General features: G+C 64.5%; 48 protein-coding genes (2 of these 48 only partly in view). 18 read left to right on the top strand and 30 right to left on the bottom strand.

Annotation, left to right across the window (positions count from 1 at the left end):
- Positions 1-308 carry the 3' end of a GMC family oxidoreductase gene (locus XH88_RS21765; RefSeq protein ID WP_271670286.1) on the top strand. It extends 1,312 nt beyond the left edge of the window, so only the last 308 of its 1,620 coding nucleotides appear in the window; the start codon falls outside the window, past its left edge; the stop codon is at positions 306-308.
- A gap of 16 nt (positions 309-324) precedes the next feature.
- Here XH88_RS21765 and XH88_RS21760 read toward each other — a convergent pair whose 3' ends face one another.
- The 4 genes from XH88_RS21760 to XH88_RS21745 all read right to left on the bottom strand — a co-directional run bounded on the left by XH88_RS21760 (position 325) and on the right by XH88_RS21745 (position 4,322).
- On the bottom strand, positions 325-1,557 hold the full coding sequence (locus tag XH88_RS21760; RefSeq protein WP_271670285.1) for an ABC transporter permease: 1,233 nt from the start codon (positions 1,555-1,557) through the stop codon (positions 325-327).
- Positions 1,558-1,582: 25 nt separating this feature from the next.
- Entirely contained in the window at positions 1,583-2,281 is a 699-nt protein-coding gene (locus XH88_RS21755) for an ABC transporter ATP-binding protein (RefSeq protein WP_271670284.1), read from the bottom strand.
- Between the two features lie 26 nt (positions 2,282-2,307).
- The gene (locus XH88_RS21750) at positions 2,308-3,522 is read right to left on the bottom strand and encodes an efflux RND transporter periplasmic adaptor subunit (protein ID WP_271670283.1); all 1,215 of its coding nucleotides are present in this window, start codon (positions 3,520-3,522) and stop codon (positions 2,308-2,310) included.
- A 662-nt stretch (positions 3,523-4,184) separates the two neighbouring features.
- Entirely contained in the window at positions 4,185-4,322 is a 138-nt protein-coding gene (locus tag XH88_RS21745) for a hypothetical protein (protein ID WP_271670282.1), read from the bottom strand.
- Positions 4,323-4,421: 99 nt separating this feature from the next.
- Between XH88_RS21745 and XH88_RS21740 the strand changes: the two genes are divergently transcribed.
- From XH88_RS21740 to XH88_RS21725, 4 genes are all read left to right on the top strand, one after another.
- On the top strand, positions 4,422-5,366 hold the full coding sequence (locus XH88_RS21740; protein ID WP_271670281.1) for a metallophosphoesterase family protein: 945 nt from the start codon (positions 4,422-4,424) through the stop codon (positions 5,364-5,366).
- 24 nt (positions 5,367-5,390) lie between these two features.
- On the top strand, positions 5,391-5,720 hold the full coding sequence (locus tag XH88_RS21735) for a cupredoxin domain-containing protein (RefSeq protein ID WP_271670280.1): 330 nt from the start codon (positions 5,391-5,393) through the stop codon (positions 5,718-5,720).
- Between the two features lie 127 nt (positions 5,721-5,847).
- Positions 5,848-6,396, top strand: coding sequence for a sigma-70 family RNA polymerase sigma factor (locus XH88_RS21730; protein ID WP_271670279.1), 549 nt, complete (start codon positions 5,848-5,850; stop codon positions 6,394-6,396).
- Positions 6,393-7,157: an anti-sigma factor family protein gene (locus XH88_RS21725; protein ID WP_271670278.1), complete on the top strand. Its 765-nt coding sequence runs from the start codon at positions 6,393-6,395 to the stop codon at positions 7,155-7,157. Before XH88_RS21730 ends, XH88_RS21725 begins: the two co-directional genes overlap by 4 nt.
- Before the next feature lie 119 nt (positions 7,158-7,276).
- Here the strand turns inward: XH88_RS21725 and hpnO are convergent, their stop codons facing one another.
- Positions 7,277-8,668, bottom strand: coding sequence for an aminobacteriohopanetriol synthase HpnO (gene hpnO / locus XH88_RS21720; protein ID WP_271670277.1), 1,392 nt, complete (start codon positions 8,666-8,668; stop codon positions 7,277-7,279).
- Positions 8,669-8,810: 142 nt separating this feature from the next.
- On the opposite strand from hpnO, the gene XH88_RS21715 reads away from it, so the two are divergent.
- On the top strand, positions 8,811-9,428 hold the full coding sequence (locus XH88_RS21715; protein ID WP_271670276.1) for a DUF2147 domain-containing protein: 618 nt from the start codon (positions 8,811-8,813) through the stop codon (positions 9,426-9,428).
- On the opposite strand, the gene XH88_RS21710 is transcribed toward XH88_RS21715, so the two are convergent.
- Positions 9,396-11,984, bottom strand: a complete 2,589-nt coding sequence (locus XH88_RS21710; protein WP_271670275.1) for an MMPL family transporter — start codon at positions 11,982-11,984, stop codon at positions 9,396-9,398. The two genes, XH88_RS21715 and XH88_RS21710, sit on opposite strands and share 33 nt — an antisense overlap.
- Before the next feature lie 464 nt (positions 11,985-12,448).
- Between XH88_RS21710 and ispH the strand changes: the two genes are divergently transcribed.
- Both ispH and hpnH read left to right on the top strand, forming a co-directional pair.
- Complete coding sequence (gene ispH, locus XH88_RS21705; protein WP_271670274.1) at positions 12,449-13,375, top strand: 4-hydroxy-3-methylbut-2-enyl diphosphate reductase; 927 nt, start codon at positions 12,449-12,451, stop codon at positions 13,373-13,375.
- 34 nt (positions 13,376-13,409) lie between these two features.
- On the top strand, positions 13,410-14,570 hold the full coding sequence (gene hpnH / locus XH88_RS21700) for an adenosyl-hopene transferase HpnH (protein WP_271670273.1): 1,161 nt from the start codon (positions 13,410-13,412) through the stop codon (positions 14,568-14,570).
- A 1,077-nt stretch (positions 14,571-15,647) separates the two neighbouring features.
- On the opposite strand, the gene XH88_RS21695 is transcribed toward hpnH, so the two are convergent.
- From XH88_RS21695 to XH88_RS21670, 6 genes are all read right to left on the bottom strand, one after another.
- On the bottom strand, positions 15,648-16,397 hold the full coding sequence (locus XH88_RS21695) for a phosphorylase (protein WP_271670272.1): 750 nt from the start codon (positions 16,395-16,397) through the stop codon (positions 15,648-15,650).
- On the bottom strand, positions 16,394-18,346 hold the full coding sequence (shc, locus tag XH88_RS21690; protein WP_271670271.1) for a squalene--hopene cyclase: 1,953 nt from the start codon (positions 18,344-18,346) through the stop codon (positions 16,394-16,396). The genes XH88_RS21695 and shc overlap by 4 nt, the downstream gene beginning before the upstream one ends.
- 49 nt (positions 18,347-18,395) lie before the next feature.
- Positions 18,396-19,664 (bottom strand): hydroxysqualene dehydroxylase HpnE, encoded by a 1,269-nt coding sequence (hpnE, locus tag XH88_RS21685; protein ID WP_271670270.1) that lies wholly within the window; start codon positions 19,662-19,664, stop codon positions 18,396-18,398.
- Positions 19,664-20,503: a presqualene diphosphate synthase HpnD gene (hpnD, locus tag XH88_RS21680; protein ID WP_271670269.1), complete on the bottom strand. Its 840-nt coding sequence runs from the start codon at positions 20,501-20,503 to the stop codon at positions 19,664-19,666. The genes hpnE and hpnD overlap by 1 nt, the downstream gene beginning before the upstream one ends.
- Entirely contained in the window at positions 20,493-21,377 is an 885-nt protein-coding gene (hpnC, locus tag XH88_RS21675) for a squalene synthase HpnC (RefSeq protein ID WP_271670268.1), read from the bottom strand. Before hpnC ends, hpnD begins: the two co-directional genes overlap by 11 nt.
- 192 nt (positions 21,378-21,569) lie before the next feature.
- Positions 21,570-21,803: a hypothetical protein gene (locus XH88_RS21670; RefSeq protein WP_271670267.1), complete on the bottom strand. Its 234-nt coding sequence runs from the start codon at positions 21,801-21,803 to the stop codon at positions 21,570-21,572.
- A 468-nt stretch (positions 21,804-22,271) separates the two neighbouring features.
- On the opposite strand from XH88_RS21670, the gene XH88_RS21665 reads away from it, so the two are divergent.
- The gene (locus tag XH88_RS21665) at positions 22,272-22,769 is read left to right on the top strand and encodes a hypothetical protein (protein WP_271670410.1); all 498 of its coding nucleotides are present in this window, start codon (positions 22,272-22,274) and stop codon (positions 22,767-22,769) included.
- An 81-nt stretch (positions 22,770-22,850) separates the two neighbouring features.
- Here the strand turns inward: XH88_RS21665 and XH88_RS21660 are convergent, their stop codons facing one another.
- From XH88_RS21660 to XH88_RS21645, 4 genes are all read right to left on the bottom strand, one after another.
- Positions 22,851-25,217 (bottom strand): efflux RND transporter permease subunit, encoded by a 2,367-nt coding sequence (locus tag XH88_RS21660; protein ID WP_271670266.1) that lies wholly within the window; start codon positions 25,215-25,217, stop codon positions 22,851-22,853.
- A gap of 205 nt (positions 25,218-25,422) precedes the next feature.
- Positions 25,423-26,208 carry an ethanolamine ammonia-lyase subunit EutC gene (gene eutC / locus XH88_RS21655; RefSeq protein ID WP_271670265.1) on the bottom strand — a complete coding sequence of 262 codons (786 nt, stop codon included), beginning with the start codon at positions 26,206-26,208 and terminating at the stop codon, positions 25,423-25,425.
- Positions 26,205-27,791, bottom strand: coding sequence for a B12-binding domain-containing radical SAM protein (locus XH88_RS21650; RefSeq protein WP_271670264.1), 1,587 nt, complete (start codon positions 27,789-27,791; stop codon positions 26,205-26,207). Before XH88_RS21650 ends, eutC begins: the two co-directional genes overlap by 4 nt.
- Positions 27,792-27,941: 150 nt before the next feature.
- On the bottom strand, positions 27,942-29,324 hold the full coding sequence (locus XH88_RS21645; protein WP_271670263.1) for an ethanolamine ammonia-lyase subunit EutB: 1,383 nt from the start codon (positions 29,322-29,324) through the stop codon (positions 27,942-27,944).
- Between the two features lie 219 nt (positions 29,325-29,543).
- Here XH88_RS21645 and XH88_RS21640 point away from each other — a divergent pair, with 219 nt between their 5' ends.
- The 3 genes from XH88_RS21640 to XH88_RS21630 all read left to right on the top strand — a co-directional run bounded on the left by XH88_RS21640 (position 29,544) and on the right by XH88_RS21630 (position 33,096).
- Entirely contained in the window at positions 29,544-31,274 is a 1,731-nt protein-coding gene (locus XH88_RS21640; protein ID WP_271670262.1) for a methyl-accepting chemotaxis protein, read from the top strand.
- A 185-nt stretch (positions 31,275-31,459) separates the two neighbouring features.
- A complete protein-coding gene (locus tag XH88_RS21635) occupies positions 31,460-31,591 on the top strand; it encodes a hypothetical protein (RefSeq protein ID WP_271670261.1) in 132 nt (43 codons plus the stop codon).
- A 470-nt stretch (positions 31,592-32,061) separates the two neighbouring features.
- The gene (locus tag XH88_RS21630) at positions 32,062-33,096 is read left to right on the top strand and encodes a phosphatase PAP2 family protein (protein ID WP_271670260.1); all 1,035 of its coding nucleotides are present in this window, start codon (positions 32,062-32,064) and stop codon (positions 33,094-33,096) included.
- A gap of 19 nt (positions 33,097-33,115) precedes the next feature.
- Here the strand turns inward: XH88_RS21630 and XH88_RS21625 are convergent, their stop codons facing one another.
- The 13 genes from XH88_RS21625 to hpaR form a co-directional block, all read right to left on the bottom strand.
- On the bottom strand, positions 33,116-33,691 hold the full coding sequence (locus tag XH88_RS21625; protein WP_271670259.1) for an HdeD family acid-resistance protein: 576 nt from the start codon (positions 33,689-33,691) through the stop codon (positions 33,116-33,118).
- A 103-nt stretch (positions 33,692-33,794) separates the two neighbouring features.
- Entirely contained in the window at positions 33,795-35,318 is a 1,524-nt protein-coding gene (locus tag XH88_RS21620; RefSeq protein ID WP_271670258.1) for an FAD-dependent oxidoreductase, read from the bottom strand.
- Between the two features lie 31 nt (positions 35,319-35,349).
- A complete protein-coding gene (gene folE / locus XH88_RS21615) occupies positions 35,350-35,976 on the bottom strand; it encodes a GTP cyclohydrolase I FolE (RefSeq protein WP_271670257.1) in 627 nt (208 codons plus the stop codon).
- A gap of 112 nt (positions 35,977-36,088) precedes the next feature.
- Complete coding sequence (locus XH88_RS21610) at positions 36,089-36,994, bottom strand: alpha/beta fold hydrolase (RefSeq protein WP_271670256.1); 906 nt, start codon at positions 36,992-36,994, stop codon at positions 36,089-36,091.
- Positions 36,995-37,113: 119 nt separating this feature from the next.
- A complete protein-coding gene (locus XH88_RS21605) occupies positions 37,114-37,941 on the bottom strand; it encodes an HD domain-containing protein (RefSeq protein WP_271670255.1) in 828 nt (275 codons plus the stop codon).
- Positions 37,942-38,357: 416 nt separating this feature from the next.
- The gene (locus XH88_RS21600; protein ID WP_271670254.1) at positions 38,358-39,233 is read right to left on the bottom strand and encodes a transglutaminase family protein; all 876 of its coding nucleotides are present in this window, start codon (positions 39,231-39,233) and stop codon (positions 38,358-38,360) included.
- Positions 39,230-41,755 (bottom strand): circularly permuted type 2 ATP-grasp protein, encoded by a 2,526-nt coding sequence (locus XH88_RS21595; RefSeq protein WP_271670253.1) that lies wholly within the window; start codon positions 41,753-41,755, stop codon positions 39,230-39,232. The genes XH88_RS21600 and XH88_RS21595 overlap by 4 nt, the downstream gene beginning before the upstream one ends.
- Before the next feature lie 27 nt (positions 41,756-41,782).
- Complete coding sequence (locus tag XH88_RS21590; RefSeq protein ID WP_271670252.1) at positions 41,783-45,052, bottom strand: transglutaminase family protein; 3,270 nt, start codon at positions 45,050-45,052, stop codon at positions 41,783-41,785.
- A 261-nt stretch (positions 45,053-45,313) separates the two neighbouring features.
- Positions 45,314-46,618 (bottom strand): methyl-accepting chemotaxis protein, encoded by a 1,305-nt coding sequence (locus XH88_RS21585; RefSeq protein ID WP_271670251.1) that lies wholly within the window; start codon positions 46,616-46,618, stop codon positions 45,314-45,316.
- Complete coding sequence (locus tag XH88_RS21580; RefSeq protein WP_271670250.1) at positions 46,596-47,114, bottom strand: PAS domain-containing protein; 519 nt, start codon at positions 47,112-47,114, stop codon at positions 46,596-46,598. Before XH88_RS21580 ends, XH88_RS21585 begins: the two co-directional genes overlap by 23 nt.
- A 241-nt stretch (positions 47,115-47,355) precedes the next feature.
- Positions 47,356-48,879: a UxaA family hydrolase gene (locus tag XH88_RS21575; protein WP_271670249.1), complete on the bottom strand. Its 1,524-nt coding sequence runs from the start codon at positions 48,877-48,879 to the stop codon at positions 47,356-47,358.
- A 159-nt stretch (positions 48,880-49,038) separates the two neighbouring features.
- Positions 49,039-49,815, bottom strand: a complete 777-nt coding sequence (locus tag XH88_RS21570) for an HpcH/HpaI aldolase family protein (protein WP_027558665.1) — start codon at positions 49,813-49,815, stop codon at positions 49,039-49,041.
- 313 nt (positions 49,816-50,128) lie between these two features.
- Entirely contained in the window at positions 50,129-50,647 is a 519-nt protein-coding gene (gene hpaR, locus XH88_RS21565; protein ID WP_271670248.1) for a homoprotocatechuate degradation operon regulator HpaR, read from the bottom strand.
- 122 nt (positions 50,648-50,769) lie between these two features.
- Here hpaR and hpaH point away from each other — a divergent pair, with 122 nt between their 5' ends.
- The 6 genes from hpaH to XH88_RS21535 are packed head-to-tail and all read left to right on the top strand — an operon-like array spanning position 50,770 to position 57,066.
- Entirely contained in the window at positions 50,770-51,576 is an 807-nt protein-coding gene (gene hpaH / locus XH88_RS21560) for a 2-oxo-hept-4-ene-1,7-dioate hydratase (RefSeq protein WP_271670247.1), read from the top strand.
- Positions 51,577-51,607: 31 nt separating this feature from the next.
- On the top strand, positions 51,608-52,006 hold the full coding sequence (locus XH88_RS21555; protein WP_271670246.1) for a 5-carboxymethyl-2-hydroxymuconate Delta-isomerase: 399 nt from the start codon (positions 51,608-51,610) through the stop codon (positions 52,004-52,006).
- Positions 51,999-53,537 (top strand): 5-carboxymethyl-2-hydroxymuconate semialdehyde dehydrogenase, encoded by a 1,539-nt coding sequence (gene hpaE / locus XH88_RS21550; protein ID WP_271670245.1) that lies wholly within the window; start codon positions 51,999-52,001, stop codon positions 53,535-53,537. Before XH88_RS21555 ends, hpaE begins: the two co-directional genes overlap by 8 nt.
- A gap of 27 nt (positions 53,538-53,564) precedes the next feature.
- Positions 53,565-54,548, top strand: coding sequence for a 3,4-dihydroxyphenylacetate 2,3-dioxygenase (gene hpaD / locus XH88_RS21545; RefSeq protein ID WP_271670244.1), 984 nt, complete (start codon positions 53,565-53,567; stop codon positions 54,546-54,548).
- Between the two features lie 3 nt (positions 54,549-54,551).
- Positions 54,552-55,421, top strand: a complete 870-nt coding sequence (locus XH88_RS21540; RefSeq protein WP_271670243.1) for a fumarylacetoacetate hydrolase family protein — start codon at positions 54,552-54,554, stop codon at positions 55,419-55,421.
- Between the two features lie 19 nt (positions 55,422-55,440).
- Positions 55,441-57,066: a thiamine pyrophosphate-dependent enzyme gene (locus XH88_RS21535; RefSeq protein WP_271670242.1), complete on the top strand. Its 1,626-nt coding sequence runs from the start codon at positions 55,441-55,443 to the stop codon at positions 57,064-57,066.
- Positions 57,067-57,068: 2 nt separating this feature from the next.
- Here the strand turns inward: XH88_RS21535 and alkB are convergent, their stop codons facing one another.
- Positions 57,069-57,671 carry the 3' portion of a DNA oxidative demethylase AlkB gene (gene alkB / locus XH88_RS21530; protein WP_271670241.1) on the bottom strand. The gene runs 51 nt beyond the window's last position, so only the last 603 of its 654 coding nucleotides appear in the window; its start codon lies off the right edge, out of view; the stop codon is at positions 57,069-57,071.

Here is a 57,671-nt window from a genome sequence, read left to right as displayed (position 1 = left end):
AGGCGCTGGCAAAGTATCGCCCGACCGAATATCTGCCCGGCCCCTCCGTCGGCGATGACGACGCCTCGCTTGCAAAAGCCGCTGGCGACATCGGCACCACCATCTTCCATCCTGTCGGCACCGCGAAGATGGGAACGGCGAACGATCCGATGGCGGTGGTCGACGAGCGGCTGCGCTTCTACGGCCTCGGCGGCTTGCGCATCGTCGATGCCTCGATCATGCCGACCATCACCTCGGGCAATACCAACACGCCGACGGCGATGATCGCAGAGAAAGGGGCAACGATGATCTTGGAGGATGCGCGATAAAGACCACGCGGGGCGACTACGCAGATCTTAGTACGACGGCCGGGTCCAAACGCGCGGCCCGCTCCGCGGGCAGCAGACCGAAAACGGTCCCGGCAAGACCGGAGCAGGCGATCGCGATCAACGCCATCGCCCCGTTGAACTCGATGGGCCACCCCAGCACCGAAGGGACCACACGCGCACACACATAGCCAACGATCAGTCCTAACAGACCGCCGATCGTGCAGAGGAGCACCGCTTCCAGCAGGAACTGTCGACGGATGTCCTGCGGTCGGGCACCGAATGCCAGTCGAATGCCAATTTCACCGATCCGTTCGGTCACCGACACGAGCATGATGTTCATCACCCCGATGCCGCCGACCAGCAGCGAGATTCCTGCCAGCGTGGACACCAGTAACGTGAACTGGCGATAAGCCCGGTCACGGGTCTGGGCGACCTGAACAAGGTTCTGGATCCGGAAATCGTCGACCTTGCGCCCGACGATCTTGTGACGTTGTCTCAGGACGCGCGCAATCGCGGTTTCTGCGGCGGGCATCGACAGGGCGGATTCGGTTTTCACCAATATCGAATGCACAGCGTCGGGATTGGCCTGACTGCGTCCAACGGTGAAGATTCTCGCCGACGACAGCGGAATGAACATGACGTCATCCTGGTCTCGGCCGGTGAAATCCTGCCCCTTCTCGGCAAGCGTTCCGATCACGAGATAGGACGAATGTTCGATACGAATGAAACCACCAATTGGGTCTCTGCCTCGGAACAGCTCACGCGCGACCGTGCCGCCAATGACGGCTACTTTTGCGGCCGACGCGAGCTGGTCGTCGTTGAACAGCTGACCTTCTGCCAGCCTCCACCCCCGTGCTTCAAAAAAAGCCGGCGTGACGCCGGCAACAAGCGTCGACCAGTTCAGATCTCCGGATATCGTCGTCTTCTGCTCGCCGACGAATGGTGCAGCGATAACAACATCGGGGACCTCGCGGGCGACGGCGATTGCATCGCCCGTCGTGAGCGAAAGGATGGTACCCGCTTGCTGCCGGACCCCCTCCGCGAGCTGTGCGCCGGGCTGCACGAGCAGCAGATTTGATCCAAGCGAGCTGATCTGCCGCGAAATCTCAGCCCGGGCGCCCTCCGCCACCGCGACCACGATCAGGACGGCAGCGATACCAATGACGATGCCGGTCACCGCGAGAATGGAGCGCAATAGGTGCACACGCACCGACCGAGACGCCAGATAGATGTAACTGAACGTTCGCATTGGAGCCTCACGCCAGTCAAAGCTCTCAAGGTGCAATCACGTCTTGTTCCTGATTGCCGAGAATCACACCGTCCCGCAGCCTGATCGTGCGCCGTGCACACGCCGCGACCTCGGAATCGTGGGTCACGAGCACAATCGTGAGACCTGCGCGCTGCAGTTCACCGAGAAGCGCGAGAATGGCATCGCGCGTGATCGTATCCAGCGCCCCGGTCGGCTCGTCGGCCAGGAGAAGGTCCGGACCGTTGACGATCGCCCGCGCGACGGCAACGCGCTGCTGCTCGCCCCCCGAAAGCTGGGCCGGCACATGGTGCATTCGGTCACCCAGCCCCACCTGCTCGAGCGCAGCGCGTGCCCGTGCAGTCGGATTCCGCAGCGGCTCGCGCCGGTAGAACAACGGCAAGCCGACGTTCTCGAGCGCGCTCAGCCGCGGCAGCAAGTTGAAGCTTTGAAAGATGAACCCGATGCGCCGGTTTCGCAGCTCGCTCAAGCGCCCCTTCGACTGCACGAAGACATCTTCGTCATCGAGAAGATAGCGCCCGCGCGATGGATGATCGAGGCAACCGAGGATCGAAAGCAACGTCGATTTTCCCGATCCTGATGGGCCCATGATCGCGACGAACTCTCCACGATTGATCTTCAGGCTTACATCAAGCAATGCGTGAACGATTCGATCACCGAGCCGGTGTTGCTTGTGGATATGATCGAGGATGACGAGCGATCGCATGCGCTGACCGGCCGACCGGCTCCAATCTAGGGTTTGCTCCGATAACCGATGGCGACCTGTTCGCCTATTTTGACGTCTGGCGACCGGATCTCCGTAAGCGAATCTCCGCTTGCCCCCAGCGACACCGTAGCTGGAGCCAACTGCCCCGATTTCGAGCGGACCCAGATCACCCCCTGACCGGCGACCGCGTTGCTTCCCCCGTCCCGGGTCGGACGAAAACTCAGTGCGGCGTTGGGAACCACCATCGCGTCCTGATGCTCCTGAACCAGAATGCGGACATCGGCAGTCATTCCGGGAAGCAGCAAGTCGTCCGGATTGGGCGCCGAAATCATCACGGTATAGGTCACCACGTTTTGCACCATCCGTGCGGCCTTCCGAATCTCGAGCACGCGCCCCTCGAATGCGCGACCTGGATAGGAATCGACGCCGAACAAAACACGTTGCCCGGTTCGCACTCCGCCGATATCGGCTTCGCTGACGAACGCATTGACACGCATGTCCGACAGATCACGCGCGATGGTAAAGAGCGTCGGCGCCTGTAGACTCGCAGCCACCGTCTGGCCAAGCTCGACGCTGCGCCGAATGACGACCCCGTCGATTGGTGACTTGATGATGCTTCGTTCGAGGTCAAGTCGAGCACGTTCGAGGGAAGCGCGCGCAACCATGACTCCGGCCGCGCGTATCTGCTCGCGTGCCTTCGCCGCCGTTAGTTCGGCGGCGAGCGACCGGGCCGCCATCTGCGCTCGTTCCGCGTCGCGTTGGGAAACACTGCCATTCTTGCTGAGCGCGGTCTTGATCTGAAGGTCTCGCGAGGCGTCATCGTAGTGTGCCTGCGCACCCTCAACGGTTGCCTTGGCTTCCTCATGCTGTGCTTGGGCAACCGCGAGCGCGGCTTCGGCTTCCCTGAGCGCAACGTCGAAGGTCGCGCTATCAAGCGCAGCGAGCGGTTCGCCCGCCCGAACGAGAGAGTTGTGGTCGGCCATCAGCTTGGCGACCTGGCCCGACAACTGCGAGCTGACCTCGACGGTGTCAACAGCTTCGAGCGTGCCGGCGGCCGTGACGTTCTGAACGACGTTGTCGCGTGTGATGCTGACGTAGCGCAGATTATCGAGATCCTCCCCGACCGCAGAAAGCGGGCTGTCCGGTCCCCACAGCGGATATGCAACGACAATCACCGCGCCTCCAAGTGCTGCGCGCAGCAGAAGGCCTCGGAGCAGGCTTGGCTGGTGGTCCCTGCGCATGATGCTCTCGCCGCGCAATTCATGCGGCGCTCCATGCTGAGGCACACGCTATCATTCCTATGGCATTACCGCAGGCGGCGTGATCAGACCCTGAGCCTAAGATCTGACCACCACCGCCTCTCGTAACCCTGCATGGAGCATCACGTAAGCCCTCTCGCCTGACGCGACGCTCCAGAGAGCGCAACCGAGCCCGCGCATCCTACGGCAAGCAAGCGACGTCGTATTGGGAAACGGCGGCCGTGGAATTTGCGTTCGCCGCCGATGCCGTGCCCGGATTTCCCGCGTAGACATTGCCCGCCTGCCCTATCGGGTTGAACGGCGACCCTGCCGCTGTATTAGCGTTGCCCGGAGTGTTAATGCCGGCACCACTCGTGGTACAGCTGAATCCGTGATTGGAACCGTGCTGCCCGGTCGTGGGATTTTGGGCAGGTTTGGTGGGCGCGCCGGCGCCCAACGCAATGCCGGCTGACGGAAGCAGCAGGCAGGCACCGATTGCGAGAGTAGCTAACGCGTGTTTCATGTCTGCACTCCCTTTCAAGACCATGCGCATTGAAGACAGTTGCTTGGAGACATCGCGCACAGCGTATTGGCCAACGATGCCTGAATGCCGCTGATCGTCCGCGGTTCCAAAGTCTCGCCGAATAGAGCTCAAACTCTTCGAGTTAAGTTCTGACATAGACGTCAGAATCGTCGATCGCCGGCATCCAGATGCCGATCGCAATGATCGCAGCAAATGCGCGGCGATGGTCTTGGACGCGCGCTAACCCTTGGGCAACGACCTTGCGTGGTGTCCGGGACACCAGATTCTCCTCACGAAAACGTCATCGCTCCCAGGAATAAACCGGCCCCTCCCCCGATCACCTCCCCAAAGCCCAATTCCGGGCCAAAGGAGACGTGCGATGAGCGGACACGATCACGGGGAAGACGGCGTCAGCCGCCGCAAGGTGTTGGAATGCATGACCTGGGCCGGCACCGGGGTGCTCTGGACCATCACGGGCGGCGTGCCGCGCTCGCTCGGCATCATCGATTCGGCTGAGGCCGCAACCGCCACTGCCCCCGGCATGACCTTCCTCCAGATCAGTGACAGCCATGTCGGCTTCGACAAGCCGGCCAACCCCAATGCGCTGGGGACGCTGGAGGAAGCCGTGGGCAAGATCAATGCGATGCCGATCAGGCCGTCGTTCATGATCCACACTGGCGACATCAGCCATCTGTCCAAGGCCTCCGAATTCGACAATGCCGACCGCATCATCTCGCAGTCCAAGCTGGACGTGCACTACGTGCCCGGCGAGCATGACTTCCTCGACGAGGAAGTGAAGTTTTATCGCGAGCGCTACGGCCGCGGCACCAAGGGTGCGGGCTGGTACTCCTTCGACGCCGGCGGCGTGCATTTCGTCGGTCTCGTCAATGTCGTCGACCTCAAGGCTGGCGGTCTCGGCAACCTCGGCGCGGAGCAGCTCGCCTGGCTCGAGGACGATCTCCGCGGCAAGTCGAAATCCACGCCTATCGTCTTGTTCGCACACATTCCGCTCTGGACCGTCTATCCGGAATGGGGCTGGGGCACCGAGGATGGCGGCCGCGCGCTCGAATACGTCAAGGGCTTCGGCTCGGTCACCGTGCTCAACGGCCACATCCACCAAGTGATGCAGAAGGTCGAGGGCAACGTCACCTTCCACACCGCGCGTTCGACCGCCTTCCCACAACCGGCGCCGGGCACCGCCCCCTCGCCGGGACCGATGAAGGTCGAGGACGCCAAGCTCCGCTCGATGCTCGGGGTCGCCAGCGTCAACTTCAAGCAGAACGAGCAGCGGCTCGCGATCATCGACACGCCGCTCCAAGGTTGATCAACCGCTGAAGAGAAGCTGACCATGAAGACACTCAACCGCCGCGACTTCGCTGTCGCCGTGGCCGCGGCCATCCTGCTGCCGGCCACAACCGCCCGTGCCGACGACTCCAACATGGAGGTGCATATCGACAATTTCGTCTTCCAGCCCCCGGAGCTCAAGATCAAGGTCGGCACGACCGTGACCTGGACCAACCGGGACGACATCCCCCACACCGTGGTGTCGGCCGGCAAGTTCAGGTCCAAGACCCTGGACACCGACGACAAATTCTCCTTCACCTTCACCGATGCGGGCGACTACAAGTATTTTTGTTCGTTGCACCCGCACATGACCGGGATGATCAAGGTTGAGTAACGTCTCCAACCAAGGCATCTCTGTCTTGCCCGGCCGGTGGTCCCACGCCGGCCGGGCTCGCGTGCCTTCGGTCAGGCCCAAAGGCGCAACAAGTTACGAAACGCAGCAAGAGGCAAAGCAAGAGGCGATGCCGGCAAGCGACGATTTCCAGAAGGCGCAACGCTTCCGCGAGGCGGCCCTGCCCTATCTCGACGACGTCTACACACTCGCACGCTATCTGCTGCGCGACGCCTCCGACGCGGAGGACGCGGTGCAGGAATGCTATTTGCGTGCGCTGAAGCACTTCGACAGCTATCGCGGCCCGGCCATGAAGCCGTGGCTGTTCGCGATCCTGCGCAATGTCTGCAACGCCGAATATGCCAGGCGCGCGCACTCGCACGCCGCAATCGAGGACACACCCGGTGCGGCCGACCAGACGCCGATGTGGCAGGAGAGCGAGGCGAGCCCGGAGACCGAAGTGCTGCGCAGCCGCGACGCCGGCGCCGTCCGAAAGATGATCGAGGCGCTGGCCGAGCCGTTCAAGGAAACCTTCGTGCTGCGGGAGATCAACAACCTGTCCTATCGTGAAATTGCAGAAGCCGTCGGCGCCCCTGTGGGCACCGTGATGTCCCGCCTCGCCCGCGCCCGCGCCATGCTGCGCGCGGCCTGGACGGCGGAAGAGGAGCACTCGAAATGACCTGCGACGAAGCACAAATCCTGCTTCACGCGCTGCTCGACAACGAGCTCGATGCCGGCCATACGCGCGAGGTCGAGGCCCATATCGCCAGTTGTCCGGCCTGCGCGGCCGAGTTCGCGGCACAGCGCGAGATGAAGCGCGTGCTGGCCGACACCAAGCTGCGCTATAGCGCGCCGGCCAGCTTGCGTGCCCGTATCGAGGCCTCGATCCCGCAAGCGCGGCCGCAGCCGAGCCGTCGTTCCGTGCTGCGCGGATTCGCGATGGGGTCAGCGGTTTCGGCGCTCGCCGCCACCGGCATCGTCGCCGTGGTGCTGCGCCAGGACGATCAGCAGCGCATCCTCTCGGAGGTCGTCTCCGCGCATCTGCGCTCGCTCCAGGCCGGCCATCTCATCGACGTCGTTTCGACCGACCAGCACACGGTGAAGCCGTGGTTCAACGGCAAGCTCGACGTCGCCCCGCCCGTGATCGATCTCACCGCGCAAGGTTTTACGCTGGTCGGCGGCCGGCTCGACTATGTCGACGGCCGCGCCATCGGTGCGGTCGTCTACAAGCGCCGACAGCACGTGATCAACCTGTTCGTTGCGCAGACATCGAGCACCGAGCATCGGCCGCCGAAGACGCAGACCATGCAGGGCTTCAACTGCCGCCGCTGGGGCGAGCGTGGCCTCAACTTCTGGGCTGTCAGCGACATCGGCGCCGACGAGCTCACCGAGTTCGTCGACAAGTTCGAGGCGGCGATGAGGGCGAATGTGGAGGGGTAGCTTTAGCCGGCACCGTCACTGCAAGCAGCGAAGCGACGAGGTAGTCCAGGCCGCCGCTTCCGCGGAGACGGTCTTCGCTTCGCTCGCAATGGCGATTGCCGAGGTGCCTCGGCAAGAGATCAGGCCGACCGCCGCACCGCGTTGTCCACCAACGTCTTGCCAAGCGACCAGATCGCGCCGGGGACCTTGTGGCTGCCGGCGATGACGTCGTCGAAGGAGCGCTCGATCCAGCTGCAGTCCTCTTCGGTGATGGTGAGCGGCGGCAGCAGCTTGATGGTGTGGCTGCCGTGGCCTGCGACCTGCGTCAGGATCTTGTGATCCTTGAACAGCGGCACCGTGATGAGCTGGCAAAACAGGCCCTTGTTGGCGGCCTCCAGCACGTTCCAGGACGCCCGCAGCCGCAGCGATTTCGGCGGACCGAACTCGATGCCGATCATCAGGCCCTTGCCGCGCACTTCCTTCATCAGCTCGTAGCCGGGCACCATACGCGTCAGCGCCAGGCGAAGCTCGGCGCCGCGTTTGGCGGCGGATTCGATCAGCTTCTCCGATTCCATCACGTCGAGCGTGGCAATGCCCGCAGCCATCGCAAGGTCGTTCTTGGAGAAGGTCGAACCGTGCACCACGGCGCGGTCCATCTGGTTGAATATCTTGTCGAAGATGTTCTTGCGCGTGAGCACGGCACCAACAGGCACGTGGCCGCCCGACAGGGACTTCGACAGCAGCACCATGTCGGGCTCGACGTTCCAGTGCTCGACCGCCAGGAAGCGGCCGGTGCGGCCCATGCCGGTCTGGATCTCGTCGGCGACGAACAGCGTGCCATACTTCTTGCAGAGCGCGGCCGCGCCCGGCAGGAACTCGTCGGAGGGCATGTTGACGCCCTTGCCCTGGATCGGCTCGACGACGAAGGCCGCGACCTCGCGCGAGGCCAGCGCCTTCTCCAGCGCGACCAGATCGTTGAATGGAACCGGGGTGCAGCCCGGCAGCAGCGGCTCGAAGCCGGTGCGGAAGTTCGAATCACCGGTCAGCGACAGCGCGCCATAGGTCAGGCCGTGATAGCCATGGGCGCAGTAGACGATGCCAGGGCGGCCGGTGGCGCCGCGCGCGAACTTGATCGCGGCCTCGACGCACTCGGCACCGGAATTGGCGAAGAACGCTTTGTCGAGATAGGGAACGTATTTCAGCAGCCGCTCGGCCAGTACGCCCGCCAGCGTCGAGACGTCGAACTGGACGAGATTGGGCAGATCGGCGTCGAGCACGCTTTTCAGCGCCTCGCGCATCACTGGATGATTGCGCCCGATTGCGAACACGCCAAAGCCGGACAGGAGGTCAAGATAGCGCGCCCCCTCGCGATCGTAGAGGTACTGCCCCTGCCCCTTCTGGAAGCCGACGTCGTAGCCGATGGTTTTGAGAACCCGGACGAACTGCTCGTTCAGGTACCGATTATGCAGGGCGCTGCGCTGGGCCTGACGGTCCGCGAACAGCTGGGACATGTCTGGATTTGGACTGTTCATCCGCTACATACTTCGGTTGAGGGCCGCTTCGTCAACTGAAAACGGTCAGCGAGCGGAAAAGGGTCTGTGCGGCCTTTTGCCCTTTTTCGGACCATCTTCGCAAGCACAGCTTTAGACCATGTTGCACTGCCGAGGAACACATATGCGTTTGGCCCTTTACACCGGAATAATACTGGCTGGCGGGTACGCCGGCCTGACACCGGCACTCGCCGCCGATCCCACCGGCGATTGGCGGGTCGCCGATGGCGTCGCCAATATCCGCGTCGCCCAGTGCAATGGAAGCATGTGGGGCGCAGTTTCCTGGGAAAAACGGCCCGGCGGCCGCGACGAGAACAATCCGGATGTCTCAAAAAAGAACAGGCCGACACTGGGCATGGCGACCCTGATCAACATGAAGAAGACCGCGGGCGCGGAGCAGTGGGAGGGTCAGGTCTACAACGCCAAGGATGGTCAGATGTATAGTGCGACCATCACGCCCGTCGGCACCGACCAACTCGAGATCAAGGGCTGCGTGCTGGGTTTCCTGTGCGGCGGCGAGACCTGGACCCGCGTCGGTCCGCCGATCCCCCTGAGCACCGCCAACGCCATGGCCAAGGCTACGCCCAAAACCACTGGCGCGGCGCCCAAGGCTGCGCCGGCAGCGCCTGCCGCAGCAGCGGCTCCGAAGAGCGCCGCCGCGGCCAAGCCCGGTCAGAAGGGCGCCGCCGATCCCGTCGGCGACATCTGTCTACTCCCTGAGATTGCGGGGTTTGCCCATTAGAGCCGGCTGAAACAGCAGCACTGCGGCAAGCGTCGTTACCAGCGAGAGCGCGAGCAGCTTGCCCATGCTTGACGTCCCCGGGTGACTCGACAGCCACAGGCTGCCGAACGCCGTCGCCGTGGTCAGCGCACTAAAAAAGATCGCGCGCGTCAGACTGGTCTGAAGCAGGTTTGTCCTGCCGGACCGCCACGCCACGACATAATAGATCTTGAACGCGACGCCGACGCCGAGCAGCAGCGGGAACGCGACGATGTTGGCGAAGTTGAGGGGCAGCCCTATCAGGACGCAGATCTCGAGCGTCACCGCGCCCGCCACCAGCAGCGGCACCAGCGTCATCAGCACGTCAACGATGCGGCGCAGCGTGATCCACAGCAGCAGGCCGATCACCAGCAGCGCATAGATACCGGCATGGATGAACGCCCTCACCACGGTGTCGCCGGATTTCAGGATCGACACCGGACCGCCGATGGCTGTCGGCTCGGCCGCAAGCACGGCTGCCGCAAACTTGCGCAGCGTATCGTTGTCGTTGGGATCGCCCTTGGGCTGGGCCTCGACGCGGATGATGCCATCCTTGCTCTTCCAGGCGTTGACGAGATCGGGCGGCAATGATTTCAGGGTGACCGGTTCGGCCTGCATCGCGTTCCTGAGCTGGTTGAACACGATCTTCATCGGCGTCACGAATACGTCCTGCGCCTTGTTGCGGGTCGCCTCATCCGCATTGGCGAGCTTCTCCAGCGCGTCGGCGAGGCGGCGCGAGGCAACCGCGCCCGGCCCCTTGGCGTCGCCCGCGGTGCGGCGCAGATTGTCGACCGAGGATTTAAGCGATTCGACGTTCTCCTGATCCGACGGCGCCGCGTCGATCTGATCGGGGTTGAGTGCCGGGTTCAGTATCTTGGCGCCCTGGGCGATCAGCTTCAGCTTGGACTGCTGGTCCTCCGGCACGAAACTGTCGAGTGACATCACCCGCAGCACCTCCGGCACCTTCTCGAGCTTCGCCTCGACCTGCTTGGCCTGCTCTTCCGATTTGGTCATCACGTTGATGGCATTGGCGCCCGTGTTGGGGTCCTTGCGCAGATCGAGGAATGTCGCGATCGACTCCGCGTTCGGGTTGCGCAGGTTCATCGGATTGAAGTCGAACTTCATGAAATAGAGCAGCGGCAGGCCGGCGACCGCCAGGAACAACGTGCCGCCGACGACCAGCACGCGGTGCTTCTCGAGGAAATGATCAAGCGGCGCGAGGAAGGCGTATCCCACCGGCTCCTTCTCGCCGGGCGGGTTCAGCAGCTTCAGGAGCGCCGGCAGGACGGTAATCGATGAGATGAACGCCACCAGCATGCCGACGCCAGCGATCTGGCCGAGCTCGGCGATGCCCTTGTAGTCGGTCGGGATGAAACAGAGGAAGCCGGCCGCGGTGGCCATCGCCGCGAGCGACAGCGGGATCGCGGAGCGTCGGGCGGCAAGCACCAGCGCCTTGCGGAGATCGTCGACCTTGTAACGCTCCGAGCGATAGCGGACGCTGTATTGGATGCCGAAATCGACGCCGAGACCGACGAACAGCACCGCAAACGCGATCGACAGCAGATTGAGCGAGCCGACCATCATCAGACCGGCGGCGGTGGTGATCGCAAGGCCGACGAACAGATTGACGAACACGGCGAAGATGATCTTCGCCGAATGCAGCGCCAGCCACAGGATGAACAGCACGACGAACACCGTACCGATGCCGTTGACGACCGCGCCTTCCTGGACGGTCGCATATTCCTCGTTGGCGATCGGGACCGGCCCCGTCAGCCGGACCCGCGCCTGATATTTGGTCGCGAAATCGAGGTCGACGGCGGCCTTGCGGATCGCGTCGGTCGCGCCCTTGCCGGGCTCCAGCGCGTTGTAGTCCAGAACCGGCTTGAACTCGATAAAGGCGCGCTTGTCGGAGTCCTTCACCGGCTCGTCGCTGACGAGTTCGCGCCAGGAGAAGCTGGCATTGCCCTTGTTGAGCACGGTCTCGACCGTCTGCGCGATCTGGTTGAACGGCCGCGCGGTGCTGTCGAGCTTGACCTGGCCACGCTTGACGCCGGCAAGTCCGGTCTCCAGTGCGCCGGTCAGTCCGCGAATCGACGGATCGCCGGCCATGATCTCGATCAGCGGGGCTGCGGATTCGAACTGGCCGGTGATCTTGGCCACCTCCTCGGTCGGCAGGAACAGCAGGCCGTTCTTCTCGAAGAACTCGCCGGTGCCGAGCTGCTGCATCGACTGGAATTGGGTCTTGTTGTCCTTCAGCTTGGCAAAGAGTGCGTCAGCCGCCGCGCTCGCCATTTCCGGCGTCTTGGCCTCGACGACCGCCAGAATCGTCGCGTCGCGATCGAAGGCGCGGTCGAATTGCTGGTCGCGCTGCCGCCAGTCCAGATTCTGGGCAATCAGGGAGTTGATGTCGGTATTGATGGCGAAGTGCCGGGACGTGTAATAGCCCGCCCCCACCGCCAGCAGGAGCCCGAGAACGACGACGAGGGAGGCAAACCGGGTACAGGCCCTGACGATGGCAACGACTACGCTCTGCAGCACATCTTTTCTTTCTAGTGTTAACGGCTTGCCGGAAACGCCCGCTGTTTAGCGGAGTTCCCGGGCGAAACCTATTGCCGTTTTGGGTCGTTCTCACCGGAACAAGGTTCGAGGTAAACGGCGAAAGACGATGGCAAAATCGTGCGAAGGCGGCCGGTATAGCCGCCGACTTGAGGCGGTAAAGTGACGAAGGGGTGAGCGCAAATGTCGTCGTCTTGCCCGTCCAGAATGCCGCATTATAATACCGGCCATTCACCCTCGCCGGCGCCGGCGGCGCATTCTTACCTTTCCTGATTGCCGATTTTTTGACACAAAGTGCTGCCGGAACCCTGATGGGGTGGGCGGTTACCGCGGTCGCGAACCAATGGTGCGGTTATTGCAACATCGACCCCCTACAGCATGCGCCCGTATCGGGGTGCCGCGGGGACAATTGAGCGGATTGGTGCAACTTGCGTGATGGTCGTCCCATGGAAGTTTATCTGGCGCAGCCGCGCGGGTTTTGCGCGGGCGTGGTGCGCGCGATCGAGATCGTGGAGCGGGCGCTGGAGAAATACGGCCCGCCCGTCTACGTGCGCCATGAGATCGTGCATAACAAATACGTCGTGGAGAGCCTGAAGAACAAAGGCGCGATCTTCGTCGAGGAGCTGTCCGAGGTTCCGCCGAAGGCCGTGACCGTTTTCAGCGCCCATGGCGTCGCCCGCAGCGTCGAGGAGGAGGCCGCCGCGCGCGACCTGCCGGTGCTGAATGCGACCTGCCCCCTCGTCACGAAAGTTCACAATCAGGGGAAGCGCTATATCACCAAGGGCCGTACCCTGATCCTGATCGGCCATGCCGGGCACCCGGAGGTCGAGGGCACGATGGGCCAGGTTCCAGGCCCCGTTCTGCTGGTCCAGAGCGTCGAAGAGGCCAAGGCCTTGGCGCTGCCGGCAGATACGCCAGTGGCCTACATCACTCAGACCACCCTGTCGGTGGACGACACCAAGGACATTATCGGGGCTCTTCAGGCCAAATTTACAGATATTCAAGGCCCAGACATCCGGGATATCTGCTATGCGACACAGAACCGCCAATCTGCGGTAAGGGACTTGAGCAAGCTGGTCGACGTGATCTTGGTGGTGGGCGCTGCCAACAGCTCGAATTCGAACCGGCTCCGCGAAATCGGCACCGAGGCCGGTGTCGCGAGTTATCTGATCGCCGATGGCCGCGAGCTCAATCCGGAATGGTTGAAAGGTGTCAGGACCGTCGGCCTCACGGCCGGCGCCTCGGCTCCCGAGGTGCTGGTGGATGACGTGATCGAAGCGCTGCGGCGGATCGGACCGGTAACGGTCTCGGTGCTCCCGGGCCGCGAGGAAAACATCGAATTCAGGCTTCCGGCCCAGTTGGCTGCAAGCTGACCTACGGAATTTCAAGCCCAGAAAGAAACGTGTAATGGCAATCCCCTTCTTCAAGGAAATGCGCATCGGCGGCTATTTGCTCAAGCAGAAACTGCTTGGCCGCAAACGCTATCCGCTCGTGCTGATGCTGGAGCCGCTGTTCCGCTGCAACCTCGCCTGCGTCGGCTGCGGCAAGATCGATTATCCCGATGCGATCCTCAACCGCCGCATGACGGCGCAGGAGTGCTGGGACGCGGCCGACGAGTGCGGCGCGCCGATGGTGGCGATCCCCGGCGGCGAGCCGCTGATCCACAAGGAGATCGGCGAGATCGTGCGCGGCCTCGTCGCGCGCAAGAAGTTCGTCTCGCTCTGCACCAACGCGCTGCTGCTCGAGAAGAAGCTCGACCTGTTCGAGCCCTCGCCGTATTTGTTCTTCTCCGTCCATCTCGACGGCCTGCGTGATCACCACGACAAGGCCGTGTCGCAGCAGGGCGTGTTCGACCGCGCCGTCTCCGCGATCAAGGCGGCGAAGGCGCGCGGCTTCACCGTCAACGTCAACGCCACCATCTTCGACGGCCATCCGGCCGAGGAGATCGCGAAGTTCCTCGACCTCACCGTCGAACTCGGCGTCGGCGTCTCGATGTCGCCCGGCTACGCCTATGAGCGCGCGCCGGACCAGGAGCACTTCCTCAACCGCACCAAGACCAAGAAGCTGTTCCGCGACGTCTTTGCGCTCGGCAAGGGCAAGAAGTGGAACTTCATGCACTCCGGCCTGTTCCTCGACTTCCTCGCCGGCAACCAGTCGTACGAGTGCACGCCGTGGGGCATGCCGGCGCGCAACATCTTCGGCTGGCAGAAACCCTGCTATCTGCTCGGCGAAGGCTACGCCAAGACCTTCAAGGAGCTGATGGACACCACCGACTGGGAGACCTACGGCACCGGTCGTTACGAGAAGTGCGCCGACTGCATGGCCCATTGCGGCTACGAGCCGACGGCGGCGACCGCCGCCCTCAACAACCCGCTGAAGGCGATGTGGGTGTCGCTGCGCGGCATCAAGACCACAGGTCCCATGGCGCCGGAGATCGACATGTCGAAGCAGCGCCCGGCGCAGTACATCTTCTCCGAGCAGGTCCAGAAGAAGCTCTCGGAGATCCGCAAGGATGAGGCCGAGGCCGCCGCGGCGAAGGCGGCGCGGAAGGCTTCGACGGCCGCGTAAGCAGCGCAGGATCAAATCTACGACGAAAGCCCGGCCGCTACGACGACCGGGCTTTTTGCTTTGCGCTTGAGCCACGCTGTCCATGCCATCGTCATTACGAGCGCAGCGAAGCAATCCGGAATCTTTGCGCGGAAAATGACGGAGTGTTCGGCACTAGGTCGCTCTCGCAATCCGCTCTCTCCATCGCAGACACACCTTCACATTCCCGCGGCCTGTTTCGCCCGAGTCTTGCTGTGGTTCGCACCCTCGGAAACACCAGAGGATGCAGGGAAGGCCGGGCGCCGGCGGCACCCGCAATCCGTGCGCTACAGAACTGCACACGGGGTGGATCACAGGTGATGCCGGTCGCCCGGCCTTCCCTGCGCGGATGGTTTTAACGGTGTCCTTCGTGCTCTCCTCGGGGAGCGTTGCACTGTTGCCCCCGTCGCCCTGGCGGTTGATCGATGCGCGTGCCGGTTGGCCTGCCGCATCACCGTAAGGGCTTGACGCCAGCCTGCGGGCGTCAGGACCACACGACTTCTCCGTCCGCGGACGGTTTGACCTGATCGCCGGAAGCTCGCGTGTGCTCGCCTCCGACGACGACCAAAACCGCTGTGACCGCACCGTTCGTCCCGCGTCGCGCATGACTCACGGTTGCCCGCCCTGTCATCGCCTTTCGCGCCGGCGCTACCGCATCCACCGCACCCCGGCCCGCATCTCGTGACGATCGCGAAGCGCCTCTGGCGGGGCCGGGATGTCCGCTCTATGCCACAAATCCGAAATTCTGGAAAGGAGAATATTTTTGCGAGAAGGGATTGACTGGGTGTTTCGGTGTTTTGCCCGCCGCCTCACCTTGGAGCGCCGACGGAGAAGTGATCGGTTTCGCAAGGATCCAACCCATCTGCGAAGTCACGCGTCTAGGGATTACGGTGACAGTGCTGGACTGCACCCCTGAAGTGAGACACGATAATTGCGGTGACGGTGCTGGCGAACCCGAATAGTAGTCCGCCTCCATCCAAGCTCCGCCGATCGGAAAGGAAAGGCCCGGACGCCATCAGCGACCGGGCCTTCTCTTTTGTCAGCTCGCGCCGAAACCGCTCAGGCCGCCTCGGACACCAGTGCTTCGCTGTCCACCAGCTCCGTCCCGATCAGGAAGTCGCGGCAGCCGCGCAAGCTTCGCAGCGCGCGGTTGAAGTCGAGACCGGTGGAGACCAGCGCGTGGAGCGTTGCCGGATTGCGGACGATGCCGCGCAGGACGGCGGCGAGGTCGATCTGGCCGTTGGGCTTGATCGCGGCGCGGGCGAGCGCCGGCAGCGCGCGGTGGGCGGGATCGCTGATGACGCGGACCGCGGCGAACGGCAGGCCGGCTTCAGTGGCGTAGGCGGCAGCGATGTGGCTTTCCATGTCGACGGCGGACGCGCCGGTTTCCGAATGCAGCGCCGCCTTGCAGGACGAGCCGGTGACCACTTCCTCGGCACCGGCCAAGGACCCGCGCACGACCCGGCGGCGGCCGGAGGTCAGCTTGTCGATGAGGTCGTCGCTGAGCGACAGGCCGGCGGCCCAGCGGGCATCGCCCGACAGCACCTCGGTCGCGACCACGACGTCGCCGGAGCGCAAGCTCGGGTCGAGCCCGCCGGCCACGCCAAACGAGATCACGCCGCGAATCGTCTCGGGGTCGACCACGGTCAGCAGCGCCCGCAACTGGGTCGGGCTGCTGGATGAGCAGATCACGGCCATGCCCGGCCCGGCCGCGATTCGGGCCTCCTGAACCAATCCAGTCACGATCAAGATCGGCCGCGGATCAATGGCATTGCCCGCGGTAACATAGTCCCCCGTCCCCAAAGTCACATTCCGACCCCTACCACCCTGCTGTTGGTGTTCCGCAAGTTCCGATATCGCGCCAGCGCCCACAGCGGAAAGAACTTCGGGTAACCATGATACCGTAGATAGAACACGCGGGGGAAGCCTGTGGCGGTGTACCGCTGCTCGTCCCACAGTCCTTTTTTGTTTTGTGTTGCAATCAGGTACTCCACCCCGCGGGCGACGGCCGGATGATCAACCTCGCCGGCAGCCATCAGGGCAAGCAAGGCCCATGCCGTTTGCGAGGCGGTCGAGGGGGCGCTTTCCCAGCCCTTGTAGTCCAGGCGGTAGCTGACCGCGTCCTCGCCCCAGCCGCCGTCCTCGTTCTGGATCGAGGCCAGCCAGTCGGCGGCCTTCCGGATCATCGGGTCCTTGTGATCGACGCCGGCCATGTTGAGGGCGCAGAGCACCGACCAGGTTCCATAGATGAAGTTCATGCCCCAGCGGCCGTACCAGGACCCCTCGGGGTGCTGGGTCTTGCGCAAATAGGCGACGCCGGCGGCGACCTGCTTGCTGGTCGCCTCGGTCTGGCCGAGCTGGGCCAGCATCGAGACGCAGCGCGCGGTGACGTCTTCGGTCGGCGGATCCAGCAGCGCGCCGTGGTCCGAGAATGGGATGTTGTTCAGGTAATATTCGAGGTTGTTGACGTCGAAGGCCGCCCAGCCGCCGTCGTCGCTCTGCATGCCCTCGATCCACTCCCGGCCGCGGTCGATCGCGGCGTCATAACCGGCGACGCCGTGCTCCCGGCGCATGCGGTCCATCGACATCACCACCACGGCGGTGTCGTCGAGATCAGGGTAATGCGCGTTGTTGTACTGGAATGCCCAGCCGCCGGGACGCACGTCCGGCCGCTTCACCGCCCAGTCGCCCTTCACTTCGAGCTCCTGCTTCGGGATCAGCCAATCGAGGCCCTGCCTCGCCGCAGGCACCGCCTTGTCGCCGCCGGCTTCCAGCAGCGCGTGCGCCGTCAGCGTCGTGTCCCACACCGGCGAGACGCATGGCTGGCAATAGGTCTCCTCGCCATTGGTCACGAGCAGCTTGTCGATGCCCCGGCGCGTGGTCGCGCGCGGCGGATAATTCTCGTCCTTGCCGAGCGCGTCATACATCATGACGAGGTTGGCCATGGGCGGATAGATCGCGCCCATGCCATCCTCGCCATTGAGGCGCTCCTCGATGAAGGCGAGCGCGGCATCGATCGCACGCTTGCGCAGGCTCTTCGGGAACATCGGCTCGACCACGCGCAAGATCGCATCCAGCGCGCGAAACAGCACGAACCAGGCCATGCTTTGGTGCGGCGCCTTCGCGGTCATGCCGATCGAGCGCGGATCCTGCAGGAACAATTCGTCGATGCCGACGCGCTTGGGATTCTTCGCCAGCGGCTTCAGTGCGGCGATCACCATCAACGGCACCATGGTGGTGCGCGCCCAATAGGAGATCTTGTTGATGTGGAATGGCGACCAGAACGGCAGCAGCACGATCTCGATCGGCAGCACCGGCACCGCGCGCCAGGTCATGATGCCGAAGGTCGCGAGCAGGAAACGGGTAAAGACGTTGCTGTTGATCGCACCACCGCGCGCGTGGATCGCCTCGCGCGCACGTACCATGTGCGGCGCGTCCACGGAATCGCCGATCATCTTCAGTGCGAAATAGGCCTTCACGCTGGCGCTCATGTCGAACTCGCCGTCATGCACCAGCGGCCAGCCGCCATGGGCGCCCTGGACCCGGCGCAGATAGTTGCCGATCCTGGCCTCGAGCGCGGCATCGACGGGCTCGGCGAGATAGTGGCGCAGCAGGATGTATTCGGCCGGAATGGTACAGTCGGCCTCGAGCTCGAAGACCCAATGGCCGTCGGGTTGCTGAAGGCCGAGCACGCCTTGCGTGGCTGACGCAATGCTCGATTCCAAAGCTTCGCGGCTGGTCGCGTTCACAGCATCCATGTCGCTCGATTGCTCCTGATGTCGATTGAAAATGAGCGGCACATTGCCGTCAGGGCCGCTTGTCAGGATTTTTGGCGGCCAGAACCAGATCGGCGGCGCGATCACCCGAGCGGACCGATCCCTCGATCGTTGCAGGCAATCCCGTAGCAGTCCAGTCGCCGGCAAGAAACAGGTTTTTCAGCGCGGTGACCGGCCCCGGACGCAGGGCATTCTGCGCCGGCGTTGCCGCAAATGTGGCACGGCGCTCGCGCACGATCTGCCATGGCGGAAGCTCGCCGGAGACGCCGCCTGCTTCGCACACGTCGTTCCAGATCGCCTGCGCCAGTTCCTCGCGCGGCATGTCGACCAACCGGTCGCCATTGCTGATGGTGACGGAGAGCCGGTTCGGGAACGCGAACAGCCACTCCACGACGCCGCCGATCACGCCGAGGATCGGCGCCGATCCCGGCGGCGGTGTGATGCGGAAATGCGCGTTCACGATGGCGCGGAATTCGGTCGGCGCGGTCAGACCGGGCAGCAGGCTCGTCGCCGCACGCGGCGGCACCGCCATCACGATGACGTCGCCGGCCGCGAGCTGGACCACGTCCTCGCCGCCGAAATTCAGCGCGCTGACCTTGCCGTCGGCGCTGACGAAGGAGCGCAGTTCATGGCCGAGTTGAACGGTGTGGCCGCGCTCGGTCAGGAATTTGACGGCAGGCTCGATCAGCACGGCGCTGAGGCCGTCGCGCGCGATCAGCGGACGGCAGGCCTGCCCGCCCGCGAGCAGCGTCTCGCGCACGATCGCGCCGGCAAGCCCCGCGGAGCCCTCTGGCGGATCGACATTGAGCGCGGCGAGCAGCAGCGGCTGCACCAGGCGCTGATACAGAATGCCTTCGGTCGGAATGGATTTGCCGACCAGCGTCTGTTCCGACGCCCAGACCAGCGGCGCCAGCTTGAGATAATCGGTGAGAGTGGTGTCGGGCACACGGCGGCCCTCGTCGAACACCCAGGTCGGCAGCCGACCATTGCCGAGATCGATCTGCCAGCGCTGCCCGGTCTTGATGTCGACGAAGGGAAACTGCGCGCTGTCAGGGCCGACCAGACCGGCCTCGGTGCCGATCGCGCGCGCATAGGCGCGCGCGTGGCTGTTGCCGGACAGCAGCAGATGATTGCCGTTGTCGATGGTGAGATTGGTGGCGCCGTCGAAATAGGAGCGGCAGCGGCCGCCGGCCTGTTGGGTCGCCTCGTGCACGGCGACCTTGAAGCCGGCATTGGCGAGCCGCACAGCGGCGGAGAGGCCGGAAATTCCAGCACCGATGATGTGAGCTGTGTTTTGCATCAGATGAAAGCGTAGCGGAACAGGATCGCGAAGCGTGTGATCTTCGACACGCGCACCGGCTGGCGCGGCGCGTTGAAGCCGCGGGCGATCAGGAGGTCCAGAATGGCGTGGTAGTACTTTGACATGATCCGCGGCGCACGCACGGCGCGGCGCTTGTTTCGGCTCATGATCTCGTCCGCCTTCTCGAAATGCGCCTTCGCGCGTTGCGTCAGCGGCGTGCACACTTTCGGCAGCGCGCGCTCGGCGATCACGCGGTTCGGATCGTTGGAGGTGATGCCGGCATGCAGCAGCGCCTCGCGCGGCAGATAGAGCCGGCCGAGGCCCGCGTCCTCGTCGATATCGCGCAGGATGTTGGTGAGCTGAAGCGCGCGGCCGAGATGGTGGGCGAGCAGGATGCCGTCCTCTTCCGGCAGGCCGAACACCCGCACCGACAAACGTCCCACGGCGCTGGCGACCCGGTCGCAATAGAGATCCAGCGTCGCCATGTCGGGCGCGCGGATATCCTGCGGCACGTCCATCTCCATGCCGTCGATGATGGCGATGAAGTCCTCGCGCTTCAATCCGAAGGTCTTCACCGAGGCGACGTAGTCCTTCAGCCGCGGCGGCGGATGGCCCTCATAGAGCGCGCCGATGTCGTTGCGCCATTCTTGAAGCGCGGCGAGCCGCGCATCGCGCGGACCGTCGGAATCGGCGATGTCGTCGACCTGGCGGCAGAAGCTGTAGATCTGGAACATCGCCTCGCGCTGGTCGCGCGGCAGGATACGCATCGCAGCGTAGAAGGAGCTGTTCGATGCGGACGAGCCATAATTGGCGCCGGGCGCGGTCGCCTCAAGCGTCATGGGCAGTCCCCGGATTCGTAATGGCCTTGCGGCCGATCGCACGGCGGCCGAGTTCACCGGCGATGCCGGCAAGGCTGAAGGTGAGCAGTTCGAACTTGTTCAGATGCACGCGCTCGCGCAAGGGATCGCGCACCTTCAAGAGGCGCACGATGCGGTCGGCATAGGCCTGGATCACCGCGACGTCGACGCCGAGGCGCACGTCCCTGATCTCGGCGCTGAGCGACCTGCCCTCATTGAGCAGCGCTTCGTTACGCGCCGCGAGCGACTGCAGGCAGGCCAGCATCGCCGGCGGAGACTGCGTCAAGCCGAGCTGCTCGACCGAGGCGCCGTGTGCTGCCAGCGCATCGCGCGGCAGATAGACGCGGTTGAGCTCGCGAAAATCCTTGCCGCAATCCTGGAGGTGATTGTTGATCTGCAGGCCCGCACAGAGCGCGTCCGACGCCGCCCAGGTCGAGGTGCTCTCGCCATGGATGTCGAGCATGAAGCGGCCAACCGGCATCGCCGAATAGCGGCAATAGTGGATGACCTCGTCCCAGGTCTCGTAGCGCAGCTTGGTCACGTCCATGCGGAACGCGATGAGCACGTCGAGCGCGTGGCGCGGCGCCATGCCGCGCTCGGCCAGCGCGCGCCGCAGCGCGACGGCCTCGGCCTGGGTGTCGCCCTTGCCGAGCAGTTCCGCCTCGAGCAGGTCGAGATAACGAAGCTTTTCGTCCACCGGCAGGCTTGCGTGGTCGGCGATGTCGTCGGCGCTGCGCACGAAATTGTAATAGGCCAGGATCAGCGGGCGATGACGCGGATGAATGATCCAGGACGCGACGGGAAAATTCTCGTCGCGGTCACCCTTGCCGGATCGCAATTCGCTCGCAGAGGTCATCGAGGGCTGATCAACAATCGTTTGGACAGAAAGGGCTTTTGCGCTCGCGGGCTGATGCCGGCGACGCCGCCGCGGCCCCCATATAGGGGAATACGGCCGCAAAACCAATCCTGTCTCGCGCTGGCAGCCCTTTGCGGATCCAGCCCGAAAAAGGCGGCCCCCCGGGCCGCCTTGGTGGGCCAGTGGCCGAGCTTACTGGTTGTGGGTCTTCAAAACCTGGTCGCAGGCCTGCGAGATCTTGGCCCGGTTCTCCTTGAGGCAGGCCAGGATGGTGAAATCGCCCTGGTCGATGACCGGACGGCAGAACTTCTGCACATCGCGCGTGCAGGCCTTCTGCTCGGCGTCCGTGCCACGCCCCTGCTGGGCGAACGCAGCCGTGGACAGGGTGGCCGACAGCACGGTGAGAGCGACGAGAAGCTTACGCATTGTATTCCTTCATTCTGACGGCAGAATCGCACCACTCCCGGACAGCACAGGGCGGACGGGAACAGATTGTTCTGATGGCAAGTTACCGCGGGGTGAGAGCGGTACCGGAGAAGGCCACAAGCGCTGGCAAATGCGGCCAAATTGGCGCCGCGTCTGCCAAATCAGGGCTTCCCTCAACCTTCATTGACAGATGTAAGGGATTGATACTACGTCATAATTCTGGCGCGCGGCGTTTTACTGCATACCTGTTGCAGAGCTGCATCTGTCAGGCCGGCCTTTCCAGCCAGAAACACACGGAAACAGAGAGAATTCGGGGCGCACCAGGGCAGCGAGCATGACGCCGTGGGCGGTCAGGCCTGGAACCCAGCGCAGCCTCTTGAACCTGACACCGGGTCAAAACACTAAACTTTCGATGTGGCGAGACGGCCTGTGATGAACCGGGCGTCGTTCCAAAACGGGATATTGATGATGACACTCATTGGGCGATTTGAACTGGCGATCAAGGCAGCCGGTATCGGTGCGGCGATGCTTTTCTCAGTTGCAGCAAGCCACGCTCAGTCGTCCGGGCCGTTCGCCGGCTTCGACGGGGCGTGGAGCGGCACCGGCACGGTGTCGCTGTCCGACGGCTCGACCGAGCGCATCCGCTGCAAGGCTGCCTACAAGGTCGCAGGCGCCGGCCTCAACCTCAAGCAGGCGCTGCACTGCGCCTCCGACAGCTACAAGTTCGACCTGACCAGCGACGTGACCAGCCAGGGCGAGCGGATCTCCGGCAATTGGAGCGAGTCCAACCGCAACATCTTCGGCAATCTGCAGGGCACCGCCGGCGGCGGTCAGATCGACGTGTTCGTCGAGGCCAACGGTTTTGCCGCCAACCTGTCGCTGCGCACCAACGGCGCCAAGCAGACGGTGCAGATCTCGTCCAAGGGCGAGATCCGCGGCGTCAACATCACGATGACGAAGAGCTGATCGCCCTGCCCCATCTCAAGAAGAAGCCCCCGGCTCTCGCGAGCCGGGGGCTTTTTTACTGATAGGTGTTTATGACCCCGCTCAGATCGCGGGCTTGTCGGGGCCCTGTAGCCTGGTGTGCAGGTTGATCAGCCACATCGCCGTCGGCCGCAGGATGAAGAGGTCGGCGACCAGCGCCGCCACCATGGAGAAGGCGCTGAGCCAGCCGAACAGCCGCAGCGACGGCAGGTCGGAGAACACGGTGACGACGAGGCCGCAGGCCAGCACCACCGTGGTCAGGATCAGCGCCGGACCGACCAGCACGGTGGCGCGCTCCACCGCAAGCGCCGAGCCGACGCCGGGCTTGCTCTCCAATCGCAGTCGATTGAGGAAGTGGATGGTTGCGGAGAGGCCGAGGCCGAACGAGACGGTGAGCGCGACGACGCTGGCGAACTGCAGGCCCTCGCCCATCGTCCACAGCACCGTCCCCGACATCACCACCGGGAAGATGCCCGGCAGGATGCAGGCAAACATCACCACCCATGAGCGGAAGGCGAGGCCGATGAAGATCGCGACCAGCGCGAATTCGACGGTGAGGCCGCGGTTGAGCTTCTCGATCATGCCGGCCGAATTGCGCGCGGCGATAGCGGCAAGACCGGTGACGGCGATCTCGTAGCCGGGATGCTTCTTGCGGACGGCGTCGAGCTCGGAATCGAGCTTGTCGACGATGGGCAGGAGCTGGCTGGAATCCTTGTCCGGCACGCGACCGGCCACGACCACCGCGTCCTGCTCGGCGTCGATGAAGCGCCGCACCAGATGCTCGGGGATGACGCCCACATATTCCTTGAGCGTCGCGACGTCGCTGCTGCCGGCCTTTTCCGCCAGCCAGCGGCGCAGCGTCTCCAGCGACCAGACATTGCCGACGCCGGCCGCTTTCTCAACCGTCGCATGCACGTCGGCGATGGTTTGCAGCGTCTCCGGCGAATAGAGCGATTCCCCCTTGGGGAACTGGATCAGCACGTTGACCGGATTGGCGCCGGTCAGCTTGGCATCGAGCCGGTTGCTGGCGGCAACCGCCTGGCGCTTGTCCGGCACCTGGTCGGCGAGCCGGTAGCGCGGCTGAAGATTGGCGTAGATGACGCCGAGGCTGACCACGAACAGCAGCGCGATCAGGCTGAACAGGCCGGGCCGGCCGACCATGCGCACCGCGATCCAGTAGCAGAAATTGCGCAGCGCCTGCACGCCGGCATCGGCGCTCTGGAACTTGACCGCGAAGATCTTCTCGTTGCGCACGAACAGCACGCCGAACACCGGCACCAGCGACAGCACCGTGATCAGCGCGATGATGGTCGCGGCAAGCCCGGCCTCGCCGAATTTTCGGATCAGGTCGGAATCGGAGAACTGCAGCGCGATGAAGGAAATGCCGGCGGTGCCGTGCGTCAGCACGCAGGCCGGGCCCACCACCAGCACCGCGTTCTTGAACGCGGTGAACTTGTCCTGGCCGGCGATCAGCCGGTCGCGTGCGGCGAAGGTGAGCTGCATCGAGTCCGAGAACGAGATCACCATGATGAGCGGCGTCATCACGTTCAGGAACATATTGAGATTGAAATTGGCCCAGCCAAGCGCGCCGAGTGCGATCAGGATCGCGATCATCGGCGGGAATGCCGCCACTACCATGAACGAGATCTTGCGGAAGAAGATGATGGCGATGATGCAGCCGGCGAGAATGCCGAGGATGTTGTAGGTGAGACCGTCGCGCTCGACCGCGTTGCGAATCTCGAGCTGCATCACCGGCACGCCGGAGAGCTGCACGTTGAGCCCGGTGTCGCCGAGATCCTCCCTCATCAGCGCGCGGATGTCGCCGACGACCTTGCCGAGCGTGCTGGAGGCGACCACCTGCGGATCGAGGGAGAGCACGATCAGCGCGAGCGTGCCGTCCTCCGACAACAGTTTGCCGCGGATGATCTCGTTATTCTTGACGGTCTCGATGAACTGGTCATAGGCCGCCCCCTCGGGCAGTTCGGGCGGGAACAGCGCCGCCGGCAGCTTGCCTGGCGCGGGCGCCTGGCGCGCCGAGAACAGCGAGACTAGGCCGCGGGTGCCCTCGACCAGCTGCAAATCGGTGACGAAGTCGCGCAGCTTCTCGAGGTTGTTCCGTGCCAGCAAGGTCTTGCCCTCGACCACGACGAGGACGTCGAACTCCTCGGCCGGGAACTTCTTCGTCACCTCTTCGTATTGGCGGAATTCCTGGGTGTTGGAGCGGAACAGCTGCGACAGCGAATCGTCGATCTTGATCCGCTGGATGCCGAACACGGCGGCGACGATCAGCGCGAGCAGGATGATGCAGGAGACGATCGGCGTCCGGACCGCAACTAGCCCGAGGCGCTCCAGCCCGAAGGCGATGGAGGACGCAGGCCCCTGCTCGACCTTGTCGACATGAACCTCATTCTCGCGGTGCTTTTCGAGCATGCCTTGTCCAGTTCCTCAATCGGCTCTAGCTGTGAGCGTATTGCGCCCCGCGAACGGCTTGAAAACGCCATACCAATGGGAGGCTTGCCCTTTGAAAATGCGCGGAAAATCGCCGGCAGCGGTTTAGCAGGTCAAGCGCCTCTCTCGCAAGCGCACCACAGCGCTGCCAACAGATCAAGATTGGGCGATTTTGCCGGAATGACCGTCATTCCGGCACAACCGAGCCGATTCGGCGCGGCGTGCGCTCGGCGCTCTCGTCCTTGAGCGCCACGCCCGTGACCTGCCGCGCCAGCCCCTCGCGGACCAGCCAGGCGATCTTGAGGGCCGCCTCGTCATAGCTCAACCCGGCCTTGTGGACATTCGAGACGCAGTTGCGATCGGCGTCGGTCAGGCCGGGTTTGGGCGCGAAGGTCAGATAGGCCCCGAGGCTGTCGGGCGCCGACAGGCCCGGCCGCTCGCCGATCAGCATCACAACCATCCGGGCGCCGAGAATGGCCCCGATCTCGTCGCCCAGCGCAACCCGCGCGCCCGAGGCGACGACGACATGGCCGATCGCGACGGCCTCGCCCTCGCCCAGCCGCAACAGCAGGCTTTGCAGCAGCGCGATCGCATGGGCATGGACCGCGGCGGCCGACAATCCGTCGCCGATGACGATCGCAAGCTGGCAAGGTATCGTGGCGACATCCGCCAGCGCCGCAGCGGAGCCGGCATCGAGCTTCCGTCCAAGATCCGGCCGGCGCAGATAATCGCTGCGATCGGCGGCCCGGCTCGCGACCTCGATGGCGGCAGGGCCGAGCGCCCTCACCGCGAGAGCCAGACGCGGCGCGTCAAAGGCGGCATGCACGGCATCGCGGGCGCGGGCGTGGGCCAGCGTGAAATCGAGCAGCGGTTTTGTCGGCAGGCTCGCCCCGCTTCGCCCGAGCGCAACGCGCGCAGGCGTGAACGATCTGAGATCGACGGTCGGGCGCGCCGGAACGGGCTTGTCGTTCATTCGGCGGGAACGGAGGCTTCGCGCAGCCGGATCGAATAGTTCGAGGCATTCTGCTTGCCACTGGTGGCCGCGCGCGCAAAGGTGATCAGATGATGTGCGATCATGGTGCAGCCGATCAGGCCTTCCATGTCACCGCGCTTGATGCGTCCGAGCGCGAACTTCCAGAACACGCGCCTGTAATCGCCGAGCACACCGACCTTCCAGAAGATGTTGCGCAGCATGACGAGGCCGCGCTTGATGTTCGGCCAGGTCTTCATCTCGTCCGGCACCGGCACCTTGAGGCGGTGGGGATAAACCTCGTCGCATTGATACTGGAAGCGCGCGTACACCTTCTCGGGCTCGTATGCGACGCTCATGGCGTGCTTCCAGGACGCGACGACCTCGTCATAGGGCAGCAGGAAATCCACGTTGGAATCGCGCCCCTCATCGTCGATCAGGCGTCCTTCCTTCGCCAAGCGGTCCCATAGCGGCGTCTTCGGCAGCGCCTGAAGCAGGTTGATGGTGAGCAGCGGAATCTTGGACTCTTCGACGAAGGCGAGCAGCGCGTCGGAGGTGTTCGGCTTGTCGGTGTCGAGGCCCATGATGATGCCCGACACCACCTCCATGCCGTAGGAGTTGATGGTGCGCACCCCTTCCAGGATCGGGACCATCATGTTGTGGTCCTTGTGCATGGCTTTGAGCGCATCCGGGTCCGGCGTCTCGATGCCGCAGAAGATGGTGACGAAACAGGCCTCGCGCATCTTCTTGAGGATCTCTGGACGCTTGGCGATGTTGAGCGTCGCCTCGCAGGCGAGCCGCATCACATAGCCGGTCTTCTTTTGCCATTCGATCAGATGCGGCAACAGGTCCATCGCCGCCTTGCGGTTGCCGATGAAATTGTCATCGACGAAATAGACCGTGTCGGTCATGCCGCATTCGCGCAGGCGGTCGAGCTCGGCGATGATCTGCTGCGGCGTCTTGATGCGCGGGTTGCGGCCGTAGAGGCCGGGGATGTCGCAGAACTCGCACTCATACGGACAGCCGCTGGAATATTGGATGCTGCCGAGGAAATAGCGCTTCACGTCGGCGAGCTCGTAGGCCGGGATCGGAAACTCCGTCATCGGCACGCGATCCTTGGTGGTCAGCACGACCTGCTGCGCGGGGCGCGAGGTATCGCGCGACAGGATTTCGAGCAGCTGATCGGTGGCGTCGCCGAGTTCGCCGACATGGAGATAGTCGAATGAGGGATAATAGTCCGGACAGGCGCTGACCGAGGGGCCGCCGAGCGCGACCGGGAGATCGAACTCATGGGCGCGGCGGCAGATATCGTTCATCTGCTGGCGCTGGATGTGCATGCCGCTGACGAATACGGCCTCTGCCCATTCGAACTCTTCTTTGGTGGTGCGGCGGAGATTCTCGTCGACGAATTTGACCTGCCACTCCCTGGGCAGATAGGCCGCAAGCAGCAGCAGCCCCTGCGGCGGCATGAAGGCGCGGACACCGTCGGTCAGCGGATAGGCATGCTCGAAGGTGCCAAACGAGGACGTGTAACGCGGAAAAACGCAGAGAATCCGCCGGGACGTACCGTTGCTTTCAGCTCGCATTCAAGCTCCCCCGCACACTCGACCTGGTTGCGGAAATTGCCAGCCAGACGCATAGCGTAATGCTGTCGCCGGAATTTCTCAATATTGTGGCGTGAGCATAATTCCGGGAGGGACCAATGGTTTCCTTCGGTCCGGCGGCTCCCGCAGTGTTCACGCGATCAGCCGCGCAGCAAAATCGGGCAGCAGGCCTGCATCACCGGCCAGACGGAAATCGGCGTCCACAATGCCTGACCGCGCCAGCCAATCGTCGAATTCCGGCGCGCGGCGCAGGGCGAAGACGTCGCGGACATACAGCGCGTCGTGAAACGACGTCGACTGGTAGTTCAGCATGACGTCGTCGGCCCCCGGCACCCCCATGATGAAGGTGACGCCGGCGGCGGCGAGCAGCGTCAGGAGATTGTCCATGTCGTCCTGGTCCGCCTCGGCATGATTGGTGTAGCAGATGTCGATGCCGAGCGGCAGGCCGAGCAGCTTGCCGCAGAAATGATCCTCCAGCCCCGCCCGGATGATCTCCTTGCCGTCGTAGAGATATTCGGGACCGATGAAGCCGACCACGCTGTTGACCAGCAATGGCGCAAAGGCGCGAGCAACCGCATAAGCACGCGCCTCGCAAGTCTGCTGGTCGACGCCGTGATGGGCATTGGCTGACAGCGCCGAGCCTTGCCCGGTCTCGAAATACATCACGTTCTCGCCGACCCTGCCGCGCTTCTGCGACAGTCCCGCCGCCTGCGCCTCCCTCAGCAACGCAAGGTCGATGCCGAAGCTGCGGTTGGCGGCTTCGGTGCCGGCGACCGACTGGAACACGAGGTCAACAGGCGCGCCCTGCCCGATCAGCGACAGCGTCGTCGTGACATGGGTCAGCACGCAACCCTGCGTCGGGATCTTCAGCCGCGCGATGATCTCGTCGAGCAGCCGCAGCAATTGAGCGATCACCGCGGGGTCGTCGCTCGCCGGATTGATGCCGATGCAGGCGTCGCCCGCTCCGAGCAGCAGGCCATCGAGGATTGAGGCGGTGATGCCCCTGGCATCGTCGAAGGGATGGTTGGGCTGGAGCCGCGTGCTCATCCGGCCCTTCAGACCGATGGTGTTGCGGAAGGCGGTGACGACCTCGCATTTCCGTGCCGCCAGGATCAGGTCCTGATTGCGCATCAGCTTCGACACCGCGGCCGCCATCTCCGGCGTGATCCCGGGCGCGAGTCGGCGCAAGACCTCAGGCTTGGCGGCGTCCGACAGCAGCCAGTCGCGGAAAGCCCCCACCGTCAGCGAGGAGACCTGCGCAAAGGCCTTGGCGTCGTGGCTGTCGATGACGAGCCGGGTGACCTCATCGCTCTCGTAGGGGACGACGGCCTCGTTCAGGAATTGACCGAGGGGGACATCGGCAAGGGCCATCCGCGCGGCGATCATCTGCTCGGCGCTGCCTGCGGCAATGCCGGCCAGCCGGTCGCCGGAGCGCGGCGGCGTCGCCTTGGCGAGGAGGTCGCGCAGGTCGACGAACGTGTAGCTCGTGGCGTCGATGGTGTGGCGGTAGACCAAAGTCCCCTCCGGGTTCTGTCGGCCAGTGACCGAGTCCAAGCGATGCTGAGACTATACCGTCGGATCAAGACGCTGAAATAGCTTAGCTTTCGTTTGCCCAAGGACGAAGGGGGCCAACGGTCGCGTTAACGCTGCGTCCATCTTCATTCTGCATAGTTTTGCGTCAATTTTATACGACCGCGCGCACCGGCCGCTCCTGGCCAATCGGGCCCGAACACCATGCAAATCGATCGACCTGGGAATGCTGCCGGACTGGCAGGCCGTTTCACGCTCGCCACCAAGCTCTACGCGATCTTCGCGCTGTTCGCCCTGCTCACCGCGGCGATTGCGATGCTGTCGGACTACAACAGCCGCCGCAGCGCCGAGTTGACCAGCGCGATCGAGACGGCGAATGCGGCCGCGCTGAATGTCGAGCGCGTCAACTCGCTGGTCTACGCGGTCGTGATGGAATCGCGCGGCGTCTATATGTCGACCGAGCCGAAGGTCGTGAAGAAGTTCGGCGACGGACTGCTGAAATTCAACGCCCAGATTCTCGATGTCGTGAAAGGCTGGGAGACCATCGTCAAGGCCGACGACGCCGAGCAGTTCGCGACTTTCAAGAAGCGCATCGAGCAGTTCGTCGAATTCCGCAAGGAGCTGGTGCGCCGCGGCGTCGAGATCAACGCTGCCGCGGGCCGTGAATGGGGCGACAACGACGCCAACCGCGCCGTGCGCTCGGCGCTGAACAAGGATCTCGAGGCGTTGTCCAAGGTCTATGCCGAGCGCGCCAAGCAGATCGCGCGCGAGACCGAGACCAACCGCACGCTGTCCTTCGTCCTGACCTGCCTCGGCGGCGTGGCGCTGGCCCTGGTCGTGATCGGCATCGTCATCATCGCCCGTTCGATCGCCCGGCCGCTCGCCGCCATCACGGCGACCATCAAGCAGGTCGCCGACGGCGCCGAGAACGTCACGGTGCCGCACATCGAGCGCGCCGACGAAATCGGAGCGCTGGCCCGCGCCATCCAGATCTTCCAGGACGCGATGGGGCGCAACCGTAACCTCGCCGCGCAGGTCTCGCAGGATTCGGCCGCACGCGAAGAACGCGCGCGCCACATCGAGCAATCGGTCGAGACGTTTCGCGAAGCGATCGGCGCGATCATGCGCGGCCTCAGCGACAACGCCGGCGTCATGCGCGAGACCGCGCAGACCATCACGCGCGTCACGGCGGATGCCAGCAACCGCGCCGGCATGGCAGCCAACGCCACCAAGCAGGCCTCGCACAACGTCACCGCGGTGGCGGGTGCGGCCGAGGAGCTGTCGGCGTCGGTGGAAGAGATCGGACGCCAGGTGCGGCAGAGCGCGGGCGCGGTCGAGCAGACCGGCCAGCGCACCGAGAAATCCATCGCCGAGATCGAGAGCCTTGCCGCCGCCACGCAGCGCATCGACGGCGTGCTGACCCTCATTCAGACAATCGCCGAGCAGACCAATCTGCTTGCGCTCAACGCCACCATCGAGGCGGCCCGCGCAGGCGATGCCGGCCGCGGCTTCGCCGTCGTTGCGCATGAGGTGAAGGCGCTGGCGGGACAGACCGCCAAGGCGACCGCCGACATTAGCGAGAACGTCGCGATGATCCAGTCCTCGACTCGCAACGCGGTCGATGCCGTACGCGAGATCGGCGGCGCGGTGCGCGAGATCAACGAGGTCACCACGGCCATTGCCGGCGCCGTCGGCCAGCAGGACGCCGCCACACGCGAGATCTCCTCCAATGCGCAATCGGCAGCCCAGGGCAACGAGACGCTGGTGGCGAACATCACCTCGCTGCGCGATGCCATCGGCGAGACCGACACGGCCGCAGCCTCCGTGCTCACCGCCGCGAGCAGCCTCACTGCGACCGCCGAGACGTTGTCACGCGAGGTAGAAAAGTTCTTCCAGAACCTGCGGGCCGACAGCCGCATCGCCAAGGCGGGATGACAGCACGGCCGCCGTCCGCAAAGCACGGCGGCTTGAGCCGCGACACCAACGGCTTGACGACGCGAAGCGAAGCCCCGCTCTGCTCTCACACCGTCAGCAGCCTCTCGATCGCGCTGCGTTGGTCCATCGCCTTGTTGCCTTAACATTGCAGCACGCAGCAAATCCGGTCCGGCGAGTTCGTCATCGTGCTCGGCGACTGGTCACCGACCTTCGCCGGCTACTACATCTACTATCCAAACTCGCGGCAGAGCTCGGCGGCTTTCAAGGTGGTCGTCGATGCGTTGCGGCATCGCGATGCGCGACGAAAGCGCGGCTAACGCCCGCCGGATGACCGACAAATATTCGAACGCGGCGACGCCCTGATTTCGGATAAAGCCTCAACTCCTCTCGTGGCTCGGGATCCGAACTAGCTTCGGACAGCGCATGGGCCGGTTCAGCGACGTCGTCGCAGCCGGCCGCCTTGGCGACGCATCGTCGAAACATCCAGAAATAATTTGTTCACCAAACGACTTGATTGAGCCTGATCTATATCGCAATCGGGACGTGTGCTCGCTAAGGTTGAAACATGGAATGACGCCTGTGTTGGGCGTGGGAATGCAGGAATGCTGGAATGCCCGGAGAATTGTGGGATGCGCGATGGACGACGTCCGCGGGCTCGATCGGAACTCTGGGAGGCGCTACGGGCAAAGCCGCGATCGAACGGCCCGGGAGCCGCGCATCACACGCGCTGAAGCAGCGTTGGTGCTGGCTGATTGCCAACCTTGCAACCGCTTTCGCAGCATCTCTGATGTCCACGCTCACCGTCGCGATCGATGGCGGCAGCGTCGAGATTGCAGCTATCACATTGCTGTTCCTCGTTACGACCAATCTTGTTTATGACAAGTGGCGTCCGGCCCCGGTGCTATCCAATCTTTGCGGGGCGGTTGCCGTCCTCTTCGTCTCTATTGGAATGGCCGGTATCATCAGCCTTGTAGGCCTCAGGCACAACGCAACGTTCATCGATGACACTTTGACGCGGGCCGATCAATACCTGGGGTTCGACACGCCTTCGATGATCGCGTGGTTCGCCGATCATCCGGTCTGCTCCGAGATTCTCAAGCTGGCTTACGCGAGTTCCTTCGTTCAACTGTTCGGCCTCGTGGTTCTGCTTAGTCTGCTCCGCCGCTTCGACAAACTCTGGGAGCTCGTCTTCGTCTGCAGCTTTACCATCGTGGCATCGACGACGTTCTCGGTGTTCTGGCCCGCAATAGGAGCGTTTGCCCATTACGACTACGCTGCCGGGATCCACGAGCGTCTGCCCATGGGTGCGGGACTCTATCACCTCTCAAAGCTTGATTATTTCCGGAACGCGGCATTGCCGGTCGTCTCGTTTGCGAATCTGCACGGAGTCGTGACCTTCCCCTCGTTCCACTGCTGTCTCGCCCTCATGACAGTCTTCGCCGCCACCGGAACGCGATGGTTGTTCTGGACCTTGGTCGCCCTGAACGTCCCGGTCTTGATCTCGACTCTGCCGATTGGTGGCCACTACGTCATCGATCTGCCCGCCGGTGCGCTGCTGTGGCTGGCCGCCGCAGCGGCTGCCGCAATGCTGAATAGACCAGAATTGCCGCGAGCATCGTTCGGTGATTTCCAATCCGCGCCGGCGTCAGGCGGCCGGCGCGTGCTTCAGAACGAAAAGCCTCGGCGCGAAGGCCGAGGCTTGCGATCCGATCCGCGTACATCCGGCGAACCAATCGTCGAGGCAGAGACTAGTCGCGAATCTTGTACAGATGATGACGGAATGCGCCGACAAAATGTCGTGCGTCGGAACCGGATCAACTGATCTCGGCGGAGCACTCCAGCTAGCCGCGCCGCTTCAAGGCGAGGCCGAGGCTGATCCAGCCCGCGCCTGCCATGATCAGGTCGATGCCGAGGAAGAGGCCGAGGATGTAGACGCTGTTGATCGGCCAGCGCGCGACGATCAAGAGACCGAGCAGCAGCGTGATGGCACCCGACAGCGCCACCCACACCCACGGGCTCTCGCGCTTCATGCTGAAAGCGAGAAACAGCCTGACGGCGCCGGAGGCGATCAGCGATACGCCGAGGAACAGCGTCAGCAAGACTGCCGCGAGCAGCGGATTGTCGAAGGTGAGAATGCCGGCGATGACATAGAGCGCGCCAAGCAGCACCCAGATCATGAACTTGCCCCAGCTCTTCATCTGGAAGGCGCCGATGATCTCGGCGGCGCCGGCGACGATCATCATCGCGCCGACCACGATCACACTCGCGACTGTCGCCATCACCACGCTGCCGAGCGCGACGAAGCCGGCGATGAGGTAGACGACGCCGAGGGCAACGATCCAGCCCCATTTGGCATGCAACGCTGCGATGCCGGAGCCGAGGCCGAGATGGGGAGAGGTATCCGAAGCAGATGTCATGATGCACCTCCTGCATGTGGTGCCCCGGAGCATACCTCAGGATAGTGCGGCGCCGGGACCCCAGCCACCACAGCAGCCCGGCGGCCGCCCGCGTTGACGCAGATCAAGCGCGCGACCGCTCCATCTCGAGCTCGGCCCTGAGATTATCGAGATCGCGATAGATCGAGGCGACCGCCAGCACCCGGCCGCCCTTGCGGTACTTCAGCAGGCAGTCCCTGTCCTTGATGCTGCCGTCGACGGCGATGTCGTCGAAACTCTCGGCGTGACCGACATAGTTGATCGGGACGTCGTAATGCTGGCTCCAGAAGAACGGCACGGCATCGAAGCGCTCACGCTTGCCGAGCATGTTGCGCGCCGCGGTCTGGCCCTGGCGCTCCGCGACCACCCAATGCTCGACGCGGATGGTTTGCCGCGAATGCGGATCGGGCCAGCGCGCGATGTCGCCCGCCGCGAAGATGCCGGCCACGCTGGTTTCCAGATATTCGCTGACGCTGACGCCGCGATCGGCGGCAAGCCCCGCCTGCTCGGCCAGAGCGAGGCGCGGCCTGACGCCGATGCCGACCACGACGAGGTCGGCCTCGATCACGCCGCTGCCCTTCAGCGTCGCACGCGAGCCTTCGAGCCTCTCCACGGTGTCCTTCAGATGGAAGATGACGCCATTTTCTTCGTGCAGTGCGCGAACGAAATCGCCCATCTCAGACCCGAGCACCTTCTGCATCGGCCGCTCTTCCGGCGCGACCACGTGCACCTCCAGCTTGCGCGCCCGCAAGGAGGCCGCGACCTCAAGCCCGATGAAGCTGGCGCCGATCACCAATGCGCGCCTGGCGCTGCCAGCGGCCTTGATGATGGCGCGGCTGTCCGCGACCGAACGCAAGGTGTGGACATGCGGCTGGTCGGCACCGGGAATCTGGAGTCTTATCGGCTCCGCGCCGGTCGCCAGCAGGAGCCGGTCGAACGGCAGCTTGTCGCCGTTACCCAGGGCGACGCTCCGTGTCTTCGGATCGATCGCCGCGACCGCGGTGTTGAGCCGGAGGTCGATGCCGGCATCCTGATAATAGTCCTCGCCGCGCAGCGGCAGCCAGTCCTCCGGCGCGTTGCCGGCGAGATAATCCTTGGAGAGGTTGGGCCGGTCGACCGGCATCGCACCGTCATTGCTGAGCATGGTGATGGCGCCGGCAAAGCCTTCGCGGCGAAGCATCTCGGCGGCCGCGAAGCCCGCCGCACCGCCGCCGACGATGACGAACTTTTCGGGCGTCGGCGCGCTGCGATGAGCCATCGACGGCTTTGACGCCTCGCGCTTGCGCGCAACGATGATCCTGTCGTGATCGCGCGTGACGTCCCACACCGCCAGCGCATTCAGCGCCGGCGGACGCGTTGCCTCGCCTGACCGCAAGGCGAAGCAGGCGTGGTGCCAGGGGCAACGGATGGTGTCGCCGACCACGAGGCCCTCGGCGAGCGGACCGTGGTAATGGCTGCAAAGCGGCTCGATCGCGAAGATCTCGCTGCCGGCCTGCACCAGCAGAACGTCCTCCTCCCCGACATGACCGAGCAGTTTGCCGTCCTTGAGTTCGGAGAGCGCAACACCTTTGGTCAGGTCCGGGCCGCTTGGCTTCTTGTCCTCGGTCATGGTTGTCTCCCTGGCGTCGTCTCCTTGCGGATCACTCGTCCGAATTGGCCAACCCCAGCAATTCCTGGCGCGTCAGCGCGTTGTCGCGGAACACACCCAACATGCGGCTGGTGACGAGATCGGTCCCGGGCTTGTGGGCGCCGCGCGTGGTCATGCAGTGATGCGTCGCCTTGATGATGACGCCGACACCTTCGGGCTTGAGCACATCGTTGATGGTGTTGGCGATCTGTGCGGTCATCTTCTCCTGGATCTGGAGGCGCTTGGCATAGATGTCGACGACACGCGCAAGCTTGGAAATGCCGACCACGCGTCCCTGCGGGATATAGGCGACCCAGGCGCGCCCCACGATCGGCGCCATGTGGTGCTCGCAATGGCTTTCGAAGCGAACGCCGCGCAGGACGATCATCTCGTCATAGCCTTCGATCTCTTCAAAGGTCTTTTGCAGGATTTCGGTCGGATCCTGCGCATAGCCGGAGAAGTACTCCTCAAAGGCGCGCGCGACGCGATCCGGCGTGTCGCGCAAGCCATGGCGCGCGGGATCGTCGCCGGCCCAGCGGATCATGGTGCGGATCGCTTGCTCGACCTCCGCCCTGTCAGGCCGCTCGCTCGGCACCTGTGCGACCGCGACACGTTCCAGCCTGCGCGCTTGCGACTTCATCGAAAACCTCCCCTGCAACGGGCCGCGCACGGAAGCGGCCCCACAGCTTGGACGGCTGCGACTGGAAAAGGTTCCCGGGACCTCCGAAAAATCGGAGGCAGGCCTCATATCTTCATGGTGAGAAGCTGGATTCAGCCGCTTTTTGCAGGTCGAGCACCGCCTGCGCCCATTCGGCCGGCCGCTCCTGCGGCAGATTATGGCCGGCGCCGGCGAACACGCGCCGCTCGTAAAAGCCCTCGAACTTGCTCGCGTGATGGGCGGTGCCTGGAATGACGCCGTCGCTGTCGCCGTCGATCGCAATCGTCGGCACGCGGACCGGCGGCTGCGCGGCGAGCTTGGCCTCCATAGCGGCGTAGGCGGGATCGCCTTCGGCCAGCGCGAAGCGATGGCGATAGGAGTGGATCACGACGTCGACGAAATCAGGATTGTCGAACGAGGACGCGCTTTTTTCGAATGTCGCATCGTCGAAAGTCCATTTCGGCGACCACATCGCCCAGAGCTGACGGGCAAAGCCGCGGCGGTTGAGCTCCAGCGCACGGCGGCCGCGCTCGTTGTGGAAGAGGTATTGATACCAGAGCGCCGCCTCCTGCGGAGGTGACGCCGGCTCCATCGCACGCGCGATGTTCTGGATATTGTAGGAATTGCCGGAGACGAGCCCGACCACCCGCTCGGGATGAAGCACCGAGACCACGCAGGCCGCGCGGCCGCCCCAGTCATAGCCGCCGACGACGGCGCGCGCGATACCAAGCGCATCCATGAAGGCCAGGAGATCGGCGCCGAGCGCGGCCTGCTCGCCGGAGCGCAACGTCGCAGGGGAGCGAAACCGCGTCGGCCCATAGCCGCGCAGCCATGGCACCAGCACCCGCGCACCGCCTTGTGCGATGAGAGGCGCGGTCTCGGCATAGGCGTTCACGTCGTAGGGAAAGCCGTGGCCCATGATGCAGGGCCAGCCATCCGGCTCGCCGTATTCGCGGTAGGCGATGTCGAGGACGTCCGTGGTGATGGTTTTTTGCAGCATGGTTGGCTCACGCAATTGGAAGACCGTAGCCCGGATGGAGCGCAGCGCAATCCGGGAATCCATCCAAGCGGAAACAGCCACCCCGGATTTCGCTTCGCTCCATCCGGGCTACAAGAGCGTTACTTCTGCGGCCCTGACAGCGAGATGTCGCGTTCGGCGCGGAAAACGTTGCTGTAGAGGTTGGCGATCCACTGCCGGCCGATCTCGGTCTTGTTGAGATAGCCGATCTCTGTCTGGATGTGCGGTGCAACGCTGTTCCAGTAGAATTGTGGATAGCGGTTGACGATGTCGGCGGGCGAGTCGTAGCCGAGCTGGCGATTGATGCCGACCTCCTCGAACTCGTAATAAAGCGCATTGGCCTTGCGCAGATAGTTGGGATCGCCGAGCTGGCCGATGAAATCGGCGGCGCGCAGGATCGAGGCCTCGTCGTCATATTCCTGGCCCTGGCGGGCCGGGAAGCGCGTGCCCTCGATCGCGCGAGCGACACGCTCAGAGTCGACGCCACGGATGGGCGGCAGCCGGCGCCGCACGAAAAGCTTCGACCTGTCAACATGATACATCATCAGACTGGCATCGGATGCGCCACGCGGCAGTGACACTTTGGTGCCGGCCTCGTCGACCAGGAAACCGTCTTCGTCGTCCTCCTCGAACAGGCCGCGCACGTAACCGATATCGTGCGCAAGGCAGGCGATGAGGATGTGGAGGTAGTCTTCCGCGGCAAGGTGAGTGTGGAGATTGCGTCCCATCAGGATCGCCTGGGCCGCCAGCGTCACCAGCATCGTATGCTCGATGTTGTGGTAGAGCGCATCGCTGTTGCCGATGCATTCCAGCGCCGTGCGCGTCGATCCTTCCAGCACCCTGGCATAGGACTCGTCGAACCGGCGGCGCATGAACGAGCCCAGCATCTTCTCCAGGGTCTCAGCCGCCAGTCGCGGTAACGTCATCATGGATGCTGCCCCGTCTGTCGGTGGTGTCCCACGCTAGCTCCTGACGTCTCATACTTGCCTCGACGCAGGCTGAGCATAGCCCAATCTGGAGCGGCTGGCCAAACTCCGGAACAAAAATACGTAAATATGATGCCGTGCCGCCCCGCAGCATCACGGTTGCGGCCATAGTTCGGTATATTTTTAGGGCGGGCCGCAGCCCGGCCAATGGCCGACCGCAAACGATCGATGACGGGGGCATGAGCCGACGTCCTTCGCTGTCGGACCAGGACCTCTGCACCGCATTGCGGACAGGCGCGTCAATTCCCTCGTGGATGCGATCGCGAATGACTCGCAACGACTGGGAACGAGGCGGCCCAAAAGCCCGGGCGCGCATAGGCCGCAAGAATCATCGCCGCCAAGCGTCCGATGAATCATCTTCACTCCACCAGCAGCACGTCCACGGCGACACCGAGCTTCTGCTTCGGCGAGCCGACGATGATGCCGTCGATCGGCGAAACGTCGGAGAAGTCGCGGCCGACCGTCAGCACGATGTGGTCGTTGGCGACCAGCAGGTCGTTGGTCGGATCGAAATCGATCCAGCCAAGCTCCGCCCCGCACCACAGGGACACCCAGGCGTGGGTTGCGTCCGCGCCCTGCAAGCGCGGCTGGCCCGGCGGCGGGATGGTGCGCAAGTAACCGCTGACATAGGCCGCCGGCAGGCCAAGCCCGCGAAGTCCTGCGATCATGACATGAGCAAAATCCTGGCAGACGCCGTGGCGCTTGTCGAACACCTCGTTCAGGGGTGTCGAGATCACCGTGGCTTTCGAGTCGTAGCGAAACTCGGTGCGGATGCGATGCATGAGATCGACGGCACCAGCGAGGATGCCCACGCCGGGCGCGAAGCTTTCCGCCGCATAGGCACTGACGGGGCGCAGAACAGGCACCAAAGGGCTCGCAAAGACATAGCCGACCGGCGAGGACGGCCCGAGGCTGGTTGCTTCGAACGCGATGTCGCGGATGCTCTCCCACGGTGGGCTCGCGGAGTCGCGCGGCGGCTGTCGCGACACCGAGACGCGCGAGCGGGAATCGATGCGCAAATTACGATGCGCGGCGTCGATCACCACGCTCTCGGTCAGCGTACCGAAGAAGTCGCGGCGAACGTGGCGCTCGGACGGACGGGGGCGTATCTCGACCTTGTGCGAGATCAGCTCCTGGCCATTGCCGGCCTTCGGCTCGAGCCGCAGCGTGCAGCGCGCGAAGCTGACCGGGCTCTCATATTCATAGGTCGTGACGTGCCTGATGTCGTAGATCACGCCAGCCCCGTCAGCTTTTCCGGCCGGCTGGCGTTGGGGCCGTGCGGGAAGTAGTGCAGCCCGATCGCCTCGGCGAGGCTGAGCAGGTCCTGCTCCAGCGCAAACAGCGTCTTGACCTCGAGCTTCTCGGCCTCGGCGGTCGCCAGCATCGCCTGCACCGCCACGGCAAGCCGCTGCGGCTTTTCGATCAGTCCGTGCTCCTTCAGGCTCGGCAATGCCGCGATGTGCTCGTTCAAGGTCGCGACCTGGAACGCAACCGAACGCGGATTGTAGGGATCGAGCACCGCGAGGTCCCGCACCGGCGCCAGGATCGGCGCCAGCAGATAGCGCGAGCGATAGGTGATCTGGGAATCCACCAGCGTCAGCAGGATATCGAGATCCTCGTCGCCGGCCTCGTCATAGGCGAACTGGCGCGCGAAACGCGTGGTGTTGATGGCGCGCTCGGCGCGGCGGCCGATATCGAGGAAGCGCCAGCCGGCGGCGCGGTTCATGTTCTCCTGCGCAAGTCCCGCAAAGCTCGCAAGCTCCTGCAAGGTGAGCTCGGCGGCGCTCAGCACGCTGTCGTCATCCTCCACCTGGTAAGACAGGCGCTCGGCCATCTCGGTGATGACCTGCCAGGCATCGGGCGACAGCCGCTCGCGCAAGGATGTCGCTGTGCGCAAGGCCGAGCGCACCAGCGACAGCGCCGAGCCGAAACGCGCCTCGCTCTGCAATGCTTCGGCGACGATGCGCGCCGATGTCGCGCGCGAGGTCTGCGAGATCGCGCCCCAGGTCACCAGCAGGCGCTGGATCCGTTCGGCGGCTTGCAGCGAGGCCGCGGTACCCTTGTTCGGTCCGCTTGGCGAGCCCAGCGCGCGCACCAGCCGCAGCGTCGCTTCGGCGCGCTCGAGATAGCGGCCGAGCCAGAACAGATTGTCGGCGGCGCGGCTCGGCAGCACACCGGCGATGCGGCGGATCCGGACCTTGTCGGTCGCCGGCAGCAGCGACGCAGTCGAGACCTTCTTGTCCGAGACCACCCAGACGTCGGCCGCGCGGGCGCCGTCGCCCATCGATACCGCGCGCGCATCCGGCTGCTCCGCGATCCGGCAGAAGCCGCCGGGCATGATGGCCCAGCCGTCCGGCGTCGCGGCTGCGAACACGCGCAGCACGAAGGGTCGCGGCGTGAGCTGGCCCTGCTCCCACACCGGCATGGTTGAAAGCCGCACCACCTCCTGGCCGACATAATCCATGCCGCGCGCGCTGATGGCATCGACCAGGCGCTGACGCCCGGCCGCATCAAGCTCGCTCGCCAGCACCGGGCCGTTGCTCTCGAAGCCGGGCACGCCGCGCTGATAGGCGCCTTCGATTGCGACCTCGCCGAGCCGCGACAACACCTCGTCGCGCGCGCTGCGCTGGCCGCACCACCAGGTCGCGATGTGCGGCATCTTCAGCTCTTCGCCGAGCAGGCGGCGGCTGAGCGCCGGCAGGAAGCCGAGCAGCGCCCTCGCCTCCAGAACACCCGAGCCCGGCATGTTGGCGACGACGACACCATCCTTGCGCAGAACATCGATCAGGCCGGGCACGCCGAGATGCGAGGAGGCATCGAGCTCGAGCGGATCGAGCGAATTGGAATCGACACGGCGCAGCAGCACGTCGAGCCGCTTCAGCCCGGCAACGGTGCGGATGTGAATCCGGTTGTCGCTGACGGCGAGATCGTCGCCCTCGACCAAGAGAAAGCCGAGATAGCGCGCCAGCGTCGCGTGCTCGAAATAGGTCTCGCTGAAACTGCCTGGCGTCAGCACGCCGATGCGCGGCTCGTCGCGATCGGCACGCGCCCGAAGGCTGTCGCGAAACGCCTCGAAGAACGGCGCGACACGCGGCACATTCATCGACTTGTAGAGATCGGAGAAGGCGCGCGAGAGCACGAGGCGGTTCTCCAGCGCGTAGCCCGCGCCCGAGGGCGCCTGGGTGCGGTCGCCGAGCACCCACCAGCGGCCGTCGGGGCCGCGGCCGACATCGGCGGCATAGAGCGAAAGGTAGCGGCCGCCCGGCGGCGGCACGCCGCAAACGGGGCGGAGATATTCCGGACTGCCGGCGATCGCGCCCGCCGGCAGCGCGCCTTCCGCGACCAGCTGCCCCTCGCCATAGATGTCACGCAGCACGAGTTCCAAGAGCTCGGCGCGCTGGGTGATGCCGGCGCAAAGCTGCGTCCAGTCGGCCTCGTCGATCAGGAGCGGCAAGTGGCTGAGCGACCAGGGCCGGTCGGCGCTGTCGCCCGGCGCGCGGTAGGTGACGCCGGCCTCGCGGAGGTGGCGGTCGGCCATGCCGAAGCGCCGCTCGACCTCGTCTGGCGCGAGCGCGCCGAAGGCATCGAAGAAGCGGCTCCAGACCGCGCGCGGAGCACCGTCTGGCCCGAGGAACTCGTCGGGGATATCGGGCAGACGCCGATAGTCGCGGACCCATTGCACGAGCCGGCGCTGGCCTTCACGCTGGCCCTGCGCTTGACCCGCCTTGTCCTCTTTTTCGGCCGCGCCCTCGCCCATGCGCCTCTCCCTGCCCCACCATCATACTCATTGCAGGAGCGGGGTCCGCAAGTCGAGGGTCAGCGGGAATTCATTTGTGCGTTCCTCAGGGGGCGGTTGCATCGGCCCGGGCGTATGGCCGTGGTCCTGGAAGCGCGCCAGCCGCCGCGCCTCGGCCTCGTAGGTGTTGACGGGCTTGGTGTCGTAGTTGCGACCGCCGGGATGAGCGACATGGTAGACGCAGCCGCCGAGCGAGCGGCCGTTCCAGGTGTCGATCAGGTCGAAGGTCAGCGGCGCGTGGACCGGGATGGTCGGGTGCAGGCCCGAGGCCGGCTGCCAGGCCTTGAAGCGGACGGCGGCCACGGCCTCGCCGGAGCGGCCGGTCGAGGTCATCGGCAGGCGGCGGCCGTTGCAGGTGACGATGTGGCGGCCTTCAACAAATCCTTCAGCCTTGACCTGGAGCCGCTCGACCGAGCTATCGACATAGCGCACGGTGCCGCCGGCCGAGCCTTCTTCGCCCAGGACGTGCCAGGGCTCCAGCGCCTGCCGCAATTCCAGCGTCACGCCGCCCTGATGGACGCGGCCGAACGCTGGAAAGCGGAATTCGAGCTGGGCCAGGTACCATTCCGGCTCGAACGGATAGCCGGAGTTTTTCAGCTCCGAGAGAACGTCCTGGAAATCTTCCCAGATGAAATGCGGCAGCATGAAGCGATCATGCAGCGCGGTGCCCCAGCGCACGAACTTGCCCTGCTGCGGCTCGCGCCAGAATTTTGCGATCAGCGCGCGGATCAGGAGCTGCTGCGCCAGTGACATGCGCGGATCCGGCGGCATTTCGAGCGCGCGGAATTCGACGAGGCCGAGCCGGCCGGTGGGACCGTCAGGCGAATAGAGCTTGTCGATGCAGATCTCGGCGCGGTGGGTGTTGCCGGTGATGTCGACGAGCAGATGCCGGAACAAGCGGTCCACCAACCACAGCGGCGTCTGGTAGCCCGGCGGCGGCACATGCGAGAGCGCGATCTCGAGCTCGTAGATGCTGTCGTGACGCGCTTCGTCGATCCGCGGCGCCTGGCTGGTCGGGCCGATGAAGAGGCCGGAGAAGAAATAAGACAGCGCGGGATGCCGTTGCCAGTACAGCACCAGGCTCTTGAGCAGATCGGGCCGGCGCAGGAACGGCGAGTCCTGCGGCGAGGAACCGCCTATCACGACGTGATTGCCGCCACCGGTGCCGGTGTGACGGCCGTCGAGGAGGAAGCGGTTGGCGCCGAGACGCACCTTGCCGGCGTCCTCGTAGAGACCTGTGGTGATCCCGACGGCATCGCGCCAGCTCTGCGCCGGCTGGATGTTGACCTCGATCACGCCAGGATCGGGCGTCACCTTGATAACCTCGATGCGAGGGTCGAACGGCGGCGCATAGCCTTCGACATGAACGGGAAGCTGCATCTCCTCTGCCGTCGCCTCGATCGCGGCGACCAGCTCGAGATAATCCTCGATGCGCTCCACCGGCGGCATGAAAGCGCAGATCACGCCGTCGCGCACTTCCACCGACATCGCGGTGCGGACGGGAATGGACGTGTTGAGTTGCTCGGGCGCGACCCGCGGCGGCGCTTTCGGGCGCGCCGGAGGCGTGAAAACCGGCAGCTTGTCGCGCGCCTCCATCGGGTCCTGCTCGACGATGTAGGGATATTGATCGGGCGGCACGTAGCCGAGCGAACCGATCGGCAGGCGCAGGCCAAGCGGTGAATCGCCCGGCGAGAGGAACAGATGCCCGCGCCGGAGTTGCCAACGCTCGCTGCGCCAGCGCGGCGGCGCGTTCCAGCGCTGTACCGGCAGCACGAAGCCGCGCGGCGCGCGGAGGCCCTGATTGAACACCCGCGCCATGCGTGCACGCGCCTCGGGATCGGACAGTTGCGAATTGGAGGGATCGACGTTGATCGGAAGCTCGGCCTCCTTCTGCAGCCAGTAGACGGTGTCCTCATAGGCCGGGATGATGTAGCCGGGATCGAGCCCGAGCCGCGCCGCCGTGCCTTCCATGAAGTCCTCGGCATCCTCGGTCTGGGCGCGCTTCGGACTCTCGACTTTTGCGATGAGGTCCGCATTCTTCCAGATCGGCACGCCGTCCTTGCGCCAATAGAGGCCGAACGCCCAGCGCGGCAGGCTCTCGCCCGGATACCATTTGCCCTGGCCGTAATGCAGCAGGCCGCCCGGCGCAAAGCGCGTGCGCAGGCGGCGGATCAGATCGTCGCCGAGCGCGCGCTTGGTCGGGCCGACGGCTTCCGTATTCCACTCCGGCGCTTCGAGATCATCCACGGAAACGAAGGTCGGCTCGCCGCCCATGGTAAGCCGCACGTCCTGCGCGGCGAGATCGCCATCGACCTGCTCGCCGAGATCGTTGAGACGGGCCCAGGCGTCGTCGGAGAACGGCTTTGTAATGCGCGGCGCTTCGCGGATGCGCTTCACGCTCATGTCGAAGGCGAACTCGACTTCGGCAAAGCCGGCACCGCCGGAGATCGGCGCGGCCGAGCGATAATGCGGCGTGGCCGCAACGGGGATGTGCCCCTCGCCCGCCAGCATACCGGAGGTCGCGTCGAAGCCGATCCAGCCCGCGCCCGGCAGATAGACCTCGGCCCAGGCGTGTAGATCCGTAAAATCGTGTTCGACTTCCGGGGGTCCTTCGATCGGATCGATGTCGGGGCGGATCTGGATCAGGTAGCCGGAGACGAAGCGCGCCGCGAGGCCGAGATGACGCAAGGTCTGGATCAGCAGCCAGGCAGAATCGCGGCATGAGCCGGCGCAGGACGTCAGTGTCTCCTCCGGCGTCTGCACGCCGGGCTCCATGCGGATGATGTAACTGACTTTCTTCTGCAGCTCGCGATTGAGCTCGACCAGGAAGTTGACCGTGTTCGGCGCTTCGCGCGGGATCGAGGCCAGATATTTTGCGAAGGCGGGATCGGGCTTGATGGTCTCCAGATACGGCGCCAGCTCGGTCTTGAGATCCCTGGGATATTCAAACGGAAAGCTGTCGGCGTAAGGCTCGACGAAGAAGTCGAACGGGTTGACCACGGTCATCTGCGTCGTGAAGTCGACCTCGAATTTCAACTCCGTGGTCTTCTCCGGGAAGACGTAGCGGGCGAGCCAGTTGCCCTGCGGGTCCTGCTGCCAGTTCACAAAGTGATTGGCCGGCGTGACCTTGAGCGAATAACTCAGGATCGGCGTTCGCGTGTGCGGCGCCGGCCGCAGACGGATGGTCTGCGGTCCGAGATCGATCGGGCGGTCGTATTTGTAATGCGTGACGTGATGTAATGCGACGTAGATCGACACGGGTTGCGGTGCTCCAGCAGCTTTTTTGAGCAGAACACCTGAGGTCAATGCGATCAAGCATTAACAACGGGCAGAGGGTGCCTATGCAAGGTGCGGGCCGAGCCGAAGGCAATCGTCCAAGCCGTGAAAGCTTGGTGCTGCGACGTCTCGACGACGTCATGGCCGGGCTTGTCCCGGCCATCCACGGCCTTAACTCTTGCGCCCGCAAAGCACGCGGATGCCCGGGACAAGCCCGGGCATGACGACCTCATTTGGGGAACGTTACGCCGCCGAGGTCAGCCGATGCAGAAACTGCGTCACCTCGCGGCGGAGCGTCTCGACCTCATTGTGGACGCGCTCGGAGGCGCTGTTGACGCGGGCGGCGACGCGGCCGGTATCGGCAGCGGCTTCGCTGATGCCGGTGACGTTGGAGGACATCTGCGATGTGCCGGCCGAAGCCTCGTGGACGTTGCGTGCGATCTCACGGGTCGCGGAGCCCTGCTGCTCGATCGACGCTGCAATCGAAGCGGTGATGCCATCGATCTCGGAGATGGTCTGCGCGATCGCCTCGACGGCGGCGACCGAATTGGTGGTCGATTGCTGCATCTCGCCGACCTTGGCGCTGATCTCCTCCGTGGCCTTCGCGGTCTGGTTTGCGAGGCTCTTGACCTCGGAGGCCACGACTGCAAAGCCGCGGCCCGCCTCGCCGGCGCGTGCCGCCTCGATAGTGGCGTTGAGCGCCAGAAGGTTGGTCTGTTCGGCGATCTCGCTGATCAGCTTGACGACGTCACCGATCCGCAGCGCCGCATCCGCAAGCGTGCGTATCTCGCTGCCGGCGCGGTTGGCTTGGTTCACGGCGCGGCCGGTGCTCGCGGTCGAGCCCGTCACCTGGCGGCCGATCTCGGCAATCGAGGACGCGAGTTGCTCCGCTGCGCTGGCGACAGTTGCGACGTTGCGCGAGGCGTGGTCGGAGGCGCTCAGCACGCCCGACGTCTGGCGGCTGGTCTTCTCGGCAGCGGCAGCCATCTGGCCCGCATCGGATTCGAGATCGGTCGCCGCGCCCATCAGCGTACCGGCAACCTGGTCGAGATGCGTGCCGAACTGCTTCGCGAGATCGGCGACCTCCACCACGCGGCGGGCGAGGCTGTCGGTGCCGGAATTGATGACGGCGGCCGAACGGCGAAACGAACCGGGCAGACCGCGCGCCAGGATCTTGCGGAAATATTTGCCGCGGCTCGCATAGTCCATCGACGCCGAGGCCTCACGGGCGAAGGCATCGGCGATATCGAGCATGTCGTTGACGGATTTCTGGATCGCTCCGATCCGCCCATTCTGCCGCTCGCTCAGGATGCGCGCCTCGAGATTGCCGCCCGCCGCCTTGCGGCAAACCTCGGCGACCTCGTCGACGGCGGCCGCGGTGCGATGCTGGCACAAGACGGTGTAACCGAGCAGCACGACGGTCGCACCGAGCAATGCCGCAGCGGGGATTCCGGCAAAACCGAGAAGCGAGAGGGCGAAGGCAACGACGGCAAGGCCACACGCGAGCGCGGTCGCGCCTTGCGCCTTAGAGAGAGAGCACAAATTCATCGTAGGCGACACCCTGTTGCTTGAGCAGCCCGACCATTGCGTCGAAGCTCGCATGCATGCCCTCCTTGGCATTGGCATGCCGTGCCTCTTCGTCGCACAGCGTCTTGTAGATCGGCTTGATGCGCTCGATCTGCGCGGGATCGGGCTTGCGGCGGTTGGAGTGATAGCCGACGATATGACCGCGTTCATCGAAGGTCGGCGTGACGTGGGCGAACACCCAGTAATGGCTGCCGTCCTTCGCCAGGTTGACGACGTAGGCGAAGATCTCCTGCTTGGCCTGAAGCGTGTCCCAGAGCAGCTTGAACACGCAGCGCGGCATGTCCGGATGGCGGATGAGGCTGTGGGGCGCGCCCATCAGCTCCTTCCAGGAGTACTTCGCCATCCGCAGGAAAACGTCGTTGGCGTAGGTGATGCGGCCTTTGAGATCGGTCTTCGATACGATCAGCTCCTCCTCACCGAGGAGATTTTCCACCCCAGTGGGACGTATCGCTTGCATTGGTTGATCCCCAGAAAAGGCCGGCCGCGCCACGTTGCGGGGCCGTATCAGGACCTGTCTAAGGCAACAGTGTTAACCAGATGTAAGCCGGGGAACTTCCGGCACAGACGCCGGCCTCCGTATCATTACTTATCGAGCGATCGTTGCATGCAGGACATCACACGCGCCGCCGAGCCGGTGCGAGAACACCGGCTACCAGGCCCGCTCGATTGCATTTGCGCGATCTTCGCACGCAGCGCGGTTACATCGTTGCACCCAGCACCCATGGTGCAAATTCGGCTCCGCCGAAATCGAAGCTCTCGCTCTTGGTCGGCTGGCCGGATGCGGTCTTGAGAATGAGATCGAAGATGCGCTGGCCGCACTCCTGCACGCTCTCCTCACCTTCGAGGATGGTGCCGCAATTGACGTCCATGTCCTCTTCCATCCGCTTGTACATCGGCGTGTTGGTGGCGAGCTTGATCGAGGGTGCCGGCTTGCAGCCGAACACGCTGCCCCGCCCCGTGGTGAAGCAGACGAGATTGGCGCCGCCGGCGACCTGCCCGGTGGCTGCGACGGGGTCGTAGCCGGGCGTGTCCATGAAGACAAAACCCTTCTTGGTGACGGGCTCGGCATAGCGGAGCACCTCGACGAGGTTGGTGGTGCCGGCCTTCGCCATCGCGCCGAGCGACTTCTCCAAGATCGTGGTGAGACCACCGGCCTTGTTGCCGGGGCTTGGATTGGCGTTCATCTCGGCGCCTTCGCGCGTCGTGTATTCGTCCCACCAGCGCATCAGATCGACCAGCTTCTCACCGACCTCGCGGCTCACCGCACGGCGCGTCAAGAGATGCTCGGCGCCGTAAGTTTCCGGCGTCTCTGACAGGATCACGGTGCCGCCGTGGCGCACGATGAGATCGCTCGCCGCGCCCAGCGCCGGATTGGCCGAGACGCCGGAATAGCCATCCGATCCGCCGCATTGCAGCGCCACGGTGAGCTCGCTTGCCGGCACGGTCTCACGCTTCACCTTGTTGGCATCGGCCAGCGCCTCGCGCACAAAGGCGATGCCGGCTTCCACCGTCTTGCGGGTGCCGCCGACCTCCTGGATGTCCATCGCGCGGAGGCGGCCGGCGAGCTTCTGCTCTTCCATGAGGCCGCCGATCTGATTCACCTCGCAGCCCAACCCGAGCACGATGACATGGGAGAAATTGACGTGCCGCGCGTAGCCGCCGAGCGTGCGGCGGAGCAGCGCCAGCGGCTCGTTCTGCGTCATGCCGCAGCCGGTCTTGTGGGTCAGGGCGACGACACCATCGACATTGGGGAAATCGGCCAGCGGGTTGTCGCCGGTAAACGGGTTCTTCTTGAAGACATCGGCGACGAGGCTTGCGACGTGCGCGCTGCAATTCACCGAGGTGAGGATGCCGATATAGTTGCGCGTGGCGACGCGGCCATCGGGACGGCGAATGCCTTCGAAGGTCGCCGGCAGATCGAAATTCGGCGTCGGCTTGACGTCGGCGCAATAGGCGTAGTCCTTGGCGAAATCGCCCATGCCGCAATTCTGCACGTGCACGTGCTGGCCCGGCGCGATGGCCTCCGTCGCAAAGCCGATGATCTGGCCATAGCGGATCACGGGCTCACCCACCGCGATCGGCTTGATCGCGACCTTGTGGCCGGAGGGGATGCGCTCGACCGTCGTCACGCCGTCGGCCACCACCGTTCCCGGCGGCAAGCTCGCGCGGGCGATCAGCACACCATCAGCGGGATGCAGGCGGATGACGGGACTGATGGTCATGGGGGTCTCCTTGGGTCTTACTATCGTGCCCCGGACGCAGCGCAGCGCAAAGCGGTGCGCTGAAGAGCCGGGGCCCATCTATCGTATCGTTCGCGAGCTTCTGTGTCCCGGCTCTGCGGAGCGGCACTGCGTGCCGCACCGCGTCCGGGACACGAGAGCTTAGGCCTTGCCGCCCGATTCCTTGCGGGTCGCGTTGACCTGCATCTTGGCGTAGGTCGTCATCAGGCCGACCTCGTTGGAGAGCGTCACCAGCTTGAAGCCCATATTGATCGCGCGCGCAGCGCCTTCGGCGCCGCTGCAATGGATGCCCGGATTGAGGCCGCGCTTGCCGCACTCCTTGATGATCTTCTCATAGATCGCAAGGATCTCCGGCTCGGTGCGGTCGAGCTTCGGTTCCAGACCGTAGGAGAAGCCGAGGTCGGACGGACCGATATAGACGCCATCGATGCCTTCGACATCGAGGATCGCCTCCATGTTCTCGACCGCGGTCTTGGTCTCCATCATCGGCAGCAGGATGGTGTCGGCATTTGCGGTCTTCTGGTAGGAGCCCGCGGTGCCGTACATGCCGGCGCGAATCGGGCCGTTGGAGCGGACGCCCTGCGGCGGATATTTGGAATAGGAGACCAGGTTCCTGGCTTCCTGCGGCGTGTTGACCATCGGGCAGATCACGCCATAGGCGCCGCCGTCGAGCACCTTGCCGATGATGCCGGGCTCGTTCCAGGGCACGCGGACCATCGGGGTGACCGGATGCTTGTCCATGGCCTGGAAGCACTGCACCATCGACAGATAGTCCTGCACGCCGTGCTGCATGTCGACCGTGACGCTATCGAAGCCGCATTGCGCGATCATCTCTGCCGAGAAGCCGGAGGGAATAGCGAGCCACGCGTTGACCACGGCCTTGCCCGACTTCCAGATTTCCTTGACCTTGTTCGCCACGTTGCCTTCCTTCTTTGTTGTTTGGGCCTCCGTCACCAAGACGAGCGCCGCGACAGCACTGACTGCTGTTACCGCGAACCAGGCCGCCGCGCTACGCTCGCAATGGCGCAAGACCTATGCGTCGCCCACTGGATACTGGTTTCGCTGGCGCCGACCTCGCGGGCGGCGGCCACTATCGCCGCCCGGAAGTCATCCGGCAAGAGGATGCCATTTTGGTGCGCACAGCCGGTTTTCCGCGCGGGATCGCCGGAAATCAGCAGCTTTGACCGAAAAGGCCTGGGGATGTCCATCGCTATCGCGCCCGCGTCTGCTTTCACTCCTCGGCACCTGCCTCATTGGCCGCGCCAAGCCCTGCGAGACTCTGTTCGAGCTCGCCGAGCATCTCCTGCAACTCCGCAAGCTTGCGCGCGCCGAAGCGTTGGGTGATCTCGGCATAGATGGCCTCCGATGTCGGCGCCACCGAGGCCATCAGTTTCACCCCTTCTTTCGAGATCGACACCATGCTGCGGCGCTGGTCCGTCTTCGCTGTCTTCCGCTCGATCAGATTGCGCGCCTCCAGATCGCGCAGGATGCGCGACAGGCTCGGCCCCAGGAGAAAGGCCGTGCGCGCGAGTTCCGTAACCTCGGCCGCTTCGATGGCCGCAAGCGCGCGCAGGATGCGCCATTGCTGTTCCGTCAAGCCGTGCTCCCGCAGCGAGGGGCGAAACTGCCGCATTACGGCCTCGCGTGCCCGCAGCAGCGACATCGGCAACGAGCGCGAGAAATCGCGCATCGGCACCTGATGTGCGGCAGGCACATTTCCATTGGTGGGATCAGCCGGTCTCTTCGCCATGTCGCCCCTTCAGTCGCCTCTCAGACCACAGAACGTTTGCAGCGCAACATACCCGAATAGTATTTGACGCATTCACTTAACATGTTAAGCATCTCCGGGCACCACGATTTGTAAGATCACACATGGCGCTATCCCACGACGATATCCAAGCCTGCGCGAAGCGTCTGCACCAGGCGGAGAAGACGCGCGTGCAGATCCGGCAGCTGTCGCAGGATTTCCCCGGCATCACCATTACCGACGCCTACGCGATTCAGAAGGCCTGGGTCGACGTCAAGATCGCCGAGGGGTGCATCGTCAAAGGGCACAAGATCGGCCTGACCTCAAAGGCGATGCAGAGCGCCCTCAATATCGACGAGCCTGACTCCGGCGTGCTGCTCGACGACATGTTCTTTGCCGACGGCGGGATCATTCCCACCGATCGCTTCATCGCGACGCGCGTCGAAGCCGAACTCGCCTTCGTCATGAGCAATCGGCTCTCGGGGCCCGACTGCACGATGTTCGACGTGCTCAACGCCACTGATTTCGTGGCGCCGGCACTGGAGATCCTGGACACCCGGATCGAGCGGGTCGATCCCCAGACCAAGGCCACGCGAAAGATCTTCGACACCATCGCCGACAACGCCGCGAATGCCGGCATCGTGCTCGGGGGCCGGCCGATCCGCCCTCTGGACGCCGACCTGCGCTGGATCGGTGCACTCTGCTTCAAGAACGGCCAGCTAGAGGAGACCGGCCTTGCCGCGGGCGTGCTCAATCACCCTGCCACTGCCGTGGCGTGGCTCGCCAACAAGATCGCCCCGCTCGGCCTTGCGCTCGAACCGGGACAGGTCGTGCTCGCCGGATCCTTCATCCGCCCGATCGAGACGCGCAAGGGCGACACAATTCAGGCCGATTATGGCGCCTACGGCTCGGTGAGCTGCTACTTCGCGTAGAGCAACAAGAATAGACTGGGAGCGAACCGCGATGCCGCATTTCACGATCGAATATTCGGCCAATCTCGACAGCCGCCTCGACATCGCGGCGGTATGCGAGGTGGTGCGCAAGGCCGCGATTGAAACCGGCATCTTCCCGCTCGGCGGCATCCGCGTCCGCGCGATCAGGTGCGAGCATTACGCGATCGCGGACGCGCGGCAGGACTACGGCTTTCTCGACATGGTGCTGCGCATCGGCGAGGGCCGCGACCTGCCCACCCGCCAGAAAGCCGGCGAGCACGTGTTCCAGGCGCTTTCAAAACATCTCGATCCCGTCTTCACCTCCAGCAAGTTCGCTTTTTCGTTCGACATGCAGATCAACGACAAGGCCACCAGCTGGAAGCGCAACAACATCCACGACGCACTGAAAGCGGAGGCCGCCCATGGATAAGCCCACGCCGAAAGCCGATGTCTATCAGGCCAATCGCGATCGCGTCGCGCCGCTGCTGAAGACGCTGCGCGCGGACGGCATCGGCCACATGATCGACGGCAAGGTCGTCCCGTCGATCTCAGGTGAAGCTTTCGAGACGAAGTCTCCCGTCGATGGCTCTGTGCTCGCAACTGTTGCCCGCGGCAATGCGGAGGACATCGATCGCGCAGCGACCGCAGCTGCGCTCGCCTTCAAATCCTGGCGCGACATGGGTCCGGCAATGCGGCGCAAGCTGCTGCATCGGGTCGCCGACGCAATCGAGGACAATGCCGACGACATCGCCGTGCTCGAATGCGTCGACACCGGCCAGGCCTATCGCTTCATGGCCAAGGCTGCGATCCGCGCCGCCGAGAACTTCCGTTTCTTCGCCGACAAATGCGCCGAGGCGCGCGACGGACTCAACACGCCGAGCGACGAGCACTGGAACATCTCGACGCGCGTTCCGATCGGGCCCGTCGGCGTGATCACGCCGTGGAACACGCCGTTCATGCTCTCGACCTGGAAGATCGCCCCTGCCCTCGCTGCGGGCTGCACCGTCGTGCACAAGCCGGCGGAATGGTCGCCGGTGACGGCTTCCATCCTGGCGAATCTCGTCAAGGAAGCCGGCGTACCAGACGGCGTGCTCAACACCGTACACGGCTTCGGCGAAGAGGCCGGGAAGGCGCTGACCGAGCATCCCGCGATCAAGGCGATCGGCTTCGTCGGCGAAAGCGCGACGGGATCTGCGATCATGACGCAGGGCGCGCCGACCCTGAAGCGCGTGCATTTCGAGCTCGGCGGCAAGAACCCCGTGATCGTGTTCGACGATGCCGATCTCGACCGCGCCCTCGATGCGGTCGTGTTCATGATCTACTCGCTCAACGGCGAGCGCTGCACCTCGTCGAGCCGCCTGTTGGTCCAGCAGAGCATCGCGGAGAAATTCGTAGAGAAGCTGGCCGCGCGCGTGAAGGCGCTGAAGGTCGGCCATCCCCTCGATCCCGCCACCGAGATCGGGCCACTGATTCATGAGCGGCACCTCGCAAAGGTCTGCTCCTATTTCGACGTCGCGCGGCAGGACGGCGCCACGATCGCGGTTGGCGGCAAGGCCTGTGACGGCCCGGGCGGAGGACATTATGTCGAGCCGACGCTGGTCACGGGCGCGCATGGCAAGATGCGCGTGGCGCAGGAAGAGGTGTTCGGCCCATTCCTCACCGTGCTTCCCTTCCGCGACGAAGCGGACGCGATCGAGATCGCCAACGATATTCGCTACGGCCTCACCGGCTATGTCTGGACCAACGATGTCGGTCGCGCGCTGCGTGTTGCCGATGCGCTGGAAGCCGGCATGATCTGGCTGAACTCGGAAAACGTCCGCCATCTGCCGACGCCGTTCGGCGGGATGAAGGCCTCCGGCATCGGCCGCGACGGCGGCGATTACTCGTTCGACTTCTACATGGAAACCAAGCATGTCTCGCTGGCGCGGGGCACGCACAAGATTCAGAAACTGGGAATCTGACATTCGTCATTCCCTGGGGAAACGCCAATGCCCGTACCGCAACACATCTTCGAGCCGCCGTTCAACATCATCCGCTCCAGCCACGTCGTGCTCGACGTCACCGACCTGAAGCTGAGCCGCGAGTTCTACGAGACCACTGTCGGCCTGCATGTCGAGGATGCCGACGACAAGGTCGTCTACATGCGCGCGGCCGAGGAGCATCAGCATCACTCGCTGGTGCTGCGCAAAGCTGCCGTGCCGGCCTGCGCCCGGATGGGCTTCAAGGTCGGTAATGACGGCGATCTCGACAAGGCCGCAAAGTTCCTGTCCGAGAACGGCCTCTCTTATGCTTTCGCCGACCAGCCCTTCCAGGGCCGCACACTGCAATTCACCGATCCGTTCGGCTTCCAGATCGAGCTCTACGCGTCGATGGAGCGCCGCCCGCATCTCTTGCGCCGCTACGATCTCTACCGCGGATGCCACCCGCAGCGGCTCGACCACTTCAACGTGTTCGCGGCCGAGGTGCAGGATACCGTCGAGTTCTACGCACGGCTCGGCTTCCGCCTCACCGAATATGCCGAGGAGGACGGGCCGAACGGCCGCATCGCCGCCGCCTGGATGCATCGCAAGGGCAACGTCCACGATTTTGCGATCACCAATGGCAGGGGTCCGCGGCTGCATCACTTCGCCTATTGGACGCCGACGGCGATGAACATCATCCATCTCTGCGACGTCATGGCCTCGCAGGGCTTCGTGAAGAACATCGAGCGCGGCCCGGGACGCCACGGTATCTCGAACGCGTTCTTCCTCTACGTGCGCGATCCCGACGGGCACCGCCTTGAGCTCTATACCAGCGACTATTTTACGGGCGATCACGATCACGAGCCGCTGCGCTGGTCGCTGCGCGATCCGCGCCGCCAGACGCTGTGGGGCGCGCCGGCGCCGCGCTCCTGGTTCGAACAGGGCTCCCCCTTCACGGGCCAGTCCGTGCGCGAGCCGAAGTTCGTCGCCGACGTGCTGGTGGCGGATTAGGCGATGAAGCTCCCTCGCCTCGCCACTTATTCCATCAACGGTGACGTCCGCTACGGCGCCGTCCTCGAGGGCGGCATGGTCGATCTCTCGGCGCGCTATGCAAAAGTCTATCCCACGTTGCGCGAGGTGATCGCCGCCGGCAAGCTCGTGAGCCTTGCCGAGGAAGCCGCCGGCCGCACCCCGGTTCACACGCTCAGTGAGATCACCTGGCTGCCGCCGGTGCCGGCGCCGGAGAAGATCATCTGCATCGGCGTCAACTACCCTGATCGCAACGCCGAGTACAAGGACGGCCAGGAGGCGCCGAAATATCCGAGCATGTTCATGCGGAGCCCCCGCTCCTTCGTCGGTCACGACACGCCGGTGGTGCGCCCGCGCGCGTCCAACCAGCTCGACTATGAGGGCGAGATCGTGCTGGTGATCGGCAAGCAAGGACGGCACATTGCCGAGAGTGCGGCGCTGGACCACATTGCAGCGCTGACGCTCTGCAACGAAGGCTCGGTGCGCGACTGGCTGCGCCACGCCAAGTTCAACGTCACGCAAGGAAAGAACTTTGATTCCAGCGGCAGCCTTGGGCCATGGCTGGTGCCATACACCAGGGAAGCGCAGATCGCCGACATCAGGCTGACCACGCATGTCAATGGCGAGCTGCGGCAGGACGATCGAACCAGCCGGCTGATGTTTCCATTCCGTTATCTCATCAGCTATATCTCGACCTTCGCAACGCTCGTCCCCGGCGACATCATCGTCACGGGCACGCCGACCGGCGCCGGTGCGCGGTTCGATCCGCCGCGCTATTTGAAGCCGGGTGACGTGATCGAGGTCACGGCCGAGGGCATCGGCACGTTGCGCAACGGCGTCGTCGACGAAGGTTGAACAAGATTGGAATGATGCAATGACCACCCTTACCGGCGGCGAGGCGATCGTAAGCGGGCTCGTCGCCCATGGCGTCGACACCGTGTTCGGCCTGCCCGGCGCGCAGGTCTATGGACTGTTCGACGCCTTCCATCAAGCCCAGCTCAAGGTGATCGGCGCGCGGCACGAGCAGGCCTGCGGCTACATGGCGTTCGGCTATGCGCGCTCCAGCGGCAAGCCCGGCGTGTTCAGCGTGGTGCCCGGCCCTGGCGTGCTCAACGCCAGCGCAGCGCTGCTCACCGCCTTCGGCTGCAACGAGCCGGTGCTGTGCGTCACCGGCCAGGTGCCGACGCAGTTTCTGGGCAAAGGCCGCGGCCATCTGCATGAGATGCCGGACCAGCTCGCGACCTTGCGCACCTACGTGAAGTGGGCCGACCGCATCGAATATCCGGGGAACGCGCCGATGACCGTAGCGCGCGCATTCCAGGAGATGACGTCGGGCCGGCGCGGCCCCGCCTCGGTGGAAATGCCGTGGGACGTCTTCACCCAGCGCGGCGATACCGCCGCGGCACAGGTGCTGGAGCCGTTGCCCGCGCCGCTGCCCGACTCCGACATGATCAGGCAGGCAGCTTCGCTGATCAAGGCGAGCAAGGCACCGATGATTTTCGTCGGCAGCGGCGCGATCGAGGCGGGCGACGAGATCCTCGAGCTCGCCGAGATGATTGACGCGCCGGTGGTTGCCTTCCGCAGCGGCCGCGGCATCGTCTCCAATGCGCATGAGCTCGGCCTCACCATGGCCGCCGCCTACAAGCTGTGGGCCAAGACCGACCTGATGATCGGGATCGGCACGCGGCTGGAGTTGCCGACGATGTCGCGCTGGCCGTACCAGCCCGACGGCCTCAAGAGCATCCGCATCGACATCGATCCGGTCGAGATGCGGCGCTATCCGGCGAACGCCGCGATCGTTGCCGATGCCAAGGCCGCAACCGCCGATCTCGCCGCTGCCGTGCGCAAGGCCGGCTACAGCAAGGCGGCCGGCCGCCGCGCCGCGATCCGCGAGGCCAGCGCGACCGCGCTGGCAGAGATTCAGCGCATTCAACCGCAGATGGCCTATCTCAAAATTCTGCGCGAGGTATTACCGGCGAACGCGATCGTGACCGATGAGCTGTCGCAGTTCGGCTTCGCCTCCTGGTACGGCTTTCCGATCTACCAGCCGCGCACCTTCATAACCTCAGGCTATCAGGGCACGCTCGGTTCGGGCTTTCCGACCGCGCTCGGCGCCAAGGTCGCCAATCCCGATACGCCCGTGGTTGCGATCACCGGTGACGGCGGCTTCATGTTCGGCGTGCAGGAGCTTGCCACCGCCGTGCAATTCAATATCGGCGTGGTGACGCTGGTGTTCAACAACAATGCCTACGGCAACGTCCGCCGCGACCAGCGCGAACGCTTTGACGGCCGCGTGGTGGCGTCGGATCTCGTCAATCCTGACTTCGTCAAGCTGGCGGAGTCCTTCGGCGTGGCGGCGGCGCGCGTCACGGCGCCGGATCAGTTCAAGGCGGCGATGGAGAAGGCGCTCAGCCATGGCGGGCCGTATCTGATCTCGGTCGAGGTGACCAGGGATTCGGAAGTCAGCCCGTGGGCGTTCATTCATCCGCCGAAGCCGTAAGATCAGCGCGTCCTGCGAAACGTCAGATTGATCCGCTTCCGCCCCAGCAGCGCATGTTCACCTTCCGCAAGCGGCGCGACGCCGTGATAGGCAAGCCTGGACGCGCCGCCCCAGACCACGACATCGCCATGGACCAGCCGGAAACGGCGCGGCTTGTCGTTGCGTGCCATGCCGCCGAACAGGAAGGTCGCGGGCAGGCCGAGCGAGACCGAGACGATCGGCGCCGAATAGTCCAGCTCGTCCTTGTCCTGGTGCAGCGACAGCCGCGTGCCGGGCTCGTAGCGATTGACGAGGCAGGCATCGGGCGCGAAGTTTTGGAAGCCGCCCTGCTCCGCCGCGCGGCGGGCGAGATCGCACAGTACTGGCGGCATCGCTGGCCACGGCACGCCGGTTCGCGGATCGATGGGATCGTAGCGATAGCCGGTGTGATCGGTGATCCAGCCGCGCTCGCCGCAATTGGTCATCGCCACCGACATCTGGTAGCCGCCCGGCGTGGTCATGCGGCGAAACGGCGATTGCGCGACGATGGCGCGCACCGCTGCGATCAACTCGCTCTCGATCGGTTTGACGAAGCCGCGCAGCAGCACGGCGCCGTCGGCGATCTC

It is taken from the genome of Bradyrhizobium sp. CCBAU 51627, from assembly GCF_028128765.1.
GTDB lineage: Bacteria > Pseudomonadota > Alphaproteobacteria > Rhizobiales > Xanthobacteraceae > Bradyrhizobium.
Note: the sequence above shows the minus strand (reverse complement) of the source record. Positions and strands in the feature narration are given on the sequence as shown.

Bases quoted from the DNA above. Each gene is read 5' to 3' on its own strand.
- XH88_RS21760 (WP_271670285.1), bottom strand. From the start codon at position 1,557: ATGCGAACGTTCAGTTACATCTATCTGGCGTCTCGGTCGGTGCGTGTG.
- XH88_RS21755 (WP_271670284.1), bottom strand. From the start codon at position 2,281: ATGCGATCGCTCGTCATCCTCGATCATATCCACAAGCAACACCGGCTC.
- XH88_RS21750 (WP_271670283.1), bottom strand. From the start codon at position 3,522: ATGCGCAGGGACCACCAGCCAAGCCTGCTCCGAGGCCTTCTGCTGCGC.
- XH88_RS21740 (WP_271670281.1), top strand. From the start codon at position 4,422: ATGAGCGGACACGATCACGGGGAAGACGGCGTCAGCCGCCGCAAGGTG.
- XH88_RS21735 (WP_271670280.1), top strand. From the start codon at position 5,391: ATGAAGACACTCAACCGCCGCGACTTCGCTGTCGCCGTGGCCGCGGCC.
- XH88_RS21730 (WP_271670279.1), top strand. From the start codon at position 5,848: ATGCCGGCAAGCGACGATTTCCAGAAGGCGCAACGCTTCCGCGAGGCG.
- XH88_RS21725 (WP_271670278.1), top strand. From the start codon at position 6,393: ATGACCTGCGACGAAGCACAAATCCTGCTTCACGCGCTGCTCGACAAC.
- hpnO (WP_271670277.1), bottom strand. From the start codon at position 8,668: ATGAACAGTCCAAATCCAGACATGTCCCAGCTGTTCGCGGACCGTCAG.
- XH88_RS21715 (WP_271670276.1), top strand. From the start codon at position 8,811: ATGCGTTTGGCCCTTTACACCGGAATAATACTGGCTGGCGGGTACGCC.
- ispH (WP_271670274.1), top strand. From the start codon at position 12,449: ATGGAAGTTTATCTGGCGCAGCCGCGCGGGTTTTGCGCGGGCGTGGTG.
- hpnH (WP_271670273.1), top strand. From the start codon at position 13,410: ATGGCAATCCCCTTCTTCAAGGAAATGCGCATCGGCGGCTATTTGCTC.
- shc (WP_271670271.1), bottom strand. From the start codon at position 18,346: ATGGATGCTGTGAACGCGACCAGCCGCGAAGCTTTGGAATCGAGCATT.
- hpnE (WP_271670270.1), bottom strand. From the start codon at position 19,664: ATGCAAAACACAGCTCACATCATCGGTGCTGGAATTTCCGGCCTCTCC.
- hpnD (WP_271670269.1), bottom strand. From the start codon at position 20,503: ATGACGCTTGAGGCGACCGCGCCCGGCGCCAATTATGGCTCGTCCGCA.
- hpnC (WP_271670268.1), bottom strand. From the start codon at position 21,377: ATGACCTCTGCGAGCGAATTGCGATCCGGCAAGGGTGACCGCGACGAG.
- XH88_RS21670 (WP_271670267.1), bottom strand. From the start codon at position 21,803: ATGCGTAAGCTTCTCGTCGCTCTCACCGTGCTGTCGGCCACCCTGTCC.
- XH88_RS21665 (WP_271670410.1), top strand. From the start codon at position 22,272: ATGACACTCATTGGGCGATTTGAACTGGCGATCAAGGCAGCCGGTATC.
- XH88_RS21660 (WP_271670266.1), bottom strand. From the start codon at position 25,217: ATGCTCGAAAAGCACCGCGAGAATGAGGTTCATGTCGACAAGGTCGAG.
- eutC (WP_271670265.1), bottom strand. From the start codon at position 26,208: ATGAACGACAAGCCCGTTCCGGCGCGCCCGACCGTCGATCTCAGATCG.
- XH88_RS21650 (WP_271670264.1), bottom strand. From the start codon at position 27,791: ATGCGAGCTGAAAGCAACGGTACGTCCCGGCGGATTCTCTGCGTTTTT.
- XH88_RS21640 (WP_271670262.1), top strand. From the start codon at position 29,544: ATGCAAATCGATCGACCTGGGAATGCTGCCGGACTGGCAGGCCGTTTC.
- XH88_RS21630 (WP_271670260.1), top strand. From the start codon at position 32,062: ATGTCCACGCTCACCGTCGCGATCGATGGCGGCAGCGTCGAGATTGCA.
- XH88_RS21625 (WP_271670259.1), bottom strand. From the start codon at position 33,691: ATGACATCTGCTTCGGATACCTCTCCCCATCTCGGCCTCGGCTCCGGC.
- XH88_RS21620 (WP_271670258.1), bottom strand. From the start codon at position 35,318: ATGACCGAGGACAAGAAGCCAAGCGGCCCGGACCTGACCAAAGGTGTT.
- folE (WP_271670257.1), bottom strand. From the start codon at position 35,976: ATGAAGTCGCAAGCGCGCAGGCTGGAACGTGTCGCGGTCGCACAGGTG.
- XH88_RS21610 (WP_271670256.1), bottom strand. From the start codon at position 36,994: ATGCTGCAAAAAACCATCACCACGGACGTCCTCGACATCGCCTACCGC.
- XH88_RS21605 (WP_271670255.1), bottom strand. From the start codon at position 37,941: ATGATGACGTTACCGCGACTGGCGGCTGAGACCCTGGAGAAGATGCTG.
- XH88_RS21595 (WP_271670253.1), bottom strand. From the start codon at position 41,755: ATGGGCGAGGGCGCGGCCGAAAAAGAGGACAAGGCGGGTCAAGCGCAG.
- XH88_RS21585 (WP_271670251.1), bottom strand. From the start codon at position 46,618: ATGAATTTGTGCTCTCTCTCTAAGGCGCAAGGCGCGACCGCGCTCGCG.
- XH88_RS21580 (WP_271670250.1), bottom strand. From the start codon at position 47,114: ATGCAAGCGATACGTCCCACTGGGGTGGAAAATCTCCTCGGTGAGGAG.
- XH88_RS21575 (WP_271670249.1), bottom strand. From the start codon at position 48,879: ATGACCATCAGTCCCGTCATCCGCCTGCATCCCGCTGATGGTGTGCTG.
- hpaR (WP_271670248.1), bottom strand. From the start codon at position 50,647: ATGGCGAAGAGACCGGCTGATCCCACCAATGGAAATGTGCCTGCCGCA.
- hpaH (WP_271670247.1), top strand. From the start codon at position 50,770: ATGGCGCTATCCCACGACGATATCCAAGCCTGCGCGAAGCGTCTGCAC.
- XH88_RS21555 (WP_271670246.1), top strand. From the start codon at position 51,608: ATGCCGCATTTCACGATCGAATATTCGGCCAATCTCGACAGCCGCCTC.
- hpaE (WP_271670245.1), top strand. From the start codon at position 51,999: ATGGATAAGCCCACGCCGAAAGCCGATGTCTATCAGGCCAATCGCGAT.
- hpaD (WP_271670244.1), top strand. From the start codon at position 53,565: ATGCCCGTACCGCAACACATCTTCGAGCCGCCGTTCAACATCATCCGC.
- XH88_RS21540 (WP_271670243.1), top strand. From the start codon at position 54,552: ATGAAGCTCCCTCGCCTCGCCACTTATTCCATCAACGGTGACGTCCGC.
- XH88_RS21535 (WP_271670242.1), top strand. From the start codon at position 55,441: ATGACCACCCTTACCGGCGGCGAGGCGATCGTAAGCGGGCTCGTCGCC.